Below are 57,671 nucleotides of genomic sequence, written 5' to 3'. Positions count from 1 at the left end.
TCCCCACTCGGCTCCCCCGCCCGTATGGATGTCGTCGCCGTACGAGAGCTGGCACCGACGGCACTCGCGAGCTAGCGGAACAACGGGCCGCCCCCCGCCTGCATCAGGGCCACACCCACAGGGCCGCACACCTCGAAACACCGGGCGTGCTCCATGTGACCGTCCCGCCACGCAAACACTTTGGGCCTGAGATCCACGCCACACCCCACTACGTCCGGCCCACCCCGTCCACGTACCGTCATGGGTATGAGCCGCACTCCCCCCGCACGTCGTCTGCGTCTCGGTATGCCTCGGCGGGTGTTCTCGCAGGTCCTGCTGATGCAGGTGGCGATCGCCGCCGGGGTCGCCGTCCTCGCGACGGGGCTGTTCCTGGCACCGCTGAGTCATCAGCTGGACGACCAGGCGATGCGCCGCGCACTGGCGATAGCGCAGACGACGGCGGTGCAGCCGCAGATAGTCGAGGACCTGGTGTCCACGAAGCCGTCCGTGAACGGGCCGGTGCAGATCGAGGCCGAGCGCATCCGGAAGGCCAGCGGGGCCGAGTACGTGGTGGTGATGGACACCCACGGGGTGCGCTGGTCCCACCCCGACCCGGTGGAGATCGGCGGCACGGTCTCCACCGACCCCGCCCGCGCCCTGGCCGGCGACGAGGTCATGGAGATCGACTCGGGCACCCTGGGCCGCTCGGCCCGGGGCAAGGTGCCGTTGCGCGACGGGGACGGCAGGATCGTCGGCGCGGTTTCGGTCGGCATCGAGTACGACAATGTGCGCGCCCGGCTCATCCACGCGATCCCCGGGCTCCTGGCGTACGCCGGCGGCGCCATGGCGGTCGGGGCGCTGGCCGCGTATCTGATCTCGCGCCGGGTCCATCGGCAGACCCGAGACCTGGCCTTCTCCGACATCGCGGGGCTGCTCGCCGAGCGCGAGGCGATGCTGCACGGCATCCGCGAGGGCGTGGTCGCCCTGGACCGCGCCGGGCGCGTACGCCTCCTCAACGACGAGGCACAGCGTCTGCTCGGCATCGGCGACAAGATCGTCGGCCGGTCCCTCGACGACGCGCTCGGTCCCGGCCGGACGACGGATGTGCTGGCCGGACGGGTCACGGGCACCGATCTGCTCACCGTCCAGGGCCAGCGGGTCCTGGTCGCCAACCGCATGCCCACCGACGACGGCGGCGCCGTCGCCACCCTGCGCGACCGCACCGAACTGGAACAACTGGGGCGCGAACTCGACTCCACGCGCGGCCTGATAGACGCCCTGCGCGCCCAGGACCACGAGCACGCCAACCGGATGCACACCCTGCTGGGCCTGCTCGAACTGGAGATGTACGACGAGGCCGTGGAGTTCGTAGGTGAGCTGGTCGGGGACCATCGGGCGACCGCCGAGCAGGTCACCGAGAAGATCCGCGATCCGCTGCTCGCCGCGGTGCTGGTCGGCAAGGCGGCCGTCGCCGCCGAGCGCGGAGTCGCCCTGTCGCTCTCGCCCGGCACCCTGCTGCCGGACCGGTTGATCGACCCGCGCGGGCTGGTCACTATCGTCGGCAACCTCGTGGACAACGCGCTCGACGCCGTCGCGGGCACACCGCACGCGCGCGTGGAGGTCGAATTGCGCGCCGAGGGACGGACGGCGGTCCTCCGGGTACGTGACACCGGGCCCGGAGTTCCAGCCGCCAACCGGGAGTTGATCTTCACAGAGGGCTGGTCCACGAAGACACCGCCGGCCCACCGCGAGCGTGGCATCGGGCTCCCCCTGGTGCGCCGTCTCGCCGAACGTCAGGGCGGCACCGCGCGGGTCACGGACGCGGACGGTGGCGGCGCGGAGTTCACCGTCGTACTGCCGGAGGCACTGGCGGAACCGGCGTTGGTGACACGGACGTCCGCTGCGACGCTGACATCCACGGTGCCCGACGACGGTCCGGCCCGGTATGAAGAACCGACCGGCGGGCGACCCGGTCCCGCGCGGGAGTCCGAAGCCGCCGTCCCTGCCGTCGAGAAGGAGTCGCGATGATCGAGGTCCTGATCGTGGACGACGACATCCGGGTCGCCCGGGTGAACGCCGCCTACGTGGAGAAGGTCACCGGCTTCCATGTCGCGGGCCTGGCCCACAACGCGGCCGACGCGCTGGAGCAGTTGGAGAAGCTGCCGCGTGTCGACCTGGTGCTCCTGGATCACTATCTGCCGGACGAGACGGGCCTGGCGGTCGTGCAGGAGATGCGCCGACGCGGTCATCAGACCGATGTGATCATGGTCACCGCGGCGCGTGATGTGTCGACCGTCCAGGCGGCGATGCGGCACGGGGCGCTCCAGTACCTGGTCAAACCGTTCGCGTTCGCGGGGCTGCGGGCCAAGTTGGACGCGTACGCGGAGTTGCGCCGCACCCTGGACGGCGGCGGCGAGGCCGAACAGGCCGAGGTGGACCGGATCTTCGGTGCGCTCTCGGCCGGCGGCGAGCCGGATCTGCCCAAGGGCCACTCCGCCACCACCACCGAGGTCGTACGGCGCACCCTGATGACCGCCGAGGGCCCTTTGTCGGCCCAGGAGATCGCCGACCGGACCGGACTGAGCCGCCAGACCGCCCAGCGCTATCTGAAGCTCCTGGAGCGCACCGGACGGGCCCGCCTGACCCTCAAGTACGGGGACGCGGGCCGCCCGGAGCACCGCTACGAGTGGGCGACGCGTCCCTGAAGCGACCAGGACCGGCGGCCGGGCGTCATACCGCCCCGGCCCCCGTCAGCGACCGCACCTCTGTCTCCGCGTGCTTGGCCGCGTCCGGCGGTTCGGCCGATGTGACCGTGCCCAGCCAGCCCGCGAGGAAGCCCAGCGGGATCGAGACAAGGCCGGGGTTCTGCAACGGGAAGTACTGGAAGTCGACGCCGGGGAACAGGGATTCGGGACTCCCCGACACCACGGGCGACAGCAGGACGAGCACCACGGAGGGCACCAGTCCACCGTACACGGACCACACCGCGCCCCGGGTGGTGAAGCCGCGCCAGAACAGCGAGTAGAGCAGCACCGGCAGATTGGCGGAGGCGGCGACCGCGAAGGCCAGGCCCACGAGGAAGGCCACGTTCAGATCGCGGGCGAGCAGTCCAAGGGCAATGGCGACCATGCCGATGCCGACGGCGGCGGTCCGGGCCACCGCCACCTCGCTGCGCGGTCTGGAGCGTCGGCGCCGTAGCGACGCGTACAGGTCATGGGCGACGGACACCGACGAGGCGAGGGTGATCCCGGCGACCACCGCGAGGATCGTGGCGAAGGCGATGGCGGCGACGACCGCGAACAGAACCGTTCCGCCAGTGGAGCCCGCGCCACCGCCCAGGTCGAGGGCGAGCAGCGGAACCGCCGTGTTCCCTGCCGCGTTCGACTTCCGAACGGTCTCCGGGCCGACGATCGCGGCGGCGCCGAAGCCCAGCACGATCGTCATCAGGTAGAAACCGCCGATGAGTCCGATCGACCACACCACCGAGCGGCGCGCGGCCCGCGCGGTGGGCACCGTGTAGAAGCGCGACAGGATGTGGGGCAGCCCGGCCGTGCCCAGCACCAGGGCGAGTCCGAGGCTGATGAAGTCGAAGCGCGCGGTCCAGTCACCGCCGTACTTCAACCCGGGGGCGAGGAAATCCTCCCCGTGCCCGCTGCGTTCCGCCGCCGTCCTCAGCAGTTGGTCGAAGTCGCCGTGGAACCTCACCAGTACGAGCACGGTGAGCGCGATCGCCCCGCCCATCAGCAGGACTGCCTTCACGATCTGAATCCAGGTGGTGGCCCGCATCCCTCCCAGCGACACATAGACGACCATGAGCGCGCCGACCCCGATGACCGTCCAGGCCCGGGCCGCCTCGCCCTCTCCTCCCAGCAGCAGCGCGACGAGGGTGCCCGCTCCCACCATCTGTGCCACCAGATACAGAACGGACACGGTCACCGAGGAAGTTCCCGCGGCGATCCGCGCCGGCCGTTCGTTCATCCGGGCCGCGACGACGTCGGCGAGCGTGAACCGGCCGCAGTTGCGCACCAGTTCGGCCACCAGGAAGAGCACCACGAGCCAGGCGACCAGGAAGCCCACCGAGTACAGCAGTCCGTCGTACCCGAAGAGCGCGATGAGCCCGGAGATGCCCAGGAAGGATGCGGCGGACATGTAGTCGCCCGCGATGGCAAAACCATTCTCCATCGGCGAGAACAGCCGGCCCCCGGCGTAGAACTCCTCTGCCGAGCCATGCCGGTTGCGGCCGACCCAGGCCGTGATTCCGAGGGTGACGGCCACGAACGCGCTGAACAGCAGCAGTGCCGTCGTCTGATGGTCGGCGGTCACCGCTCGGTTCCTCCGGCGACGGCGATCCCCCGCGTCAACTCCTGGGTGTCCCAGCGCAGATCGAGCGCCGCCCGGTCCCGGCGCAGCCGCGCATGGCGTGCGTAGGCCCAGGTGAACAGGAACGTCGTCAGGAACTGCCCGAGCCCGGCCAGCATCGCCACGTTCAGCGCGCCCACCACCGGCCGTGCCATCAGCCCGGGGGCGGTGGTCGCCGCCACGACGTACCCCACATACCAGCTGAGGAAGACGGCGACGCCCGGTACCACGAACCTGCGGTACCGGCGGCGCACCTCCTGGAAGGCCGCGCTGCGCTGGACCTCCACATAGACGTCGGCCGCGCCCCGGCCCTCCGCCCGGGCGTCCGGTACGACCGGTGCCGTACCGCCCGCACCCTCGGACTCGCCCCAACCGGAGGCCAACGCGTCGTACCAGGGGTCGTCGAACCGCACGTCCGCCGGGGCGGGACCGCGCCCCTCGTGCTTCTCTACCGGGCTTTCAGAACCACCCTCGCGTCGGCGGGGCCGGCCGGTGCTTGACTGCATGCCCAAGCATGGGCAGAACGGGCAGACCCCTGACGCTTCTCTTCACAATTCTTCACCCCATCAGGTGAAGCACCGGCCGATCCCCACCACGGCGCCGCGAACTGCCCCCACCACGGCTCCGCGCCCTACGCGTCGATACGGGACCTGTCCAGCGTCGCGGCGGAGCTGGAGATGAACTCCTTGCGCGGCGCCACATCGTTGCCCATCAGCAGATCGAACACCTGCTCGGCCGCCTCCAGGTCGGACAGGTTGATACGCCGCAGCGTCCGGTGACGCGGGTCCATGGTCGTCTCCGCCAACTGGTCCGCGTCCATCTCACCGAGACCCTTGTACCGCTGGATCGAGTCCTTGTAGCGGATGTTCTTGCTCTGGAACTCCAGCAGCTTGTCCCGCAGCTCCCGGTCCGAGTACGTGTAGACGTACTTGTCCTGGCCCTTCTTCGGCTGGACCAGCTCGATCCGGTGCAACGGCGGCACGGCGGCGAAGACACGGCCCGCCTCGACCATGGGCCGCATGTACCGCTGGAAGAGCGTCAGCAGCAGACAGCGGATGTGGGAGCCGTCGACATCGGCGTCGGTCATCATGACGATCTTGCCGTACCGAGCCGTGTCGATGTCGAACGTACGACCGGACCCGGCCCCTATGACCTGGATGATCGCACCGCACTCGGCATTCTTGAGCATGTCCGTCACGGACGACTTCTGGACGTTGAGGATCTTGCCCCGGATCGGCAGCAGCGCCTGGAACTCGGAATTCCGGGCGAGCTTGGCGGTACCGAGCGCCGAGTCGCCCTCGACGATGAAGAGCTCGCTGCGCTCCACGTCGTCGCTGCGGCAGTCGGCGAGCTTGGCGGGCAGCGTCGAGGACTCCAGCGCGGTCTTACGGCGCTGTGCGTCCTTGTGCTGACGTGCGGCGATACGCGTACGGGCGGCCGCGACGGCCTTCTCCATGACAACCCGGGCCTGGGCGGCGGCGTCCCGCTTGGTGGAGGTCAGGAACGCCTTGAGTTCCCTGGAGATCACCTGGGCCACGATGCGACGGGCCGCCGAGGTACCGAGGACCTCCTTGGTCTGGCCCTCGAACTGCGGTTCGGCGAGACGCACGGTGACGACGGCGGTGAGGCCTTCGAGGGCGTCGTCCTTGACGATGTCGTCCTCGGCCACACGCAGCAGCTTCTTGGCCCGCAGCACCTCGTTCATCGTGCTGGCGACGGCCTGCTCGAAGCCGGCGACATGGGTGCCGCCCTTGGGGGTGGCGATGATGTTCACGAACGACTTCAGGGTCGTGTCGTAGCCGGTGCCCCAGCGCATCGCGACGTCGACGCCGAGTTCACGCGTGACCTGGGTGGGGGTCATCTGGCCGTGCTCGTCGAGCACGGGGACCGTCTCCCTGAAGGTGCCCTGGCCGCTGAAGCGGAGGATGTCGCAGACGGCCTTGTCACTGGCCAGGTACTCGCAGAACTCGCTGATGCCGCCGTCGAAGCGGAACGACTCCTCGCCCTTGCTGCCGCCCTCTCCGAGCCCGAACTCGTCACGGACGACGATCGTCAGACCGGGCACCAGGAAGGCGGTCTGGCGGGCCCTCTGATGGAGGTTCTCCAAGGAGAGCTTGGCGTCCTTGAGGAAGATCTGGCGGTCGGCCCAGTAGCGCACGCGCGTGCCGGTACGCGTCTTGGGGATCTTCTTGGCCTTGCGCAGACCACCCGTCGCCTCGAACTTGGCGTCCGGACCACTCGCCGCGAAAGATCCGGGCACACCGCGCCGGAAGCTGATCGCGTGCGTGTTGCCGCCGCGGTCGACCTCGACGTCCAGACGGGCCGACAGGGCGTTCACCACAGAGGCGCCCACACCGTGCAGACCGCCGGAGGCCGCGTACGAGCCGCCGCCGAACTTGCCGCCGGCGTGCAGCTTGGTCATGACGACCTCGACGCCGGAAAGGCCGGTCTTGGGCTCGACATCGACGGGGATGCCCCGGCCGTTGTCCCGCACCTCCACGGAGGCGTCGTCGTGGAGGATCACCTCGATGTGGTCGCAGTAGCCCCCCAGGGCCTCGTCCACGGAGTTGTCGATGATCTCCCAGAGGCAGTGCATCAGACCTCGACTGTCCGTCGAGCCGATGTACATACCGGGGCGCTTGCGTACGGCCTCGAGGCCCTCGAGGACGAGGAGGTGCCGCGCGGTGTAGTTGGAACCGTCCCGGTCTGCTCCGGTCAGCAGCGCAGTGGACGGCACGGACGTCTCGGCGGTCACGCGGTTCGCTCCTCGCTGAATTTCAGGTGAGGCCCTTTTGGGTAAGGGGCCGGGCTCTGTTGCCGGTCCGAGGGTACCGATGCCTGGTAGAGCCGTTGTAACGCAACCCTCGTCCGAAACTCAGAGTAGTCCAGGCTCGCATGCGTGTTCGATCCCTCGATGGGGTGAAGTACATATCACGTTCCCTTCGAGGCATGAACCATTTAGGCTCCGGGCACGTCCTCATGAACAAACGGCCACCCGGCCGGGAGGACCTGACAACCTAGAAACGACCACGAGAACCACCCACAGACCAGAACCTCCGACAGACAGCGCGAACCCGTACGACACGAAGACACGCACTACGGCTCATTCGCCGCCAACCGGCAGCAGACAGCCGGCCCGGAAAGATTTTTTCGAGGAAAAGCCGCGAGCGGGAACGTTTTCGGCCTGGTTGGATGTTGACCCTGGTACGACAGCTCGTCGAGCTAGAGAAGAGGCGACGTGACTACTGTTCTGACCCCCGCGACCCCGCTGACGGCCGCCGACCGCTGCGACCGCTGCGGTGCCCAGGCCTACCTGCGCGTGGTCCTGCTGAGCGGTGGAGAGCTGCTCTTCTGCGCCCACCACGGACGCAAGTTCGAGCCCGAGCTCAAGAAGATCGCCGCGGAGATACAGGACGAGACGGAGCGGCTGACGTCCGTTCCCACCACAGCGGAAGACGACGAACGCTGACGCTTCGCACCCACGACGAGCCGACACCGGCTAGAGGCCGGTGACCGGGCGGCCGCTCCCGTACCAGGAGTGGCCGCCCGCTCTCGTTCCGCTCATACGACGAAAGACGCCGTACGGCCCCTCAGTGCCGTCTCAGCGGCTCTCCGCCAGCGCCCGGGCCACATACGAGGCCCTGGTGTAGACACCGGGGTTCCCGGCCAGTCCGCAGCCGCTGCCCCACGACACCAGCCCGATCAGCTTCCCCTCGGCGACAAGCGGCCCCCCACTGTCGCCCTGGCAGGCGTCCCGGCCGCCCGCAGGTTCCCCCGCGCACACCATGGAGTCGGCCAGGTACCGGCCCTCCAGGCTGCCCGGGTAAGCCCTTTCACAGACGCTGTCGGCCAATACCTTCACCGGCGCGGCCCGCAGGCTGTCCGTGTAGTCCCCGGCGCCCGTGGTGTCGCCCCAGCCATAGACCGCTGCCGCCGTATCCGGCTGATACGCGCGGTCGCCGTCGCCGGCGAGCTTGAGGACGAAGTTGTCGGGCACCTGCTCGGCGAGGGTGACCACGGCGAAGTCCCCGGCGTTCGTGTAGGGGTCGTACGCCGGATTGACGTGGACGCCGGTCACCGGGACCTCCACGCCCTCGTTCGACCGCAGTTCGGCCCGGCCCGCGATGATCTTCAGATCGGGGAGGCGTTCCGGTGGGCCGCCCAGGACGTCCTCCGCGAGACAGTGGGCGGCGGTCAGCACCGTCGTACGGCCGATCACGACACCGCCGCAGAACTGTCCGGCCCGCGTACCCCCGAACCGGTCACGGCTGGACAGCGCCACCGTCCAGGGCGCCTGGGAGATCTCGACCGGATGACCGCCGATGACGACCTCGGCCGTCGCGGTCGGGGGTGACGCCAGCGGTATCACGGCCGTGGTGGCCGCGAGGGCCAGCAGTCGGGCCAAGGATCGACGCATGCGCGCTCCTCACTCTGGGACGTTGATGGCACACCCAGAGTGATCCACGCGACGGGTGCCCGCATGCCGCGCGTACGCCGAAGGCCCGGCTCCACCGAGGGAACCGGGCCTTCGAGACCGACCGTGCGAGGCGGGTGCGCGCTGCTCAGTCGAGGTAGTCGCGCAGGACCTGCGAACGGGACGGGTGGCGCAGCTTGGACATCGTCTTCGACTCGATCTGACGAATCCGCTCACGCGTGACGCCGTACACCTTGCCGATCTCGTCGAGGGTCTTCGGCTGACCGTCGGTGAGACCGAAACGCATGGAGACCACGCCCGCCTCGCGCTCGGAGAGCGTGTCGAGGACCGAGTGCAGCTGCTCCTGCAGAAGCGTGAAGCTGACCGCGTCGGCCGGGACGACGGCCTCGGAGTCCTCGATGAGGTCACCGAACTCGCTGTCGCCGTCCTCGCCCAGCGGGGTGTGCAGGGAGATGGGCTCGCGGCCGTACTTCTGGACCTCGATGACCTTCTCGGGGGTCATGTCGAGTTCCTTGGCCAGCTCCTCCGGGGTGGGCTCGCGGCCCAGGTCCTGGAGCATCTGGCGCTGCACGCGCGCGAGCTTGTTGATGACCTCGACCATGTGCACCGGGATACGGATGGTGCGGGCCTGGTCGGCCATGGCGCGGGTGATCGCCTGACGAATCCACCAGGTGGCGTACGTGGAGAACTTGTAGCCCTTGGTGTAGTCGAACTTCTCGACGGCGCGGATCAGACCGAGGTTGCCCTCCTGGATGAGGTCCAGGAAGAGCATGCCGCGGCCGGTGTAGCGCTTGGCCAGGGAGACCACCAGACGGAGGTTGGCCTCCAGGAGGTGGTTCTTGGCGCGGCGGCCGTCCTCGGCGATGATCTCCAGCTCGCGCTTGAGCTTGGGGGCGAGCTTGTCGGCGTTGGACAGCTTGTCCTCGGCGAAGAGACCGGCCTCGATGCGCTTGGCGAGCTCGACCTCCTGCTCGGCGTTGAGCAGGGGGACCTTGCCGATCTGCTTGAGGTAGTCCTTGACGGGGTCGGCGGTGGCACCGGCGGCGGCGACCTGCTGGGCGGGCGCGTCGTCCTCGTCCTCGTCGGACAGGACGAAACCGGCGCTCTCGGTACCCTCGGGCTCGTCGCCGGGCTTGCCCGGGGTCTCCTCCAGAACCTCGTCCTCGAGAAGTTCGACGTCGTCCTTCTTGGCGGTGGTCTTCTTGGCCGCCGTCTTCTTCGCGGGAGCGGCCGTCTTCTTGGCGGCGACCGCCTTCTTCGCGGCCGTCTTCTTGGCGGCGGCCTTCTTGGCGGGGGTGGCCTCCTCGGCGGAAGCGTCGGCCACGGGCGCGGCCGGGGCGGTGGTGGCCTTCTTGGTGGTCACCGTCTTCGCCGCGACCGTCTTGGTGGCGGTGCGCTTGGCCGGGCTCTTCGCTGCGACGCTCTTTCGTGTGCGCTTGGGCTCCGCGGCACTGACCATCAGCGTCACACCCTCTTCCTCGAGGATCTGGTTGAGGCTGCGCAGTACGTTCTTCCACTGAGTGGCCGGGATCTGGTCGGCTTCGAAGGCCCGACGCACATCGTCGCCGGCGATCTGCCCCTCAGCCTTTCCCCGCTCGATGAGCGCCATGACAGAGACGGACTCGGCGATCTCCGGCGGGAGCGTACGGGATGTGCTGGCCGACACGAACAACCTCTCGGAACGTTGGAAAACGGCTTCCGGCCCCGTCCACTGCGGACAGGAGCCGACCACCGGCTTGGGAATGGGCCGACGGTGCGGGCGGGGGCCGGGAAGATGCACAGCGCCTTGAACGGCGTCCGTATTCCCTCCGCGGCTGTCACCTCTTAGGTCATCGCGCTGCTCCCGCGAGCGTTACGCCCAATCCGCGTGGCCCGAGTCACACCCCGTAAGCGCTCAAAAGCGGTCAGATAAGGCCAGAGGTAGTCGATCAAGGCCACGACCGATGCTTGTTCATCGGGTACCCGCGCGATTCCCGAACGAACTCGCCGTCGCGATTCACCATCCCGCGTGCTTCGCCGCCCCGGCCCGGCTCCTGCCGCTCACCGGGACCGACCGGGCGCATCGCTCGATCGCCGCCCCGTCGTGCCGCCGGGCCCCGCCGCATCCCGGAAGGATTCGATGGGGTCCGGCGGCACGAGGTCGCCGATCGGGCGATGCCGCCGCGGGCTCACACCCTGGCCGTGCCGCCCTTGTCGCGCCCTGGGCGCCCTCAGTGCTCGCGCGGCGCGGGCACCACGCGTTCCACCTCGGGGTGGACGGTGAGCAGTTGGCGCATGGCCGCCTCGGCCGCCCCTCCGTCTCCCGCGGCGAGGGCGTCGACGATCCGGGCGTGGTGCGCCAGCGTCGACTCGTTGGGCCGGTCACAGCCGGTGGCCGGGCCGCCGGAGACCTGCAAGGCCGCCGAGACGATCCCTGAGAGGTGCTCCAGCATGCGGTTGCCCGCGACCTGGATGAGCAGGGAGTGGAACTCGCTGTCCGCGCGCGAGAACGTCAGCGCGTCACCCTGCGCCATGGCGTGGCCCATGAGCTCCACCATGTCACCGAGCCGCTGCTGGATGTCGTCGCGACCGTGTCCGGCGGCGAGGCGGGCGGCGAGCGGTTCGATCGTCCAGCGCAGCTCGCTGAGCTCGCGCCGCTGGTCGTCGCGCTGCGGCCCGAAGGCCCGCCACTCGATGATGTCGGGGTCGAGGAGGTTCCAGTCGCTGACGGGGCGGACGCGCGTGCCGACGTTCGGGCGGGCGCTGACGAGGCCCTTGGCCTCCAGCACGCGCAGGGATTCACGGACGACGGTGCGGGAGACCTCGAACCGCTGGCCGATCTCCTCGGGCACGAGGGGCCGGTCGGCGCCCAGGTCGCCGGAGACGATCATCTGACCGAGCTGCTGGACGAGTTGGCCGTGCAGTCCGCGTCCGCGGCTGCCGGCGGCGCGTCGGCCCACGCGCCCCAACTCGGGGTCGACGCCGTCCCACGCGGGTGCGCCGACACGGTCGACGCCCGGGTGCTCGGCGTAGGGGTAGCGGTCGAGTTCGCCCGGTCCGGCGAGGCCGGAGTCGGCGGAGCGGGCGGCGGTCATCATGGTGTGCGCAAGGGTAGTCACGCATCCTTTGTCGGCTGCGTTCTCAACTCCCTTGAGGTCTTTGGTGAAAAGCACACGAAAGGGTGATCGCTCACCCCGTCGCAATTGACGCCTTATCGGAAAGAAATGGGCGTTCTACGAGGAGTTGCGCACATTGCGACGGCGCGAGAGTACGGAGGGTGAGCATCGCGAGGATGTGGACGATCACCGCCGACCCCTGCTGCGCACGATGGTGATCAGATAGGCGCCGAGCAGTGCCGTGAGCGACAACAGCAGCGCACCACCCACGGGTTGGGCGATCAGCCGAGCAACGGCTTCCAGATACCGCTCCCCACCGAACGGCCACTGCGACAGCGCCTGCTGACGCAGCCGCACGGGAAGTCCGACCGCATCACGCACCATCGGCCCCTCCAGAAACTTCTGCACCAGCGGTACGACGAGAAGGGGCACCGCGACAACCGCCGCGAGCCCTGCGGAGGTGGACCGGAAAAGCCCGGCCGCGAGCACCCCGGCCCAGGCGCACCCCACGACGAGACCGACCCAACTCGCGCCGAGCACTGCCCAGTCGGCGGGAACTTCTGTGAGCTCCCGCCCGTATACGAGATACAGCGCCTCCAGATCGCAGCCGACGGTGAGGACCGCCAGCAGCAGGCCGGTGATGGTCGCGACGAGGAGTTTCGCGGCGAGCAGCCCGAGTCGACGGGGGACGGGGCCGCGGTCCACGGCCAGCGCCGGGTGCCGGAATTCGTCGCCGAAGGCCACCGCCCCCAGCAGGCCCGCCCCGATCGCCGCGGGCGGCAACGGCAGTTCCCGCGGCCATGCGACCAGCAGTCTCGGGTGGGGTGTGTGCCCGATCCGGGCAAGCACCACGGCCATGAGGGCCGAGCCGACCAGTACGACGGCGGCGGTGACGTATCCCGTGCCGACCCCGGTGGCCCGGCGCAGTTCGTAACGCAGCGGACGCAAGGGGTTGGGGGCGGGGCGGACGGTGATGGGGGGTGGGAGTGGGGGAAGCGACGCCTGGGTGGGGTGGTGCGGCGCGGCTGGGGTCGGGTCTGGGCGGGGGGTGGGGGCGGTGATGGGTGCGGACTCGGTGGGCGGGGTGGGGGTGCGGCGCGAGGCAGAGGGTGGCGTCGAGTGAGGTCCGTGGTCGTTGGGTGGGGCGGCGTCGTTGGGTGGGGCGGGGTCGTCGTGTGTGGCGGGGTCGTCGTGTGTGGTGCGGTTGTTGCGTGTGGTGCGGTCGTCTTGCGTGCTGGGGTTCTTGTGCGATGCGTCGGCAGCATCGGGCACGGAGTAGACGTCCGGTCCACCGGCGCTGAGGGTTCGCGGTCCGTCGGTGACTGGCAGGGAGTCGCATGCGGGCGTCGGTCGAAGGTCGCCGGTGAGCGCAGAAGTGGCGTCAATCGCCGCCCGAGGCGGGCCGGCGGCCGCCTGAGAGCCGTCGGCGAGTGCGCGGGGCGCGGTGACGGCCGCCCGGATGGCCTCCTGAGGTGCTGTGACGAGCACCCGGCGGTCCTCGGTCGACCGCCGGGCTTCCAGCGGTCTGGCGGCCTTCTGAGCCACGCCGTGGGCGTGCTCGACCTGCCTGGCCGTCTCGGGGACATCGGCCTCGGTCGCCGGCGAAGGCAACGGTGATTGCGATGTGGGCGTCGCTGTCCGTGCCGGAGCCCCTGCCTCCGCTGCCGCTGGCTCTGCCTCTGCTCCTGCCTCCGCGTTGAGCCCGCTCGCCGGCTCCTCCGGCTCCGCCCGTTCCGGCGTCCGCGCGGGCGCTTCCCCGGAGGTGGAATCGGGTACCGACGTCGGCTCCGGCCCCATGTCGCCGGTCTCGTCGGCGAGTTGATGGACGAGGACTCCGTGCCGGAACGCGATCTCGCCGACCTCGGCGCACGTAGTGCCGTACACCGACAGCCGGTTGCCGTCCTCCCGCACGATCTCCACGGAACGTCGCGCGGTCCGGGCCTCCTTGGTGAGGACGGCGCCGAGGCGGGCGGCGTGCGGGGAGCGGACGACGACTCGGGGGCGGAGGCGGGTCCGGGAGAATGCGGCGGTGTCCTGGTCGGCGACGAGCCTGCCCAGGTCGAGGGTGAGGACCCGGTCAGCGACCCGCGCGGCTTCTTTGGCGTCACCGGTGGCGAACAGGACGGTGCCGCCCTGCTCCGCGTGCGCCCGCATGATCCCGTGCAGCCAACGGGCTTCACGGACGGACAACCGGGCGGCCGGGTCGTCGAGCACTAGGGTGTGCGGGTCGGCCAACAGGGCGGAGGCCAGCCCCAGGCGGCGGTCCATGCCTCGCGAGAGCGTGCTCAACCGCGCGTCGCCCAGGCTGACCAGGCCCACCACTTCGAGCACTTCATCGGCACGCCGAACCGGCAGTCCCACGGCGGCGCACACCATGCGCAGATGACCGCGCACCGTTCGCGCAGGGTGGCCCGGCACATCACCCAGGACCACACCCACTTCCCTCGCGGGATGGCTGATGCGATGCAGAGGGCGGCCTCTGAAGTAGCTGATTCCGCGGCCCCGTTGGAGTTCGAGCATCAGCCTCAGCGCTGTGGTCTTGCCCGCGCCCCGGGTGCCGAGCAGGGCGGTGACGCGACCGGGATGCGCCTCGAAGGACACGTCGTCGACGGCGGGCGGAAACTCCTTGCGGGGGCTGCTGGTCAAACCGATGGCCTGGATCACCCGATGCAAGATAGCGCGGTATGTCCGTTTTTCCGGGCACCTTGAAGGTCCCTTCGACAGCAATCGTCAAGCAGTCGGTCCACCACAGCCCTCATGCCACCGTCCGGTCCTTCGACCGACGACCGCTCTCGGCCACGCGCCGCTCGGACCCATGCGGGTACGCCGCCCCGACTCCGACGCGTCAGACCTCGGGGCGCAACATCGGCGGATTGAGCAGTGTGGCCCCACCGGCACGGAACAGTTGGGCGGGACGGCCTCCCTGCCGCGTGGTCGTGCCGCCGGTCGGCACGAGGAAGCCGGGCGTGCCCGTCACCTTGCGATGGAAGTTGCGCGGGTCCAGCGCCACGCCCCACACCGCCTCGTAGACGCGGCGCAGCTCACCGACCGTGAACTCCGGCGGACAGAAGGCAGTCGCCAACGACGAGTACTCGATCTTGGATCGGGCCCGCTCCACACCGTCCGCGAGGATCTGGGCGTGGTCGAAGGCCAGTGGCGCCACCGGCTCACCGTCCCGACCGTAACCACCCTGCTCCAACAACTCCTCGACCGGTGCCCAGCGCGCGCTGTGGGCATCGCCGCCCGGGCGGGGCGCGGGCAGATCGGGGGCGAGCGCGAGATGGGCCACGCTGACGACCCTCATCCTCGGATCACGCTTCGGATCGCCGTACGTCGCCAACTGCTCCAGGTGCGCGCCGTTGTCCTGCACGGGCACGGAGGGGTCGTGGGCGGTCAGCCCCGTCTCCTCGGCCAGCTCCCGCGCCGCGGCCTGTGCCAGATCCTCGTCGGCCCGTACGAAGCCGCCGGGCAGCGCCCACCGCCCCTGGAACGGCTGCTCGCCCCTTCGTACCGTCAGCGCGCAGAGGGCGTGACGACGGACGGTCAGTACGACCAGGTCCACGGTGACAGCGAAGGGCGGATAGGCCGACGGGTCGTAGGGCATGCCGCGATCATAGTCGTCTGCTTGACGATAAACACTCCCTTCTCCTGTTGCTTCCCTGCTTGATCCATTTCTGTCCGATACCGGCCTCATGATCCGACCACCGTCTACACCGGCTCGGCACAATTGATCGTCCGATCGCGCGTCATCCGAGGTCACAGTCCCAACTGCAGTCCGTCGGCCGCTTCTTCGACCATCGCCAGCCCCAGCCGACTGACGCGTACGGAGAAGGGGGAGCCCGCGACGCGCAGTCCCGTCAGGCCGAGTTCACCCAGTGGCGCACTGCGCACCGGACGCAGCGTCACCGTGCCGGCCGGGGCGTCGGGGCGGATGCCCGCGAGGGCGGTGAGCAAGAGGACCCCCGACGCCGCTGCCGTGGCCGCCGGTCTGCAGGCGGCGGGGTGTGGCAGGGGCGCCCCGCCCGCGGTTCGCTGCTCCCCCGCGTACATCTCCGGCAGCCGGTGGCCGAAGCTCTCGGCCGCCGCCAGCACCCCCCGCAACAGCGAGCTCGCCTCCTTCTCGTACCCTGCCGCCGCCAGCCCCGCGACCGCGATCGCCGTCTCCTGCACCCGCACGGCACCGCTGCGATGCCCGAACGGGTTGTACGCCGCCTCTTTCGCTCCGAGGCTCCGCAGCCCCCACCCCGAGTCCATGGCGGGCCCGCCCAGCAGCCGCGCGAGCTGCTCGGTCTGCACCTTGTCCAGCAGCCCCGGTGCCGGCTCGCCCGCGCCGAGCAGTCCCGTGTCGAGGAGGTGGGCGGTGGCCGCGCCCAGGTGCGGCACGAGATGCCCGTCCGGGGTGCGGGCGGCCGCTGGTCTGCCGCCGCCCCGGTCCTCGACCCAGAACTCCACGCGGAACCTGGTCCGCAGGTCTCTCGCCCACTCCCTCAGCTCGACTCCGCCGGATCTGCCGTAGGCGTCGAGGAGGTCGGCGCCCAGCAGCGCGGCCCGGTGCGCGTATGCCTGGGTCTCGCAGCGCAGCGGCCCGCCCGGGCGCGGGTCGGGCAGATAGGGCCCGCTTCCGACGGCGGCTCGCAGCCACCGCAGGCAGCGTTCGGCAGTGGGCAGCAGTTCCTCGATCTCCTGCTCGGGGAGCCCCCAGCGCCGGGCCTCCGCGAGGAGAACGGGGAACAGGAGCGTCGCCTCGGTACCGGTGCAGCCCGGCGGCAGATGGGGGCCCGCGTCCCGTCGTGGGCCGGGGATCATGCCGGACTGCGCTTCCGGGCCGGTGAGTTGGGTGCGAGCCAGGGTGCGCAGGGTGCCCGCGGCGAGACGGATACCGAGTGGCAGTGTCATCCGGGCCGCGACCAGCGCGTCGGCCGGGGCCATGCCACAGCGCCAGGGGGCACCTGCGGCGAGGTGGGTGTCCGTGGGGTTGGCGGGGTCGCGCAGGAGCAATGCTTCAAGGTCCTCCAGGCAGGTGTGCAGGAGTATCTGGGCCCTGGGGTCGTCGCCGGCGGCCCGGGTCTGGGCGAGAGGGCTCGTGGCTCCGCGTCCCACTGGTCTGATGGGTCCCGCGCCGTCCGGTCGTACCCGCAGCTCCACGCTTCGCGTGCCGCCGGGCGGGAGCTCCAACTCCCAGCGCAGCAGACCCGCGGAGGCCAGGGCGTCGGACGGCGGGGGGTTGGCGGTGACGGTCGAGTGTCCGGTGGGGCAGGACCAGCGCAGGCCGGAGTCACGGACGCTGGCGGGCAGCTCCGGCCCGGCGCTGCCGGAGGCGACGGCGCCCAGTTCGGCGAGGTCCGTGCCGAGGGACACCTCGACGGGCAGACGCAGTGGACGCCGGGCCGTGCTGTGCAGGGTGATCCGCTCAGTGCCGTCCGCGTAGCGCGTGCGCTCGACGATGACGTCCGGGTCCGGCCCGCCGTCGGCCGAGATGCGCAGCGTGCCGACGAACCGGGCGCGGTCGGCCGCGACCATCCGCGCCTGCACGGCGAGCGGTTCCCGCCCCGCCACCCGGATCTGACAGCGGGAGAGCATGCGCCTCCCCGCGCGGTAGAAACCCTCCAGCCCATTGCCGGTGAGCTGCCCCTGCTCGGTGGAGATGGCGAGGCCCGGCAAGGCGACGCAGATCAGCGTGGTGTGGGCGGGTGGCAGCTCCACCGGGCGACGCGGGGCGGGCGGGGGCGGCACCGGCGGGGACGCCGGGGATCCGCCCGGCGGGCTGCCCGTCTCCGGGGTGCCCGCTGCTGAGGAGCCCGGCGCCGGTGGAACGCCCTTGCCCTGCGGTGAGGGTGCTTGGCCGGTCGGACCTCCCTGGCGTGAGCCCATGGTGCCGATGGACGGGGTACCGATGTCGGCGCGCGGGGCACCGGTCCCGTCCCTACGGGCGCGGGCGGAGGGCTGGATGAGCCTTCGGAACGTGGGGACGTCGTCGTGGGCTTCGGGCGAGGAGGACAGGGGCATGGGGTGGCTTCTTCTGCGTTCGGCGCGCGTGAGGTGCGCTCGGCACCAGGTGAGGAGCGAGCGAGTGATGGAGCGGTGCGGCGGCGAGGGCAGATCATGGATACCGCCACACAGGTGAACGGAACGGCTGCGCTCCGGGTCACGCACGCGCTGCGGGAAGCCGGCCGATTGACGGCGTGGTGTGCCTTCACAGTTGGTCGTGGTGCGGCTTCCGCGTGGCTTCTCAGGAGAGGGGCGACCAGCGGGCCGGTGGCCCGTGAACCAGGTCGCGACGCTCATGTGTCCCCCTCCGCTTGCTCTCCGGTTCCGCCGTGAACGTGCGCGCGACCGCTCGTTCCGTCGGCCGGCCGTGCGCGCCGCCGTCCGAGGGGCGAGCCCGCGTCGCCGGAACGCGGGCGACGGGCTTGAGCCATGCCGGGCGACCGCCTCGGAGCGCGAGCCGCATCGGTCCCTTCCGGGCGTGACCGGCGTCGGCGTCGGGCGACGGTGCCACAGGGCTGGTTCGAGAGGGCCGCAGCGGCGCCGGTTTCGACGGTACGGCCCGGTGTTCCGCTGGCGTCGGGACCTCCGATGGCCGCGTCGTCGGACCAGGGCGCGAGACTCTGCTCACTGTCGACATCACCCCCTTCACTGCCAGCCCTGTCAGTGCGACCCGCACGGCTCGCTTCGCCGTCGACACCGGCGCCCTCACCCGCACCGACCGCCGCCGGCCCTCGTCCCCGGCGCTCTGCGCGCAGGCAGCGGCGGACCGACTCCGGGTCGAGGCCTTCATTGCATGCCTGGTGGAGGAGGCGGGCGAAGAGGTAGTCGGGGTCCGCGGCAAGGGCCATCGCCAGGGCCTCGCGGGCCTCCAGTTCGTCGCCCGCGGACCAGGCGACCCAACCGGCCAGGGTGAGCGGCGCTGCGGCGTGCTCTCCATAGGGACCGACGCAGCGTCGGGCAAGTGCGCGCCATAGGCGGAGAGCGGGTTCGGCTTCGTCGCCCTCCATCCACTCCGCGGCGCGGTCGCGTGTGGCTCGGTCCTGAAGTCCGAGGATGAGGGTGGCCGCGTCTTCGTGTCCGATGAGTTCGTCGTCGCGGAGGTCCGCGTCGAGAGTGCCGGTCAGGGTCGGAGTGTTCGCGAGGTTCTCGATGACGCGGTGGGCCACCGCGAGCGTGTCCTCGGCCACCTCCGCTCGGCTCTCCTCGTCCAGGATGCGTGGAATGAGGGCGGACTGGGCGGCGTCGAGCGCGGCCTCCTGCTCCAGCGCGGCTGCGGTCTCCCACGGCATGAGCCGCGCCCGTAGCTCGCGCAGGGTGCCTCGCACCCGGAGTCCCGCGTACGTCGCGGCGGCGGCCAGCACGGAGGTGCCGGGCAGCCCCATCGGCTCCCCGTCCGGTGAGCAGCAACCGGTGCCCGGGCAGCAGTACGACCAGAAGCGTCCGCCGGAGATGCACAGGGCTTCCACCACCGGCACGTCGAGGGTGCCGCAGGCCCTGCGCAGGAGCTGTGCGAGTGGCCGCAGACGCTCCATGACGTCCCGTGCGGACTCGCCGTCCGCCGGATCTTGGCAGAGGAAGGCCACCATGCTCTCGGGCTTGGCGCCCCGGCGCTCGCTCCCGGTGACCAGCCCGTGGGCGAGCTGATGGGCGACCGACGGCCAGTCGTCCGTCTGGGCCGGGATACCGAGCCGCGCCCGCCCGCCGAACCGTCCGCGTGTCTCGCGGTCGTGCAGCGCGACGAGCACGATGCTGTCCTCGGGTCGATACCCGAGCAGATACGGCAGGGCGTCGGCCAACTCGGCAGGTGTGCGGAGCGTGACCTGCTGCTCCCCATGGAGCCCGGCGGTCGCCCCATGTGCCGTGTATGCCTTGGCCGCGCCATGTGTGAGGAGTGGGGCATGCCCGCGAGCGGTGCCCTGCAGGCCGTGCCCGCCTCCGCCGGGAACGGTGTGCTCGAACGCCCGCTCGTGCCGCCCGGGTGCGGAGGGGCCCGGAGGCTGTCCGTGCGCCGGGCGGGAATGCGTCCCACCGCCTTCGCGTTCGGCGGTGTCCTCCCGTCCACCGCACCCGTTGTGCCCGCTGATGTCACTGTTGCCGGGAGTCCCGGCCGCTTCGCTGTGATTCGTCATGCGGCGACCATCTCGCGGATCTTGAAATTCCGCTTTGACCTGTGGATAAGTCCGACCATGACCACGTCAGAGGTTGTCCACAGCTCGCCCCCGCCGTTCGCGCGATGTCCGAGGCATCGGGTTGCATGGGGCCATGAGCGACGAAGACCTGCCCACGACGGCCCGCCAAAACCTGCGTACGGCCGCCGATGCCGTGCTCGCCCGCCTCGTCGGCGCCCCGGCGGGTGCCGCACGGCTGCGTGAGGACCAGTGGCACGCCATCGAGGCGCTGGTCGCAGACAAGCGCAGAGCCCTGGTGGTGCAGCGCACGGGCTGGGGCAAGTCCGCGGTGTACTTCGTCGCGACGGCGTTGCTGCGCGAGCGGGGCGCCGGTCCCACCGTCATCGTCTCTCCCCTGCTCGCGCTCATGCGCAACCAGGTGGATTCCGCCGCCCGCGCCGGAATCCACGCCCGGACCATCAACTCCTCGAACACCGAGGAGTGGGACACGATCCGCCAGGAGGTCACCGAGGGCGCGGTCGACGTCCTTCTGGTGAGTCCGGAGCGGCTCAACAATCCGGACTTCCGCGATCATGTCCTGCCCGAACTGGCCGCCGCGACCGGACTGCTGGTGGTCGACGAGGCGCACTGCATCTCGGACTGGGGCCACGACTTCCGTCCCGACTACCGCAGGCTGCGCACCATGCTGACCGATCTTCCGCCCGGCGTCCCGGTGCTGGCCACCACGGCGACGGCCAACGCGCGCGTGACGGCCGATGTCGCCGAGCAACTGGGCACCGGCGGCGGCACGGACGCCCTGGTGCTGCGTGGCCCCCTGGACCGGGAGAGCCTGAGCCTAGGGGTGCTCGAACTGCCGGACGCCGCCCATCGGATGGCCTGGCTCGCCGACCACATCGACGCGTTGCCGGGCTCGGGGATCATCTACACGCTCACGGTGGCCGCCGCCGAGGAGGTCACCGCGTTCCTGCGCCAGTGCGGGCACACGGTGGCGTCGTACACCGGGAAGACGGAGAACGCGGACCGCCAGCAGGCCGAGGAGGATCTGCTCGCCAACCGGGTCAAGGCCCTGGTCGCGACCTCCGCCCTCGGGATGGGTTTCGACAAGCCCGACCTGGGCTTCGTGGTGCACCTGGGCTCGCCGTCCTCGCCGATCGCCTACTACCAGCAGGTGGGCCGGGCGGGCCGAGGGGTCGAGCACGCCGAGGTTCTGCTGCTGCCGGGCAAGGAGGATCAGGCGATCTGGGAGTACTTCGCCTCGGTCGCGTTCCCTCCGGAGGAGCAGGTGCGCCGCACCCTGGACGTCCTCGCGCACGCGGAACGCCCGTTGTCGCTCCCCGCCCTCGAACCGCTGGTGGAGCTGCGCCGGTCCCGGCTGGAGACGATGCTCAAGGTCCTCGACGTGGACGGTGCCGTACGGCGCGTCCAGGGCGGCTGGGTGTCCACCGGTGTCGCCTGGGCCTACGACACCGAGCGCTACGCCTGGGTCGCCAAGCAGCGCGCGGCCGAGCAGCAGGCCATGCGTGACTACGTGACGACTACGGGCTGTCGCATGGAGTTCCTGAGACGGCAGTTGGACGACGAGGAGGCCGCCCCCTGCGGGCGCTGCGACACCTGCGCGAAGCCTCGATTCCCGGACACGGTCTCGCAGGCGGCCTTGGGCGCGGCACGTGGCGAGTTGGGGCGGGCGGGGGTCGAGGTCGAGCCGCGCAAGATGTGGCCGACGGGACTGCCGGCGGTCGGAGTCGACCTCAAGGGGCGTATTCCGGCCGGGGAGCAGGCCGCGCCTGGGCGTGCGCTGGGGCGGCTCTCGGACATCGGCTGGGGCAACCGGCTGCGGCCGATGCTGGCGCCCCACGCCGTGGACGGGCCGGTGCCGGACGACGTGGCGAAGGCCGTGGTCGGCGTGCTGACCGACTGGGCGAAAGGCCCCGGAGGCTGGGCTCCGGGACGCGCCGACGCCCGGCCGCGGCCCGTGGGAGTCGTCACGATGGCGTCGCGCACCCGGCCACAGCTGATCGGCAGCCTCGGCGCGCGCATCGCCGAGATCGGTCGGCTGCCCCTGCTGGGGTCCGTGGCGTACACGGGCTCGGTCTCGCAGGTCACCCGCAGCAACAGCGCACAGCGGCTCAAGGCACTCGACGGGGCGCTGACCGTGCCGCCCGAGGTGGCCGTCGCCCTGAAGGAGGCCGACGGCCCCGTGCTCCTGGTCGACGACGTGACCGAAACCGGCTGGACACTGGCGGTCGCCGCGCGCGTACTGAGGCGTGCGGGTGCTCGGGAGGTGCTGCCTCTGGTTCTGGCCGTACGGGGATGAGTGGGCTGTCGGCGGGGTGTGCCGGGCCCGCGGGATGAGCGCGACGCCGGCGGGGCCTGCCGGGTGTGCTGACCGGGCGTTGTCATCGCGGCCTGTGGGCAGGGATATAAGCGAAGGATCGCCACAAAGCCGCCAGTGGCCCCAATTGCTCGTTGCCGCAACCAAGTTCGGAAGGGAGAATTGGAGTCCGCTCCCCGCACGACTCACCCGTGAAGGTTGGGCTTCTGCTGCGGCGTGCGCTCCCCCAAGTCCGACCTCGCCCGTGTGTGGGCGCGTAGCCGAAGGGAGGATCGTGACCTTCGGATTCGCTCCGTCCTCGGCGGCCTCCGTGTCGACCTCTGCCGAACTGTCCGCCGCTTCCGCCAACCGGTTGCTCGAACCCGCCGAATGGGCGGCCGCCGGGATTCCCTTGCTGCGCAATCCCCGAGAGGTCGTCAGCGGGCTGCACGCACGGCACCAACCCCGGCCCGCGACGGCGGTCATAGCCGTGCTGGACCCGGACGAACGGCTCAGGGCGAGCGCCTCGTTCATCCGGCGCCCCGCCCCGGCGGACGGCTGGATGTTCCGTAACGCGCTGCTCTCGCAGTTGCGCCGGGTCATCCCGCACGACCTGCGACGACGTACGCCGGTGCGCACGGCCGTGCTGCTCTACTGCCGTGACGGCGACGCGCGTTGGACGGAGGAGGACGGGGCGTGGATGTGGGGCCTGCGGGACGCCTGCACGCTCCACGGGCTGCGCTGCGGGGCGTACATCACACTGACTCGTGACGGCTGGCAGGTCCTCGGCGAGGGCCGCGGCGGTCGCCGCCCCCACGCGGACTCACAGGCCGAGTCGTTCGCAGCGGCCATGGCACCACCGCCGATGCCACGCACGGGTGGCGTGGCCTCCGACGTCCTGCGCCGAGCGGCGGCGCGCTGAGGCTCTGCCGAAACCCTCAAGCCGACAGCCACGGGCTCACGGGCCCACGGGCACTTCACCGCCGGGCCCGTGCCGCGGCTCCGGCGGCTCCCCGGGCGCCTGCCACGTCCTAAGCACAACAGGGGGTGCGCACCCGGCACCCGGCACCCGGCACCCGGCGAGAATTCCGCTCGCGCCCCAGCGCGCGCCCCATACAACGGGCGCCCTATGGACGCCGAAACACCCCGCAGGCGCGCCGAAGCGCCCCGTGGCGGGGTGTGGCCGTAGTGGCGCTGCGTTGTCCGGGCGCCGTGCGGCCGCCCGGTGAGCCCGGACGGGCCGACCGGGGTCCGCAGGCGCTCAGACGCCGGCGCCCAGCACCGAGTTGATCGTCTTCGGGTCACCGCAGACGATCAGCAGGGCACCGGCCCGGCCGAGAGCCTGCGGCAGCGTCTGAGCGGTGACGGCGTCGCTTCCACCGTTGACGGCGACCACCACGACGGGACGCGGCGCGGCCCGACCGACGGCGCCGGCATTGGCGTAGAAGACGTCGTCGCCCGCGTCGTGCTGCGCCCAGTAGGAGGTCTCTCCGAAGGACAGCTCGTGGGCGGCCCACGGATGCGACTCACCGGTGGTGATCACCAGCACGTCACCGGGGGCGCGACCCGAATCGAGCAGCAGGTCGACGGCTTCTTCCGCGGCATCCAGCGCGCCCTCGGTCGAGGCCGGGATCAGCTGGACCTGCGGAGTGGCGGCAGGTGCCGACGGCCCGGGCTTGGCCGCCGGCTGCGGCGCGCGCTGGGCCGGCACCGGCCGGGCGGGACCCGGGCGACCGGGACGCGGCGGGGCCGCGGGGCGGGGACCGGGTACGGGACGAGGGGTCGGCGCGACGCGGCCACTGGCCGGAGTTGCGCGCGGGCCCTGGGCACTCTCGTGAATCTGAGGCTCCTCGGGAATGAGAGGCATGAGCTGATGTTTATCAAACGCCGCTACGACTCGCGTCAGCGGGTGGCACATGAGTGCGAACGAATCCGTCAGAAATCGAAGCCGAGCTGGCCCTCGATCTCCGGAACGCTTTCGTCCGCCCAGGTGCGGGCCTTCTTGAGGTGCCGCCACTGGGGCAGCGCATCAAGATACGCCCACGACAACCGGTGGTACGGGGTGGGGCCCCGCTCCGCCAGCGCGGCCTTGTGCACGGGTGACGGGTACCCGGCGTTGGCCTCGAAGGCGAAGTCTGCATGGTCGATACCCAGTTCGGCCATCATTTTGTCGCGCTGAACCTTGGCGATCACCGAGGCCGCCGCGACGGCGATGCACGTCTGGTCGCCCTTGATGACCGTACGGACTCGCCAGGGTGCCCCGAGGTAGTCGTGCTTGCCGTCGAGGATGACCGCGTCGGGCCGTATCGGAAGGGTTTCCAGCGCCCGTACGGCGGCGAGTCGCAGCGCGGCCGTCATCCCCAGGTCGTCGATCTCCTCCGGAGACGCGTGACCGAGAGCGAACGACGTCACCCACTTCAGCAGTTCCTCGGCGAGCGCCTCGCGGCGCTTGACCGTGAGGAGCTTGGAGTCGGTGAGGCCCTCGGGCGGGCGGCGCAGTCCGGTGATCGCCGCGCAGACGGTGACGGGGCCGGCCCACGCGCCGCGCCCCACCTCGTCGACACCGGCAATGACCTTCGCTCCGGTCGTGGCTCGCAGGGAGCGCTCGACGGTGTGAGTAGGCGGTTCGTACGGCATGGCGCCCTTAGCCTACGCCGCCGAGGAGCCCGTGCGACACCCAGGTTCCCGGGGGCGGCGTCAATGCGCCCACGGACCCGCCGCCGCACCCGCCCCGGCACCGCCCGAGACATACCGCGCACCCGCCGGGGTCCGCCCCGGGCCCACCTCAAGCCCGTTCCCAGCCCTCTCATCCCGTCATCCCAACCGCCTCGCCCCAGCCCCCCGTCTCGGCCCGTCGCCCCAGCCCCTCGTCTCGACCTTCGGACCCAGCCCTTCGACTCGCCCCTGCACGCCGTCAGGCCACCCGCGCGCGCAGCAGCGGCACCATCAACTGGTCGATCATCTCGTTGATCTCCTGCTCACCCCATTCGCTTCCGCACATCTTCGAGCGGTACATCATCATGGCCGGAATGGCGTCCAGGACATACCCGTTGACCGCGTCCCGGCGCACCTCGCCCCGCCGGATTCCTCGCTCCACGACTTGCCTCAGCAGCCCCACCATCGGCTCCACGACACCCTCGGTGATCACGTCTTGGAAGCGCTCGGCCTGGACGTTGTCGCATTCGTGAATCACCGAGCGCAGCGCGAATCCGGGTCGCGAGTACATGGCCTCGCGCGCGCGGCGGCACAGTTCCACGAGGTCCTCGCGCACGCTCCCCAGATCAGGGGCTTCGTCGAAGCGCGGGAGTCCGGCCCGGAGAGCGTCGGCGACGAGGTCCTCCTTGGACGGCCAACGGCGATAGACGGCCGCCTTCCCGGTCTGGGCACCGGCGGCGACGCCCTCCATGGTGAGGCCGTTCCAGCCGACCGTACCGAGCAGTTCCAGCGCGGCGTCGAGGATCGCGCGTTCCAGCACGGCGCCGCGTCGGCGCGGGGAGGCCGTCCGATCGGGAGCGGCCGTCCAGCCCGAAGTGACCATCTGTGTTTCTCCGTTGAGCCTGGGGGCGGGGATGCGAGAAGGGCGAGCGGATGGACTCGCGGCGCCACGGCGGCTTCGGTGAACGGTTGCGTTCACCGAGGGGGACTCACTACCGTTGACGCGACAGTGAACGCGAGCGTTCACTAAGGCAGTTGTGGGGGACCCATGGTGACAACCTCTCCGTTGACGCAGGATCAGAAGCCGGGAACCTCCCGCCGGGAGGGGCGTCCCGGACTGGCGCTCACGGTCATCGCGGCCTGCCAACTCATGGTGGTACTCGATGCGACGATTGTGAACATCGCTCTTCCGCACATTCAAGACGCGCTCAAGTTCAGCACCACCGACCTGACATGGGTGGTCAGCGCCTACACCCTGACCTTCGGCGGGCTGCTGCTCCTCGGCGGCAGGGCCGGTGACATCCTCGGTCGCCGTCGGGTGTTCATGACCGGAATTCTGCTCTTCACGCTCGCCTCGCTGCTGGGCGGTCTCGCCCAGGAGCCCTGGCAACTGCTGGTGGCGCGCGCCCTCCAGGGCGCCGGTGGCGCGATCGCGTCGCCCACCTCGCTGGCCCTGATCACGACGACGTTCGCCGAAGGGCCCGAGCGGAACCGGGCGCTCGGGGTCTTCGCCGCCGTCTCCGCCGGTGGAGGCGCGATCGGTCTGCTCGCGGGCGGCATGCTCACCGAGTGGCTCGACTGGCGGTGGGTCCTCTTCGTCAACGTGCCCATCGGCGTCCTGATCGCCGTACTCACACCGATGTTCATCGACGAGTCGGAGCGGCACCCGGGGCGGTTCGACTTCGCGGGTGCATTCACGTCGACGGCCGGTATGGCGTCGCTGGTCTACGGGTTCATCCGCGCGGCGGCGGAGGGCTGGCGGGACGGTCTGGCTGTCGGCTCCTTCGGGGCGGCGGCGGTCCTGCTGCTGGCGTTCGGGTTCATCGAGAGCCGGGCCAAGGAGCCGATCACCCCACTGCGGATGTTCACCGACCGCAATCGTTCGGGCACATACGTGATCATGCTGAGCCTGGCTGCGGCGATGTTCGGCATGTTCTTCTTCATCGTGCTGTTCGTGCAGAACGTGCTGCGGTACTCGCCGATCGAGGCCGGTCTGGCCTTCCTGCCGATCACCGCCGCGATCATCACGGGTGCGGGCCTGTCGCAGCGTTTCCTTCCGGTGCTCGGCCCCAAGCCGTTCATGGTGGCAGGCTCGACGATCGTCGTGCTCGGTCTCGGCTGGCAGACCCTCCTCAGCCCCGACAGTTCCTATCCGGGCGGGGTACTGGGCCCGATGCTGCTGTTCGGCTTCGGCATGGGGCTGAACTTCGTGACGCTCACCCTGACCGCGGTCTCCGGGGTCGCCCCGCACGAGGCGGGCGCGGCGTCCGGCCTGCTCAACACCACCCAGCAGATAGGTGGCGCGCTGGGGCTGTCGATCCTCACCACGGTCTTCGGGACGGCCGGCCGCGAGGAGGCGGAGCGGCAGGTACGGCTTTTCATGGTGAACGGCACGGCCGAACAGAAGGCCGAGTTCGCCAGGACCCAGCAACTGCCCGCGCCCTGGAGTCACGAGGTGCTCGCCCAGGGCATCTCGACGGCGTTCGTCCCGGCGGTGGTGATGGCCGTGCTCGCCCTGGCCACAGCCGCGTTGGTGATCCGGGTCCGCAAGAGCGACCTGGACGCCTTGGCCGGCACCACGGGCCCCAGCGCCGGAGCCTGACCGGGCCAGGGCACCCGGCACCCGGCACCCGGCACCCGGCACCCGATTGAGCACGACCACGATCGGCACACCGCAAAGTGCAGCCCTCAGCGGTACAACGTCTCCGTCCCCACCTCATAGCACTCCACAGAGTCCACGCCCTCCGACACCGGCCGCTCGTCGAGGATGCGCCGTGCCTCGGCGTCACCCCAACTGGTCGCGTACCAGGGAAGATTCACCTCGTCCATGTCGTCCTTGATCTCCCGCAGCACACACGACCGCAGGGGCTCCTCAAGCCGGTCCAGGGCGGGTACGGCGTCGGCGGACAGACCCTGGGCGTACTCGACGTCGAAACGGCCCGTCTCCTCGTACCGCTGCACATTGCGCTCGGCGATCAGCCCGTCCGGCGACACGAGCCCGAACGCGAGCACTCCGACAGCGGCACTGGCGGCTACGGCGCGCGGCAGCCAGCGGGCGCCCCACACCCCGGCGGCCATGATGAGCACGATGACCAGGCCGAGCCAGAGCTCCACGGCCAGCACCGAGATCCTCAGTCGCGTCAGTCCATAGGCCTCCACATACATGTCCATACGTCGCACAGCGGATGCCACGACAACGAGCGCCAGCGCGCACAGAGTTCCGAGGACGGCACGCACGAGCGTCCTGTCACTCGATCGGGTACGCGGCGCCCAGCGCAGGGCCACGACAATGACCACCAGGGTGAGCAGCGTGGCCATGAGCAGCTGCCAGAAGCCCTGGCGCGCGTACTCGGCGTACGTCTGTCCGGTCTTCTTCAGCACGGCGTCGTAGCCGCCGAAGAGAACGGCGAGTTGAATGGCGTTGAAGACGGCGAAGAGCACGACGAGCCCGACCAGTGGCAGCATCCACTCGACGCGGCCAGGGGCCCGCCCCTCGGGCACCCGAATCCGGTCCCAGTGAGCCGGCGCGGCAGCCGTTCGGGCCGCCGCCAACGTCCCGAACAGACCCACCATGAGCAGCAGGACCCGCCAGGGCCCGTCGGCCACCGAGACATCCGGCACCAGCGCACCGAGCAGATCCGCGAAGGCCGCGTCCGCCCCGGCGAACAGTGCCCCGAAGACGAACAGCAGCACGGCTGCCACACCCAGCGCCCGCAGCAGCGGTGCCAGGCGCCCCCGGTCGCCGCCCATGCGTTCGCGCAGCCCCTGCCAGGCCCAGGCCGGGCCGGTGACCACCGAGGTGAACACGCCGATCGGACCGAGCAGGACGGCGGGCCAGCTGCGGCCCCCGTGCAGCGCGAGCGAGCCCGCGGCGAGCGCGGCGACGACCGCGAGGAACGAGGGCCACTCGGCCGCCCGCAGCACGGGCACGAGCAGCAGGGCGAGCCCGCCGACGCCCCAGACGTACGCCCACGCGCGCGGGCGACGCCCCGCCCGTTCCCCGGCGAAGTACACGGCCAGGGTGGCGGGTACGGCGACGATCAGCAGATTGACCGCGATCCCCTCGCCAAGCAGCAGCATGCTGAGCAAACCTGTGGCCAGCGCTGCCCACAGGGTCGCGGCGCGGATCGGAGCGGGTTCTTTGAGCCCCAGGTCGACGCCTTGAGGCGGCACGGGTGGCGGACCGCCCGGTTTGGACTCGGCCGCACCCGCCCGAGGCTCCGGTACGGCACCCGTGGACGCACCCTCGCCCGTGGACGCGCGCTTAGCCGTAAGCGCGCCCTTGCCCGCAGGCGCACTCGCGCCCGAGCGGCGCTCCCCGGCCGCGGCACGCGCCCTGAGTTGCGACTCCGCGTCGCCGGTTCCGGGCGTGGACGGTGTTGACGATGTTTCGGACACAGGGCCCCTCCCCCGACCGGCCCTCGGCGACCACCGTACGCAGCATGCGACTGCGCCGGAGGGCCTGTGGCCGGTGCCATGTCGCCGCTCCTTGTCATGATCACCAAGCGGCGTGGCGGACAGGCTATGCCGGGAAAGAGCATTCGACCTCGGCCCAGAGCGCACTGTGGCACTCCTGTGACAGTTGGGACGGTTGCGACGGGCGAAGCCTGGGAACCGTCCGCGCCTGGCGTCGGCGCCGGACGCCTCAGAGGACCGGTACTGCCCACACCGCACCAGGCGGCCACCGCCCCCGCCCCCGCCCTTGCCCTTGCCCTTGCCCTTGCCCTTGCCGGGCCTACCCCACCGGCGCCCAGTCCGGCAGCGCCTCGGTCTGTTCGACCCATGACCCGGGCGGCGCCCCGGCCTGTGCGGAGGCGATCACTCCCCCGACGATCGCGCAGGTCGTGTCGACATCGCCGCCCACTTGGGCAGTCGTCCAGAAGGCCCGTTCGTAGTCACCGAGGGCGCGGGCGGCGGACCAGAGCGCGAACGGCACGGTGTCGTGCGCCGTCGTACGCCGTCCGCAGCCCAGCACGGCGGCCACGGTGTCGGCGTCGTCGTAGTCGAGCATGTCCCGAGCGCGCCGGAGTCCCGCGCCGACTGCGCTCTTCGGGACGAGCGCGATGACGCCGTCCAGCAGGGCGTCGGCGCTCGGCGTCCCCCAAGGATCAGCGGCGAGGGCGGCGGCCGCCGCGACGGCCATGGCGCCGGCGACCGCCTCGCGGTGCTGGTGTGTGGGGTACGCGGAGATCTCCGCCTGGTGCGTCGCCTGCTCGGGGTCGTCGGCGTACCAGGCGCCGAGCGGGGCGATCCGCATGGCCGCCCCGTTGCCCCACGATCCCTGGCCCTTGAAGAGCGCGGAGGCCAGTTCGCGCCAGTCACCGCCCTCGCGGACCAGGCGCAGCAGCCGGTTGACGGCGGGTCCGTAGCCGCGGTCGAAGTCGTGGTGGACGGCGAAGGAGTGGGCGAGGGCGTCCTGGTCGATCCGGTGGTGGGCCGCGAGGACGGCCACGACGGAGCAGGCCATCTCGGTGTCGTCGGTCCACTGCCAGGGGCCGGGCGGGGTCTCGCGGCGATTCAACAGCGGGTAGTTCGCAGGTACGAAGTACTGCGAGCCCAGCGCGTCCCCGACGGCGAGGCCGCGCAGGCTGGCCAGGGCACGCGCCAGGCGGCCTTCGGAAGAGGAGTCAGCGGTCATCGCCCCGCCACTCTAACCGGTGGGTCCATACGATTCCGGGTCCCGCCAGCGGTCGAACGGCCTGTCGAGCGCATAGCGGCCGTCGTCTCCCAGAACGAGCATCCGCATCTCCGCGTTCCCGGGGTTGGAGAGCGACTCGAACTCCGCGACGGTCCAGTGGAACCACCGCATGCAGAACAGCCGCATGGCGAGCCCATGGGTGACGAGCAGGACGTTCGGCGGATGGCCGGGGTCCTCGAAGCTGCGGAAGAGGCTCTCCAGGAAGCCGCCGACCCGGTCGTAGACGTCGGCGCCGGACTCCCCCTGTACGAAGCGGTAGAAGAAGTGCCCGTAGGCGTCCCGGTACGCCTTCTGGAGTCGTACGTCGTCGGGGTCCTGCCAGTTGCCCCAGTCCTGCTCCCGCAGTCGGGGCTCCTCGCGTACGCGTACCAGTTCGGGGTCCAGGTGGAACGCCTGGAAGGTCTCGTGCGTGCGGCGGTACGGGGAGACATAGACGCTCACGCGCTCGCGGTCGAAGATCTCGCGCAGGCGTTTGCCGGTCTCCTCGGCCTGCTCCCAGCCCCGCTCGGTGAGCGCGAGGGCGTGGTCGGGTTCGCGTTCGTAGACGGTGTCATCAACATTGCCCGTTGACTCCCCGTGTCGGACAAGGACGATGCGCCGTGGTCGTGCCATGCCAAAACCCTAAACGGGGCGGCGGCCGATCGAGCACTCGTCCGGGTCGCATACGGCGTAGGTCACACACGTCCTGCACATCAGAGAACCTGGCCGGAGAAGGCACGGGAGGCGGGTTTGGTTTCCGAACCCACTCTTGACCGCGCCGTCCAGATCCCCAACCGAGTGGGTTCGACTTTCAAACCGAGCTTGAAACCGGCCCCAACCGACCCAGCCCACCTCATGCACCCTCGACCGACCTCCGCCGACCCTCAACCGGCTCCCCCAACCTCAACCGGCCTCAGACCGTCCAGCTGGGCTCCAATTCCACGATGTCACCCGCGAGGGCAGCGACATCCGCCTCGATCTGGGCCCGCAGGGCAAGGCGCTCGATGCGTTCGACGCGGTACTTGCCGTGCTCCGCGGCCGACTTCCACATCGAGAGGATCACGAACTCATGACCCGGCGCCTCCCCGAACAAGCCACGGACCATGCCGGGTGATCCGGCCATCGCGGGGTTCCAGACCTTCTCCTGCATCAGCGCGAAGTGCTCGGCCCGCTCCTCGTGGACACGACAATGCGCTACTCGCACCAGATCGGCGTCCGTGAAGCGTGGCTCGAAGCCGGTCTTCACATCGAATCGGTAGTCGAAGAGCTTGACCTGCGAGTCCTTGAACGTGCCGGACTGAGAGGAAGCCAGCCGGTCGTGGGAACGGGCCATGAAGGAGTCGTAGAAAGCACGGCTCTCCCAGAAGGAGAAGATGTGCGCCACCCCGGGTCGTGCACGGCTCCAGCCCCCACCCTGCCCACGGAATCCCGGCTCCCCCAGAAGCCCCGCCCATTTCCGCTGCCCCCGCTCGAAACCGCGGCGGTCGACCACGGTGCAGCGAATCCACTTGACCAGCACCGCGCCATGGTAAGGCCAGGGAGCGTGGCGCCGGTCACGCTCCGACCGGTTGCATCGGGGCGAACGCCCCGGCGCGCGTGGGAGGATGGGCAACTGGCCAGGGCCATTGAGCAGTTCGGCCCACTCGCATCCAAGAGACGGGGAGGAGAGTTCTGTTGAACGGCCTCAACAAGGGCATCCGCAAGGTCGAGGTCTCGCTGAAGTGGGACCCGAGCCCCACCGGGCAGCCGCCCACGGATCTCGACCTCATCGCGGCGACCTACCTGGCGGCCGATCCGAGCGGAAGTCCCGCCTATGTGGTGCACTTCGACAGCCGCTCGCCCGACGGCACCATCAACCTCAACCGTGACAGCAAGACCGGCCAGGGCTTCGGCTGGGACGAGGTCATGGTGCTGGAGCTGAACCGTCTCGACCGCCGCTACAGCCGGGTCGTCGTCGGTGTCGCCATACAGCAACGCAACGGGGAGAAGACCTTCGTCAACGTCACCAAGCCCGCCCTGCGCATCCGCGAGGACTACACCGTCCTGGCGGAGGACGACTTCGGCGCGGTCCTCGGGTCGACGGCCGCCACCGTCGCCGAGTTCGTACGGGACGACGCCGGCGAGTGGACGTTCCACCCCGGCCTGCACGGCTACGACGAGGAACCGGCCGCCTTCGCCCAGATCATGGGCGCCCCGCGCGAATCCTGACCCGTACGCCCCATGGCACGCCGAAGGGCGGCACGGCCTAAACCGTGCCGCCCTCGGTGTTCCAAGGCCTCAATGCCTCAAGGCGTCAGCTGCAACCGCTGGTCGAGCCGCAGCCCTCGCAGATGTAGCAGGAACCGGCGCGCTGCATCTTCGTACCGCAGGAGAAGCAGAGCGGGGCGTCGGCCTGGATGCCCAGCTGCATCTCCACCAGTTCGGCGCTGGTGTGGGCCTGCTTCGGAGCGGCCTTGACCGCGCCGTCCTCGGTCTTCGGGGTGGAGACGGCCTTCAGACCGGACTGCCGCGGCGCCGACTGGGCAAGCTCCTCCACGTCCACCTCCACGTCATCGAGGATCGGCTCGTACGAACCGGTCTCCAGGTGACGCTGACGCTCCTCGGCGGAGTGGATGCCCAGCGCGGAGCGGGTCTCGAAGGGCAGGAAGTCGAGCGCCAGACGGCGGAAGATGTAGTCGACGATCGACGCCGCCATCCGCACATCCGGGTCGTCCGTCATACCGGCCGGCTCGAAGCGCATGTTGGTGAACTTCGAGACGTACGTCTCCAGCGGCACGCCGTACTGCAGACCCACCGAGACGGCGATCGAGAAGGCGTCCATCATGCCCGCGAGGGTCGAGCCCTGCTTGGACATCTTCAGGAAGACCTCGCCCAGGCCGTCGTCCGGGTAGGAGTTAGCGATCATGTAGCCCTCGGCGCCACCGACGGTGAAGGACGTGGTGATGCCGGGACGACCCTTCGGGAGGCGCTTGCGGACCGGGCGGTACTCGACGACCTTCTCGACCGCGGTCCGGATCGTCTCCTCGGCCTTCTCGGTGATCTCGGCCTTCTCCGACTCCTTGGTCTTGGCGGAGAGCGGCTGGCCGACCTTGCAGTTGTCGCGGTAGATCGCGAGCGCCTTGACGCCCAGCTTCCAGGCCTCGAAGTAGATCTCCTCGACCTCCTCGACGGTCGCCGTCTCCGGCATGTTGACCGTCTTGGAGATGGCGCCGGAGATCCACGGCTGGATCGCGGCCATCATGCGGACGTGGCCCATCGGGGAGATGGCGCGCTCGCCCATGGCGCAGTCGAAGACCTCGTAGTGCTCCTGCTTGAGGCTCGGGGCGTCGATCACATTGCCGTTGTCGGCGATGTGGGCGACGATCGCCTCGATCTGCTCCTCCTGGTAGCCCAGGCGGCGCAGGGCCTGCGGGACCGTGCCGTTGACGATCTGCATCGAGCCGCCGCCGACCAGCTTCTTGAACTTGACCAGCGCCAGGTCCGGCTCGACACCCGTGGTGTCGCAGGACATCGCGAGACCGATGGTGCCGGTCGGGGCCAGCACGGACGCCTGCGAGTTGCGGAAGCCGTTCCTCTCACCGAGGCGGAGCACGTCCTGCCAGGCCTCCGTGGCCGCGGCCCACACCGGGGTATCCAGGTCGTCCATGCGCACGGCGGTGCCATTGGCGTCGGAGTGCTGCTTCATGACGCGGTTGTGGGCGTCGGCGTTGCGGGCGTAGCCGTCGTACGGGCCGACGACCGCGGCCAGTTCGGCGGAGCGGCGGTAGGCGGTGCCCGTCATCAGGGAGGTGATGGCGCCGGCGAGGGCGCGACCGCCATTGGAGTCGTACGCGTGGCCGGTCGCCATCAGCAGGGCGCCGAGGTTGGCGTAGCCGATGCCGAGCTGGCGGAACGCGCGAGTGTTCTCGCCGATCTTCTGGGTCGGGAAGTCCGCGAAGCAGATGGAGATGTCCATCGCGGTGATGACCAGCTCGACGACCTTCTGGAAGCGCTCGACATCGAACGACTGGCTGCCCTTGCCGTCGTCGTTCAGGAACTTCATCAGGTTCAGCGAGGCCAGGTTGCAGGACGTGTTGTCCAGGTGCATGTACTCGCTGCACGGGTTCGACGCGGTGATCCGGCCGGACTCCGGGCAGGTGTGCCAGCGGTTGATCACACCGTCGTACTGGATGCCCGGGTCGGCGCAGGCCCACGCGGCCTCCGCCATCTTGCGGAACAGCTTCTTCGCGTCGACCTTCTCGATGACCTCGCCGGTCATACGGGCGCGCAGGCCGAACTCGGTGCCGTTCTCGACGGCCGTCATGAACTCGTCGTTCACACGGACGGAGTTGTTCGCGTTCTGGTACTGGACGGACGTGATGTCGTCGCCGCCCAGGTCCATGTCGAAGCCCGCGTCACGCAGCGCGCGGATCTTCTCCTCTTCCTTGACCTTGGTCTCGATGAAGTCCTCGACGTCCGGGTGGTCCACGTCCAGGACGACCATCTTGGCGGCGCGGCGGGTGGCACCGCCCGACTTGATCGTTCCTGCGGAGGCGTCGGCGCCGCGCATGAAGGAGACCGGACCGGAGGCGTTGCCACCGGAGGAGAGCAGCTCCTTGGACGAGCGGATGCGGGAGAGGTTCAGGCCGGCGCCGGAGCCGCCCTTGAAGATCATGCCCTCTTCCTTGTACCAGTCGAGGATCGACTCCATGGAGTCGTCGACGGCCAGGATGAAGCAGGCGGAGACCTGCTGGGGCTGCGGGGTGCCGACGTTGAACCAGACCGGGCTGTTGAAGCTGAAGATCTGGTGCAGGAGGGCGTACGCCAGTTCGTGCTCGAAGATCTCGGCGTCGGCGGGCGAGGCGAAGTACTTGTGGTCCTCGCCGGCCTGCCGATACGTCTTCACGATGCGGTCGATCAGCTGCTTGAGGCCGGTCTCGCGCTGCGGGGTGCCGACGGCACCGCGAAAGTACTTGCTGGTGACGATGTTGACCGCGTTCACCGACCAGAAGTCGGGGAACTCGACGCCTCGCTGCTCGAAGTTGACCGAACCGTCGCGCCAGTTGGTCATGACGACGTCACGCCGCTCCCACGCCACCTCGTCGTACGGGTGCACGCCGGGAGTGGTGTGGATGCGCTCGATACGCAGGCCCTTGCTCGCCTTGGTGCCCTTGGCGCGGGAACTCCGTGCCGGACCGCTCGCCGTCTCTGTCATGCCGCCTCCCTGTACGGGCGAAAACGCCCTGAAGTGCCACTTTGTTCCCGTGGCACGGTGTTCCTGTCTTGTGCCGCGGCCCGGCAAGCACAGCCGTCCGCGACAGGTCTCGATCGCCGCCGATCGCCCGGTCCAGTCGGTCCGGCGGGCGGCCCGCCGTCAGTCGGCGGCGTGGGCGGGAACGGGGACTTGGGCAGCCCCTCCGGACCCGCGGTCGTTCTCCCGGCGCTCTCCGACCGCGTCTTCGACGTCCTCGTCGTGCGCGTCGGGGCGCTTGTCCTGCGCTTCCCTCAGTTCCGCGATGGCGGCCTCGAAGTCCTCCAGCGAGTCGAACGCCCGGTAGACCGAGGCGAACCGCAAATAGGCGACGAGGTCGAGCTCCTGCAACGGGCCGAGTATGGCCAGCCCCACGTCATGGGTGGTCAGTTCGGCGCTTCCGGTGGCGCGCACCGCTTCCTCGACGCGCTGGCCGAGTTGGGCGAGCGCGTCCTCGGTGACGGGCCGCCCCTGGCATGCCTTGCGCACGCCGTTGATGACCTTGGTGCGACTGAAGGGCTCGGTCACACCGGACCTCTTGATCACCATCAGCGAGCACGTCTCCACCGTCGTGAAACGACGGGAGCAGTCGGGACACTGGCGGCGCCTGCGGATCGACGTGCCGTCGTCCGTCGTACGACTGTCGACGACGCGGCTGTCGGGGTGCCTGCAGAAGGGACAGTGCATAACTCCAACCCTCCTCACAGCACGACTCAATAGCCCCGCAAGGGCTCTTGGGCCCCTCGAAGCAGCCCCAAGCATAGGCGATGATCGTGGGCCCGAAGACCGGGGGGACCACAACTTCTGGGCCACTACAGCAATCCAACCACTAGATGTGGGGCCTGGCTCGTAAATCCGCACACCACGCGCGTGTCGCACACGTATAGATACGCGGCACACACGCACAGGCACCACGGACACCGCACGACGCACGGTCGTACCGTCACGGGGCGGACAGGGATACGGTGGGCGCCACAGAGACGCGGGACCGGTACCCGGTTGACGGAGGACCGGGTGGCAGACTGATCCGCGCGGCGGGAGCGGCCCACAAGGCCCGGACCCCGGCGGTGAAGAGTACAGCAATGATCTCTTTTGTCCGTCCGGCGCAATGCCCGCCATACACCTGGACGCCAGTTCACGTCAGGTAATCTGCGGTTTTTCACTCGAACGTGTGTTTGGCGCAACCTTTCGAAAGCAACTACCGTTGTGCTGCACGGGAGACCATCGAGAGGGGCCGACGTGACCACCACCGCAGACAGTGCCACCATCACTGCCCAGGACCGCTCGCAGGGCCGACTCGAGCCGGTGCACGCTGTGAACGAAGCCGCGAGCCATGAGGGCCCCAAGCGGGCCCTGCCCGGCCGACCTCCAGGCATCAGGGCGGACAGCTCCGGGCTGACCGACCGGCAGCGCCGGGTCATCGAAGTCATCCGGGACTCGGTGCAGCGGCGCGGCTACCCGCCGTCGATGCGCGAGATCGGCCAGGCGGTCGGCCTGTCCAGCACGTCCTCCGTGGCACACCAGCTGATGGCCCTGGAGCGCAAGGGCTTCCTGCGTCGCGACCCGCACCGCCCGCGCGCCTACGAGGTCCGCGGCTCCGACCAGGCGACGGCCCAGCCCACGGACACCGCGGGCAAGCCGGCCGCGTCGTATGTGCCGCTCGTCGGCCGGATCGCCGCCGGTGGCCCGATCCTGGCCGAGGAATCGGTCGAGGACGTGTTCCCGCTGCCGCGGCAGCTCGTCGGCGACGGTGAGCTGTTCGTCCTCAAGGTCGTGGGCGACTCGATGATCGAGGCCGCGATCTGCGACGGCGACTGGGTGACGGTCCGCCGCCAGCCCGTCGCCGAGAACGGCGACATCGTGGCCGCCATGCTGGACGGCGAGGCCACCGTCAAGCGCTTCAAGCGCGAGGACGGCCATGTGTGGCTGCTGCCGCACAACGCCGCCTATGAGCCCATCCCGGGTGACGACGCGACCATCCTCGGCAAGGTGGTGGCCGTACTGCGCCGCGTCTGATCCCCAGCGGCGGGCGGCCTCCCGTGTCCGTCCCCGCCCTTGATCCGGGCCCCGGAATCCCTGCGCCGGTTCCGGGGCCCTGGGCTGTCCCAGGCCGCTATCGGTCCCACGCGCGCGGCAGCGGCGGTCGACCTGTTCTCTCGGACAGGCCGACCGCCGTTCTTCATGCTTCTCGGCGACTTCTCATACGGTTTCGGTCGCCTTCGCCGCCTGGTCGATCGCGGCGAGGGACTTGCGCACCTGATTACGGTCCGTCGTGAACCAGAAGTCGGGGAGTGACGCCTTGAGGTAGCTGCCGTACCGCGCGGTCGCCAGCCGCTGGTCCAGTACGGCGACCACACCGCGATCTCCCTGCGCCCGTACGAGGCGGCCGGCGCCCTGGGCCATCAGCAGGGCCGCGTGAGTGGCCGCGACGGCCATGAAGCCATTGCCGCCCGCTTCCTCGACGGCCTTCTGACGGGCGCTCATCAAGGGGTCGTCCGGGCGCGGGAACGGGATCTTGTCCATGACGACGAGCTGGCAGCTGGGACCGGGCACATCGACGCCCTGCCAGAGCGAGAGCGTGCCGAAGAGACAGGTTCCGGGATCGGCGGCGAACGCCTTGATCAGCTCACCGAGCGTCTCCTCGCCCTGGAGCAGGATCGGGAACTCGGGGATACGCACGCGCAGTTCCTCGGCCGCCTGCTGAGCCGCCCTCATCGACGAGAACAGACCGAGCGTACGGCCGCCCGCCGCCTGGATCAGCTCCGTGAGCTCGTCCAGCATGTCCGCCCGGTCGCCGTCCCGCGCGGGACGCGACAGATGCTTGGCGACGTAGAGGATGCCCTGCCTCGGGTAGTCGAACGGCGAGCCGACGTCAACGCCCTTCCACTTCGGCAGATCGTCCCCCTGGGTGCCCTCGGGGGCCAGGCCCAGTGACGCCCCCACGCCGTTGAAGTCGCCGCCGAGCTTGAGGGTGGCCGAGGTCAGGGTGACCGAGCGGTCCGTGAAGAGCTTCTCCCTGAGGAGGCCCGAAACGTTCATGGGAGCGACCCGCAGGGAGGCGCCGAAGCGGTCATGCCGTTCGTACCAGACGACGTCCCACTCGGAGCCGTTGGTGATCCGCTCCGCCACGTCGTGCACGCTCTCCACGGCCGCCAGGGCCTGCTTGCGTACGGCGTCCTCGTCCTGGACGGACTTGTCGCGGGTGCTGCCGATCGCCGTGATCACCGTGCGGGCGGCGTCGCGCAGCGCCATGAGGGCGTAGGCCAGGTCCTCCGGGATCTCCTCCAAGCGGCCGGGCAGGGCCAGCTCCATGAGCCGCTCGAAGCCCTCGGCGGCGGTCTGGAGCTGGTCGGCGGCCTTCTCGTTCACCAGCCGCGCCGCCCGCTTCACGGCGCGGTTGACCTGCCCCGGGGTGAGCTCGCCGGTCGCCACGCCCGTCACACGCGAGACCAGTTCATGGGCCTCGTCGACGATCAGCACCTCGTGCTGCGGGAGCACCGGGGCGCCCTCGATGGCGTCGATCGCCAGCAGGGCGTGGTTGGTGACCACCACCTCGGCGAGCTTGGCGCGCTCCCGGGCCATCTCGGCGAAGCACTCGGCGCCGTACGCGCACTTGGAGGCGCCGAGGCACTCCCTGGAGGACACGGAGACCTGGGACCAGGCCCGGTCGGACACACCCGGCGTCAGATCGTCCCGGTCGCCCGTCTCGGTCTCCTGCGACCAGTCCCTCAGCCGCAGCAGGTCCTGGCCCAGTTTGCTGCTGGGCGCGGCTGCCTCGAACTGGTCGAAGAGGCCGTCCTCCTCGTCCTGCGGCACGCCCTCGTTCAGTCGGTGCAGGCATGCGTAGTTCGACCGGCCCTTGAGCATCGCGAACTCGGGGCGGCGGCGCAGCAGCGGGTGCAGCGCGTCGACCGTTCTCGGCAGGTCCCGCTCCACGAGCTGTCTCTGCAGTGCCAGGGTCGCCGTGGCCACGACGACTCGTTCTCCCTGGGCGAGCGCGGGGACCAGGTAACCGAGCGACTTTCCGGTGCCTGTGCCTGCCTGGACCAGCAGATGGGAGCCGTCGTCGATCGCCTCCGCGACGGCTTCGGCCATGGTCACCTGGCCGGGGCGCTCCGTGCCGCCGACGGCGGTGACGGCGGCATGCAGGAGTTCGTGGAGTGAGGGCTTCGTCATAGCGCGACCACCCTACGGCTCAGCACTGACAAACGTGTGGCCGAGGCGGAGAGCAGGGGCCTGCGAGGCAGGTGGGGACGGGTCAAGAGCGGGTCTTTTCGACGGGCGGACGGGGTGGGGCCGGGAAGCGGCGGGGGCGCAGGGGCGGGTACGGGGGCGCAGGGGCGGTTGCGGGGGCGGAATCGGTGCATTCGGCCATCGGCCCCGCCCGACCGGGAACCTCACCGCCGCGAGCGGTGTTCCACAAGTGACGACGTCACAGCAGATTCACGGTGAATACACAGCTGATCTACATCAGATCGCGCAGCAGCCGGTCCCGGACCATGAGGGCGGCCCGTTTGTCGGGCAGTTCGACCTCGGCGGAGAACCGGAAGCCGGCGCTCAGGAAGGCGGAGACGGAGGGGAAGTTGCGAAGGTCGGGTTCCGCGATGACGCGGGCACAGGAGGGGCGTTTGTCGAGGACGAGATCGGCGACGCCGCGAAGCAGGGTGGAGCCGAGACCTCTCCCCCGGGCGGCCACGGGACCGATGAGGAGGTGAATCCCGGTGTCGTGGGGTCGGGCGGGGTAGTGGCGGGCGATGGGGTCGAGATCGGCCCGGTAGATCTCCCAGTAGCTCATCGGGGTGCCGTCCAGCAGTCCCAGACAGGGCACGCTGCGGCCGTCACGGTCCAGCTGTGCCCGTAGGTGGTCGGCGGTCAGGGATTCGGGGCCCGCGAGGTTCCAGTACGAGGCCACGGACGAGTCGTTCATCCAGCGGGCGATGAGCGGAAGCTCCCGTTCGACGCGGACGGGGACGAGTTGGAAGGTGCCCGCGGGTGTGGTGATCGGCCCCCAGTCGGCGAGGTGGTCCAGCAGTTCACCGTGGGAAGAGGGCACGGCGGACCCTGCCTCCGTGTGTTCCTCGCCCAGGTCGGTGCCCTCGGCGAGGAGTACGAGGAAGTCGTCCGGTAGGCGCAGTTCCAGCGTGTCCTCGTTGCTGGGGGCCGGGGCGGTGCCGGTGTCGGTGCTCGCGTCGGTGGGAGGCACGGCGATGTTCCTCTCAGAGGGTGCGGTGGGTCATGTTCCTCGGAGCTGAAGGGAGTCGGGGCGGGACGAGTCGGGTCGAGGTGACGGGAGTCGGGGGTTCGGCGGCACTCGGGCGGCCGATGAGGGCAGCGGGTTCGAATGCGATGGGTCAGGAGTGGAGGGGGTTGGCGATGGTGACGTAGACGGACTGGGTGTCGACCGGGCCGATGAGTTCGTCGAGTCCGTGCAGTCGGGTCAGCAGGTTGGCCTTGCAGCGGAGGACGGGTGAGTCGAGAAGCCGGGCCGGCAGGGTGGTGTTCAGTCGGGCCGGGCCGGTGGCCGCGTCCCTGAGGAAGTGGCGGAAGGCGGCGAGCAGCAGTTCTTCGTCGGCGAGGCGTTGGGAGCCGAACGCACCGATGAGGCCGAGCACATTGTTGATGCCGAGGTAGTAGGTGAACCGTTCGTCGGTGACCTCGTCGGAGACGAATGTGTCGCTGAGGGCTCCGATGCCGGGCAGTCGGGCGTCGAGGTCCGCGCGTCGGGACTCTCGGAAGTAGTAGCCCTGGTTGTCGCGGTACCGGCCGCCCACGGGCCATCCGTCGGGGTCCAGCAGGAGAAGGGTGTTCTGCTGGTGCGCTTCGAGGGCGACGCCGGCTTCGCCGTCCAGCCACAGCACGGGCCGTACGACCTGCTCCAGATAGCGCAGAAACCACTCGGCGGCGACAGCGCCTCGGGGGCGGCCGGTACGTCCGGCGAGGCGGGTGACGACCTCGGCGAGCCGGGACCCGATGGTGAGACGGGTGCGATGGGGAGGAGTCGGTCGCTGGTCGTGAGGGCCTCCGTGGGCGTACGGCCGGCTGTACGGCCTCGGTGAGACGAGTCCCGCGACGCAGGACACGTCGTCCGTCGGGTCGAAGGGGTTGTGCCGGATCACCGCGTCAAGGCCGGGCACGGGGTCGCCGTCCGGTGCGGTGACGGCCAGCCAGGCCGGGTCGCGGACGATGTCGAAGCCGGGGTGGGCCGCCTGCCACCGCTTGGCCAGGCCGGTGCGCAGCAGCCGGTGGACCTCGACGCCTCGGTGCAGTTCCTTGCGGAGGTTCTCGCGGCGGGAGTTGGTGATGCGCAGGCCCAGCGAGAGCTTCAGCATCGCCGGGGCACCGGTGCGGTGGACGGTGCGGACGGAGGAGGTGGGATGCCACGGCTCGCCATGCGGGCCGAGGTCTCGCAGCAGACCGGTGTCCAGCAGGGCGGCGACCTCCGGGCGGTGGTGGGCCTCGCGCAGCTGCCAGGGGTGCAGGGGCAGGGCGGCGTAGCCGTCGGGCAGCCTCGGCCCGGGGCCTGCCAGCCGTGCCGTCAGCTGTTCGGCGGGGATGACACGACCGCGCTCGGTCCAGGCCGAGTCGGTCGAGAGAACGGAGGGCGCGACTGCCAGCCAGTGGAGCGGAAAGGAGCCACGCGACTCGGGTGAGTAGAGCCGTGCTTCGGCGTCGGAGAGTCCTTCTCGGCTTTTCGGTGTGGGGTGCAGCGGATGGCCGAGGATCAGGGCCTGTTCGGCGGTGAGGAAGAGATCCGGGCCGTCGGTGGGCCGGGCCCTGCGCTCGGAGATGAACACGGCGATACGCCGGGCGGAATCGGCGACTCTGCCGACGAGGTCGAGTTGGTCCGGTCGGCCGACCGGCTCGATTCGGTGCAGTCGGCCGGGGTCTGACTCGTCGGATGCCGTGAGGGATGGCTCACCGGCTCCTGCGGGCAGAGTTTCGCCGGAGTTGGCCCTGCGGGCGCTCAACGCCATCGCTTCCCTGCCCAGCAGAGCCGCCACGGTGACCGCGTCGGCGGGCCACACGCTCCCGGCGGCTTTGACGGGCGCCACGCTCCCGGCGGCTTTGACGAGCGAAACGCTCTCGACGGTGTCGGAGAGCACCACGGTTTCGGCGGTGTCGGCGAAGTACGGGAGTCCGAAGCGGTGCCAACCGGTCCGGGACCAGTAGTGGATCGGGGCGAGGAGGGTCGTGCCGGTGGCGGGAAGGGGGATGCGGAGGGTGTCGTCGTGGGGGCGGCCGAGGTCGTGTTCGCGTACCCAGCAGCGCAGCAGGTTCTCCGTGGCCGCCGCCTGGGCGACGGTGTACGGGTCGGGGTGGTTCAGGGGGTCGGCGGCTTCTCGGCGGGGCTCGGTGCGGTCTTCGGGCTCGGGGGACGCGTTCAAGAAGGTTCCTGGGGGTGGCGGTGCGGGTTGCTGGGGTGCGGTGTCGGCCGACTCGGCGCTCATCCGCCCGGCGGGCGTCCAGCACGTCCGGTCCGCTCGGGCATCCGGCCTCCGGGGACCCACGCGTCGATGGTGGCGGCCACCGAGGCGATCGCGTCGGACAGGCGGTCGAGGACGGCGTTCACCTGCTCGTCGGTGATGGTGAGGGGCGGGAGGAGCCGTACGACTCCGGGGTGGCGTCCGCCGAGTTCGACGATCAGGCCCCGGCGGAGACAGGCGCGTTGGACCGCGGTGGCCAGAGAGGGCGCCGGCGGGGGCGGGTTCGTGGAGTCGGTGGGCGGGCTCCCGCCAGGGGTGACCATCTCGATGCCGAGCATCAGGCCCCGGCCCCGTACATCGCCGACGCAGGCGAACTCATCGGCGAGCGCCCGGAGTTGGGTGAGCATGCGGGCGCCCAGGGTTTCGGCGCGCTCGGCGAGGCCGTACCGGCGGACGTGGGCGAGGGTGGCCGTGCCGGCGGCCATGGCGAGCTGGTTGCCGCGGAAGCTGCCCGCGTGGGCGCCGGGTCGCCAGACGTCGAGGTCGTCGCGGTAGACCACGACGGACAGGGGCAGGCTGCCTCCGATGGCCTTGGACAGGACCATCACATCGGGCACGACTCCGCTGTGCTCGACCGCCCAGAAGCGGCCGGTGCGGCCCACGCCGGTCTGGATCTCGTCGGCGATGAGCGGGATCGAACGGGCGCTGGTGATCGCACGCATACGGCGGAGCCAGCCGTCCGGAGCGGGAAGGACCCCGCCCTCGTCCTGGACCGGTTCGAGAATCATCCCGGCGGGCTGAGGGATGCCGGACTCGGAGTCGTCGAGGAGCGACTCGGTCCAGCGGGCGGCGAGTTCGGCACCGGCCTCGCCGCCGAAGCCGAAGGGGCAACGGTAGTCCTGGGGGTACGGCAGTCGGGTCGCCCTCGTGTCGGGGGCGCCCGCGGACGGCGCGAACGCTCCGGTGGTCATCCCGTGGCAGGCGCCGGTGAAGGCGAGTATCCCGGTGCGGCCGGTGGCCGCGCGCACCAGCTTGAAGGCGGCCTCGACGGCGTCCGTTCCGGCGGGCCCGCAGAACCGGACCCGTGCGCGGTCGGCGAGTCCGGGTGGGAGGGTCCGGAACAGCTCGGTCGTGAAGGCGTCCTTGACGGGAGTGGCCAGATCGAGGACGTGCAACGGGGCACCGGAGTCGAGCACCTTGCGGATCGCCTCCAGAACGACGGGGTGGTTGTGACCGAGGGCGAGGGTGCCCGCGCCGGACAGGCAGTCCAGGTAGCGGCGGCCGTCGGCGCCCTCGATGGTCAGGCCCCGCGCCCGTACCGGCACGATGGGCAGGGCGCGCGCATAGGTGCGCGCCGCCGCATCACGCGCGGACTGACGCCTCAAGATCCCCTCGTGTGCCGCGCGCACCCCGTCGTGCTCTCGCCGTGTGTGCGCCGGTTCGTGTTCGTCGTATCCCGAACGCGCTTGTTCGGGCTCTCGTCCCACCGGCGCCACCGGGGACTCGGTCACCGCCACGACTGCACTTCCTCCCGCTGCTCAGAGGCGAGTTGGCAGGGGGCACCGAGCACCGGCGGGTCCCCCGTCGGTACCAACGACGCGACCGGCACGGGGAAGCGGGTGGGGCGAAGATCCTTGCCGTGACGGAACCGTTGCCGGTTCCTCGGATGTCCCCCACAACGACCGCTTAGTGTGAGGTGCCGTTCCGCAGGCACGCGGATCGGCGCATCCGGGACCGAGCCGCGCGTACGGCGGCTACGTACGAAGAAGCAGACGTACACAGCCGCGCGCATGCCATGTCGGATACGTAGAAGAAGGCGGAGGACGTGCGGAGGAACCGTACGTGATCCGCTTCGGCAGCACAGAGTTCTCTTAGCCCCAGGGGGAGTTCAGACCATGCGACCCATACGCCCGCCCTTCGCCGCTCGTCGTGGAGGGAGCGCGCGCCGCGGAACCTCCCCCGTGCTGGCCGCGATCGGTCTCGCCACGGCCCTGTCGTTGACCGCCACCGCCTGCGACACGGATGACACCGCCGCGAGCGCCGAGGCGTCCGCGTCCGCGCAGGGCAGTGAGGGTGACGGCAAGATCCAGATTCCGGACGACATCAAGGACAAGCTCAAGGAACACGGGATCGATCTCGACAAGTGGCGGGACGGTGCCTGGAAGAACTGGGACAAGGACGACTGGCTGCGCGAGGCCGAGGACTACGTCAACCCGATCATCGAGGACCTGTGGAACCCGGACCGGATGCGGGACGCCGAGGAGCCGGAGAAGGAGGTCGACGAGAACGACCTCACCGGTGACCAGGGCGTGACCGACCCGACGCCGGAGTCCGTCGAGGCGGCGGCCGTGCCGGCGAAGTACCACGACGCGATGCCCGAGGCGGGCAAGGTGTTCTTCGACGCGCCCGAGGGCACGATGGTCTGCTCGGCGACGGTGGTCCAGGACCCGGCCAACCCGGGCAAGTCCAACCTCGTGTGGACCGCCGGGCACTGTGTGCACGCGGGCAAGTCCGGCGGCTGGTTCCGCAACATCGCCTTCGTGCCCTCCTACAACGACGGTGGGCTGTCGGCGACGGAGCTGCAGACGGCGACCAAGGAGGAGGTCGCGCCGTACGGGGTCTGGTGGGGCGACTGGGCGCAGACCTCGGACCAGTGGATCGAGCAGGGCGGTCAGACCGGTGGTGACGGAGCGCCGTACGACTTCGCGGTGATCCATGTGACGCCGGAGGACGGCACCGGCAAGTCCCTTGAGGAGACGGTCGGTTCGGCGCTGCCGGTGGACTTCGACGCGCCGGCCGTGCCGAAGGTGGAGAGCATCACCGCGACGGGTTACCCGGCCGGGGCACCGTACGACGGCGAGCTGATGTACCAGTGCACGGACAAGCCGGGGCGGCTCTCGCTCGTCGAGTCCGACCCGACGATGTACCGCATCGGCTGCACCATGACCGGCGGTTCGTCCGGCGGCGGTTGGGTGGCGACGGGGTCGAACGGCGAGCCCGCGCTGGTGTCCAACACCTCCATCGGCCCGGTGAGCGCGGGCTGGCTGGCCGGTCCTCGGCTGGGCGAGGAGGCCGAGGGCGTGTACAAGGCGGTGAGCGACAAGTTCGCTCAGTGAGGGACGCGTTGGTGGCGGGGCGCGCGGAATTCTTCGCCGCACGCCCTGCGCCGGTCCCCTGGCGCCCCCGCATAGTGGGGGTGACACACGGAGAAGTCCGACGGGGGTCGAGAACCATGCGTTTCTCATATCGGCGGCACCACCGGCCGGCCGCCACCGGACTCGTCGTGGTCCTCGCGCTGACCGCGACCGCCTGTGCCCCGGACGACGGCGGGGCGGGCGACAAGCCCGGCTCCGCCGCGTCCGCCACCGCCGACAAGGACGGCGACGGCATTCCGGACGTTCTCGCCGACAAGCTCCGAGAGCTCGGCATCGACATGGACGACTGGAAGGACGGCGGTTGGAAGGACTGGGACCGGGACAAGTGGCTGGGTGAGGCCAGGGACTTCGTCAACCCGGTGATCGAGGATCTGTGGGACGCCGAGCGGATGCGTGCGGCCCAGGACCCGGGGAAGACGGTCTCGGTCCGGGACGCCGCCACCGACCAGGGGGTCAGTGACCCGACGCCCGTGCCCGTCGAAGCCGAGGCGGAGACGACCCCGTACCACGAGAGCGCGGGCCCGGTGGGGAAGATCTTTTTCGACTCCCCCGAGGGCTCGATGGTCTGTTCCGGAACGGTCGTGTCCGATGTGAACCATCCGGGGAAGTCCAACCTGGTCTGGACGGCCGGCCATTGTGTGCACGCCGGTGGTGGCGGTGGCTGGTATCGCAACATCATGTTCGTCCCGGCCTACAACGACCTCGGCAAGTCCGAGGACGAGTTGGCGGCGGGCGCCTCGGCCGAGGAGATCGCGCCGTACGGCCAGTGGTGGGCCGACTGGGCCGCGACCTCGGACGAGTGGATCGCCGGTGGCTCCGAGGAGGGCGGCGCCGGAGCGCCGTACGACTACGCGGTGCTGCATGTGCGGCCCGAGTCGGGCTCCGAGTCCCTGGAGGAGGCCGTCGGTACGGCTCTGGCCGTGGACTTCTCCGCACCGTCCGCCACCGAGGTCGACGCGATGGGAGCCTGGGGCTATCCGGCGGCTCCCCCGTACAACGGACTGAACATGTTCCGGTGCGTCGACAGGCCCGGGAGGCTCTCCCTCGACCCGACGCTGCCGACGATGTACCGCATCGGCTGCACCATGACCGGCGGTTCCTCGGGCGGCGGCTGGTTCCGCGTGGTCGACGGCGAGCCCCGGCTCGTGTCGAACACCTCGATCGGCCCGGCCGACAACACCTGGCTCGCCGGACCGCAGCTGGGCAAGGGCGCCCGGGCGCTGTACGACGGCATGAGCGCGATGTACGGCGGTCGCTGATGGCGGGACGCCAGCGGGCGATCGGTGACAGCGGCACGCTCAGCGGGCGATCGCCGACCGACGGACGCTGATCGCTGCCTGCCACTCCGTCATCCGGTGGCTAGCCGCCCCGCACGGGACACCGCGAAGGCCCGCTCCTCGGCAGAGGACGCGGGCCTTCGGGAGGCCGGCTCAGCGAACCGCTCGCGCGGCCGCCGACGCCATCAAGGTCACCTGCGCCTGGCGTCAGCCCGTCGTCGCCGGGACGTACGGTGCCAGGTCGGCGGCCAGCTCCTCGTGGACCCGGGCCTTGAGCAGGGTGCCCTCCGGGGTGTGCTCCTCGGAGATCACCTCGCCCTCGGTGTGGGCGCGGGCGACGAGCTTGCCATGGGTGTACGGCACGAGCGCCTCGATCTCGACCGAGGGTCGGGGCAGCTCGCTGTCGATCAGTGCGAGCAGTTCGGCGATGCCCTCACCCGTGCGGGCCGAGACCGCGATGGAGCGCTTCTCGATTCGCAGCAGCCGCTGAAGGGTCAGCGGGTCGGCCGCGTCCGCCTTGTTGATCACCACGATCTCGGGCACGTCGGTCGCGCCCACGTCGCGGATGACCTCGCGTACGGCGGCCAGCTGCTCGTCCGGCGCCGGGTGCGAACCGTCGACCACGTGCAGGATCAGGTCGGACTCGCCGACCTCCTCCATCGTGGAGCGGAACGCCTCGACGAGGTGGTGCGGCAGATGGCGTACGAAGCCGACGGTGTCCGCCAGCGTGTACAGCCGCCCGCTCGGGGTCTCGGCCCGGCGCACGGTCGGGTCGAGGGTCGCGAACAGCGCGTTCTCGACGAGGACGCCCGCGCCCGTCAGACGGTTGAGCAGGGAGGACTTGCCGGCGTTGGTGTAGCCCGCGATGGCGACCGAGGGCACCTTGTGGCGCTTTCGCTCCTGGCGCTTGATCTCGCGGCCGGTCTTCATCTCCGCGATCTCCCGGCGCATCTTCGCCATCTTCTCGCGGATACGACGCCGGTCCGTCTCGATCTTGGTCTCACCGGGGCCACGGGTGGCGAGGCCGCCGCCCTTGCCACCGCCCATCTGCCGGGACAGCGACTGACCCCAGCCTCGCAGCCGCGGCAGCATGTACTGCATCTGCGCGAGCGCGACCTGCGCCTTGCCCTCTCGGGACTTGGCGTGCTGGGCGAAGATGTCGAGGATCAGGGCCGTACGGTCGATGACCTTGACCTTGACGACGTCTTCGAGGTGGATGAGCTGCCCCGGGCTCAGCTCACCGTCGCAGATGACGGTGTCGGCGCCCGATTCGAGCACGATGTCACGCAGTTCGTCGGCCTTGCCGGAGCCGATGTACGTGGCCGCGTCGGGCTTGTCGCGGCGCTGGATCACTCCGTCCAGCACGAGCGCGCCCGCCGTCTCGGCGAGGGCGGCCAGCTCGGCCAGGGAGTTCTCCGCGTCCCGTACCGTGCCCGAGGTCCAGACGCCGACGAGGACGACACGCTCCAGGCGGAGCTGTCGGTACTCGACCTCGGTGACGTCCTCGAGTTCGGTGGAGAGGCCCGCCACTCGGCGCAGGGCCGCGCGCTCGGAGCGGTCGAACTGGTCGCCGTCCCGCTCGCTGTCGATCTCGAAGCTCCAGGCGACGTCCTCTTCCATCAGGGCATCGGCCCGAAGTCCTTCGGGGTTGTTCTGCGCGAAGGCGCGCTGTGCGGCCTGGGAAGGGGATGAAGAGGAGGTCATTGGGTCCTTACGTGTCTGGGGAAACCGGAGTGGTGACGGACCGCGATCCGTCACTGGCGACAACGCCCGGGCCGTCCCGGGGATTCCCGGAACCGGCCTCGGCCGACCCTGAGCCTGCCCCTAGGGGACATGCCCGTCACCGGATCGGGTGTGGGCCGCGCCGCCGACCCGAAGATGGTCGCACGGCACGCCCCGTCTCGTCACGCGGGTTATTCCCCGGGGACCGCCGGGTGATGCCCGGCATGCACATGGCCTCCCGGACCGTGCCCGTGCGGTCCCTGTAGCCCCTGTGGCCCCTGTAGCCCCTGCGGGCGCGGTGCCCCTTGAGCACCGAGCCCCCTGCCCTGCTGCCTCTTCACCGACGCCTGGGCGGCCGCAGGGGCAGCCGACTTCCAGTCCGGGTGCCCCGGCATAGGCGGGGTCTTCTCCCCGTACAGCCAGGCGTGGAAGAACGCGCTCAGGTCGCGCCCGGTCAGCGTGGAGGCGAGTCGCTGGAAGTCGGCGGTGGAGGCGACGCCGTCGCGGTGGAGGGTGACCCAGGTCCGCTGGAGGCGTTCGAAGGCGGGGCGGCCGATCTCCTGGCGCAGGGCGTACAGGAAGAGCGCGGCCCCGTCGTAGACGTTGGCCCGGAAGATGCCGATCTTCTGGCCGTTCTTGGGCTCCTTGGGCGCCGCGGGCGGTCCCCCGGCGACGCGCCAGCGGTCGGAGGCGCTGTAGGCGGCCTTCATACGGTCCGCCATGGGCCGTCGGGCCGTCTCCTCGGCGTACAGGGCCTCGTACCAGGTGGCGTGTCCCTCGTTGAGCCACAGGTCGGACCAGGTGCGGGGGCTGACGCTGTTGCCGAACCACTGGTGGGCCAGTTCGTGCACCATGATCGACTCGACGTACCACTTCGGGTACTCGGGGCGCGTGAACAGCTCTCTCTCGAAGAGAGAGAGCGTCTGTGTCTCCAGTTCGAACCCGGTCTGCGCCTCGGCGATCAGCACGCCGTACGTCTCGAAGGGGTAGCGCCCGACCTTGTCCTCCATCCACTGGATCTGGGCCGGTGTCTTCTTCAGCCATGGTTCGAGCTTCTCGCGGTCCTTCTCCGGGACCACGTCCCGCACCGGCAGGCCGTGCGGTCCGGCCCGGTGCAGTACGGCGGAGCGGCCGATGGAGATCTGGGCCAGTTCGGTGGCCATGGGGTGCTCGGTGCGGTACGTCCAGGTGGTGGTCCCCAAGGTGCTGTCCTTGCCGGTGGCCAGGCCGTTGGAGACGGCCGTGTAGCCGTCGGGGGCGGTGACGCGGACGGTGAACATGGCCTTGTCGGAGGGGTGGTCATTGCACGGGAACACCACATGGGCGGCGTCGGCCTGGTTGGCCATGGCGAGCCCGTCTGCGGTCCGCAGCCAGCCGCCCTCCACTCCGCCGCTGTACACGGGGTCGCTGGTGTGCCGCACGGTGATGCGCACCGAGCTGCCCTCCGGGAGGGCCTCCTTGGGTGTGATCACCAGGTCCTCGCCGGCGTTGGTGAAGGCGGCGGGTGCCCCGTCGACCTCGACCGACCGCACCGTTCCGTGTGTGAAGTCAAGATTGATCAGTTCGAGCGGAGCTGTGGTCCGGGCGTCGATCGTGGTGACCGCTGTGAGCGGCTGTCGGTTGCTGCCTGGGTAGGTGAAGGCGAGGTCGTACGACCGCACGTCGTAGCCCGGGTTGCCGAGGTGGGGGAAGAGCCGGTCGCCGATGCCGAGGGGTACGGCCGGTGAGGGCGCGCTCGCGGCGATCAGGCAGACGGAGACGGCGGAGGCGAGCAGCGCGGCCTTGGTGCGGCCGGTCCTGGAGGCCAGGGCGAGGGGCGTACGGCGGGCGCTGGAGGGTGGGGTGAGCGGCATGGATCACCGCTACCAGCGAGCCTTCGTATCGCGCCGCCGACGCGCAGCGGGCCCACTCGAACGAGGCCCTGCGGGGCCGCCCGCCGGCCTCGGAACACGGCCCTCCGGGTGGTCTCCGTGCCCGGCGCGGGTCCGTCGCCGCCTTCCGGCCCCGAGGGCTGGTAGCGAGCGCTCCCTCGGCCGACGTCCGGCCCGAGGACTCATAACGAGCGCTCCCTCGGCCGACGTCCGCCCAGAGGACTCATGGCGAGCCACCCCTCGCCGCCGTCCCGGAGGGTTCGCACGGGCCCTCCGGGTGACCCCGAAGGGGCCGCCCCGGTCTCACCGTGACGCGGTCGCCGCCTGGTGCTGGGCCCGGCCGACGTCGTACACGCCCGGAACGTTCCGCATGGCGCGCATGAGGCCCGGGAGGTGGGCGGCGTCCGGGAGTTGCAGCGTGTAGGTGTGGCGGACGTGCTGCTGGGTCGGGGGTTCGACGGTGGCCGAGACAATGGCGACGCCTTCCAGGGCGATGGCCTCGGTGAGGTCGGCGAGGAGGTGGGGGCGCTGGAAGGATTCGGCGACCAGGGTGACCCGGAACTCGGTGGTCTCCCCCCAGCGCACATCGACCGCCGCGCGCCCCAGGCCCTTCATGCGCGCCACGGCGGCGCACTCGACGCGGTGCACGGTGACCACTCCCCCGCGCACGGCGAAGCCGGTGACCTCGTCGGGCGGTACGGGCGTGCAGCAGCCGGCGAGGCGGACGTGCGCGCCGGGACGGTCGACGACGACCGCGGCGTTGGTGGCCCCGGCGGTGGCGGGCGGCTCGCCGGGGGTGGGGCGGGGAGCCGGGGTCTCGTCCTTGCGCTCGGCGGTGAGGGCTTCCTCCTCGTCGGCGGCGGGCTGGGGGTGGGTGGAGAGCCAGCGCTGGATGGCGATGCGCGCGGCGGGGGTGTGGGCGTGCTCCAGCCATTCCCGGGAGGGCTCGGAGGCGGGGTCCTGGCCCATGAGGAGCTGGACGGTGTCGCCGTCCTTCAGGACCGTGCTCAGGGTCGCGAGACGGCCGTTGACGCGGGCGCCGATGCAGGCGTGCCCGTCCTCGCCGTACTGGGCGTACGCGGCGTCCACGCAACTGGCGCCCTCGGGGAGCCCCAACGCGCCCCCGTCGGGCCGGAAGACGGTGATCTCGCGGTCCTGGGCGAGGTCCTCGCGCAGGCTCGACCAGAACATGTCGGTGTCCGGCGCGGCCTCCTGCCAGTCGAGGAGCCGGGAGAGCCAGCCGGGGCGCGTGGGATCGACGCGCTCCCCCTCGGCGCCGGAACCCTGACCGCCGGAACTCTGACCGCCGGCCCCCTCTCCGTCGGCCCGCTCGCCGTCGGTCTGCTCCTCCGCGGGAGGCGCGTAGGGATTGCCCAGGGCGACGACGCCGGCCTCGGCGACCTTGTGCATCTGGTGGGTGCGGATGAGGACTTCGGCGACCTGTCCGTCCTCGCGGGCGACGGCCGTGTGCAGCGACTGGTAGAGGTTGAACTTCGGTACGGCGATGAAGTCCTTGAACTCCGAGACGACGGGCGTCAGACAGGTGTGCAACTCGCCGAGGACGGCGTAGCAGTCGGCGTCCTCGGCCACGAGCACCAGCAGGCGCCCGAAGTCGGTGCCGCGCAGTCGTCCGCGTTTTCGGGACACGCGGTGCACGGAGACGAAGTGGCGTGGCCGGATGACGACTTCGGCCTGGATTCCGGCCTCGCGCAGCACTCCGCGCACGTCGTCGGCGGTCGCGGCGAGCGGGTCGTTGTCCTGGGCCGCGTTGTCGACGATGAGTTCGCGGGTGTGCTCGTACTCCTCGGGGTGGAGGATCGCGAAGACGAGGTCCTCCAGCTCGGTCTTGAGCGCCTGGACGCCGAGGCGTTCGGCGAGGGGGATGAGGACGTCCTTGGTGACCTTGGCGATGCGTTCCTGCTTCTCGGGGCGCATCACTCCGAGGGTGCGCATGTTGTGCAGGCGGTCGGCGAGTTTGATCGACATCACGCGGACGTCGTTGCCGGTGGCGACGAGCATCTTGCGGAAGGTCTCGGGCTCGGCGGCGGCGCCGTAGTCGACCTTCTCCAACTTGGTGACGCCGTCGACGAGATAGCGCACCTCCTCACCGAACTGCTCGCGCACCTGATCGAGCGTCACATCGGTGTCCTCGACGGTGTCGTGGAGCAGGGACGCCGTCAGGGTCGTGGTCTCCGCGCCGAGTTCGGCGAGGATCAGCGTCACGGCGAGGGGGTGGGTGATGTACGGCTCGCCGCTCTTGCGCATCTGGCCGCGGTGCGAGGACTCCGCGAGGACATAGGCACGGCCCAGGATGTCGGGGTCGGCGTCGGGATGGTGGGCGCGGTGGGCCTCGACGACATGGCTGATGGCGTCGGGCAGACGGTCACGGGTCGTGGGGCCCAGGAGTGCGGCGCGGCCCAGACGGCGCAGGTCGATACGGGGTCGGCCCTTCCTGCGGTGCGCTGTGGGCGGCGCAGGGGCGGGCGTTACGGCGGGGTTCGTGGCCTCCGCGCTCATGGGCACCTCCGGCTGCGTTGACCGGCGGACGGGTGCCCCAGGGCGTGCGGCGGCTCGGGGTTTCGTGTCGTTCCCCCGTCCGTGCCGGTGCTTGATGCTACCGAGCCCACCACGCTCGTCCGACCGCCTCCCACCGAGCGTGAAACGGATCACCCATTCGAGGGAAGGTTCTGACGTTTACGGTTTCGAGCCACTACACCGGGGGCGTTCCGTGGATTCGAAACACTGAACGCCTTACTGACTTGGACAGTGACGGCGCCTCAGCTCCGGGCGCCGTCATGTCAAGCCTGACACCATCTCAACGTGCCACGTCTTCCAGCCACTTGGGATCGATCTCACCTTCGGCGACGATCACCGCGGGGCCGGTCATCTCGATCTCGCCGTCGGGTCGCTCGGTGATCACGAGGGTGCCGCCAGGCACGTCGACGGTGTAGGTGACCGGGGTGCCGGTCGCGGCCGGGTCGGCGCCGTCACGGCGGGCGGCGGCCACGGCGACCGCGCACGCGCCCGTGCCGCAGGAGCGGGTCTCCCCGGCGCCACGCTCATGGACGCGCATCGCGACATGACGGGGGCCCCGGTCGACGACGAACTCGACGTTGACCCCGTCCGGGTAGGCGGCGGCCGGGCTGAAGGGCGGCGGTGCGTACAGGTCGCCGGCGTCGGTGAGGTCGTCGACGAAGGCGACCGCGTGCGGGTTGCCCATGTTCACGTTCCGCGCGGGCCAGCTGCGCTCGCCGACGCTCACGGTGACGTCCCCTTCGGGGAAGCGCGCTCTGCCCATGCCGATGGTGATGTCGCCCGTGGCGGAGCCGCCGTCGGAGGCGGTCTTGGCGATGTGGACGGTCTTCACGCCCCCGCGCGTGGCGATGGCGAGGTCTCCCTCGGTGACGTGTCCGGCGTGCTGGAGGTACCGGGCGAAGACGCGGGCGCCGTTGCCGCACATCTCGGCGATCGAGCCGTCGCCGTTGCGGTAGTCCATGAACCACTCCGCCTCGGCGGCCATCTCCTCGGCCTCGGGGTGCGCGGCGGAGCGTACGACATGCAGCACGCCGTCGCCTCCGATGCCCGCGCGCCGGTCGCACAGGGCGGCGACGGCGGCCGGGGAGAGGTCGATGACGTTCTCGGGGTCCGGGACGATCACGAAGTCGTTCTCCGTGCCGTGACCCTTGAGGAAGGCGATCCGCGTGCTCATCCCTCGATCGTACGGGCTGGCTACGACAGCGCGTCGCCGGCCGGAGTCCGATGGCCGCCGGGCTCCTCGTCACGCGCCCGGCGGCGCGCCAAGCAGGTCGTGCGAAGTCAGCTGCGCCCCGAAGGGGCGCGGGGCTGTGTCGATGTGCGGCTCCGCCGCGTGGGCGCGACCAGCCAAGACGGCGCCGCAGACAAACGACTGCCCAGCGCGGTCCCGCGGCGGAGCCGCACAATCGGCGCTTCAAGCGGAGCGCTACCGCAGTCGGGCCACCCGCCACACCGCCAGTACGGCGATGGCGGCGACGACCAGGGCGTACGCGAGGGCCACGCGCCAGTCGGGGCGGCGGCCGGAGCCCTTCGGGGGCAGGCCGGGCCAGGTGTAGCCGACCTTGCGGGCGGCCATCATGCCCCAGCCGGCGGCGGTGGAGCAGATCAGCAGGCCGAGCATGGCGACCACGGCGCCGCCGTCACCGAACTCGAAGGCGAGCGGGAAGGCGAACATCAGGGAGCCGACCGCGGCGAGGCCCACGATGGGCGCGAGCTGCCACAGCCGCAGTCTGCGCTGCGGGCGCAACTCGACCTCGACCTCCGGCGCGGACATCTCGTCCGGTTCCGGTCCGTCGTCGCTCACACCGTCCGAAGGCTGGTCGTCGGGCCCGTCGGGGCTCAGCGGTTCGCCGTCGGGGTCCAGTGCGTACCCCTCGGTAACCAGCTGGTCCCCGTCTTCCGAGGTGCCCTGCTCCGTGCCTTGTGCGGTGTCGCGAGGGCCGGCCTCCATCGCCACGCGCCCTCCCAACTCGGACTCCACTTGGTCGATCGAAGCTCGATGATGGCACGCCCCCGCAGGCCCGGATGACCGCCGGGGCGACCCGATGCCATGACGTGATCAGGCTGTGACCGGTCGTTCGACCAACGCCAGTGCGGTCTGCGGGAGTTCCGTCAGGTCCGCGACACCTCCCTTGAGCCAATGCACCCTGGGGTCGCGTCTGAACCATGAATCCTGACGGCGCGCGAAGCGCTTGGTGGCACGCACGGTCTCGGCGAGCGCCTCGTCCATGGTGCACTGCCCGGAGAGCGCGGTGAGGACCTGCTGGTAGCCGAGCGCGCGCGACGCCGTACGCCCCTCACGCAACCCCTGCGCCTCCAGTGCACGCACTTCCTCGACCAGTCCGGCCTCCCACATCCGGTCGACCCGGCGTGCGATGCGCTCGTCGAGTTCGGGGCGTGCCACGTCGACGCCTATCTGGACGGTGTCGTAGACGGAGTCGTGGCCCGGGAGGTTGGCGGTGAAGGGCTTGCCGGTGATCTCGATCACTTCGAGGGCGCGGACGATACGACGGCCGTTGCTCGGCAGGATCGCCTGGGCGGCCTCGGGGTCGGCGGCGGCGAGCCGGGCGTGCAGGGCGCCGGAGCCGCGCAGCGACAGCTCCTCCTCCAGGCGGGCACGGACCTCGGGGTCGGTGCCGGGGAACTCCAGGTTGTCGACGGCCCCCCGGACGTACAGCCCGGAGCCGCCCACCAGGATCGGCCAGCGGCCCTCGGCGAGCAGGGCGTCGATACGGGCCCTGGCGAGCCGCTGGTACTCGGCGACGGAGGCGGCCTCCGTGACGTCCCAGATGTCCAGGAGGTGGTGCGGGACTCCGTGGCGCTCCTCGGGGGTCAGCTTGGCGGTGCCGATGTCCATCCCCCGGTAGAGCTGCATGGAGTCGGCGTTGACGACCTCGCCGCCGAGACGCTGGGCCAGGAAGACACCGAGATCGGACTTGCCCGCCGCGGTCGGCCCGACGACGGCGATGACCCGCGGGGCGGGAACTGCGCTACTCACCGCCCCAGTCTCGCAAATGTCGGGGCCACTTCTCGAACGGACTACGTGACGCTGCGCGACCGGGGTCGTTGCTGTTGCGAGTTCGTAGCGGCGGTGTGCGAGTGCCGGTGACCCGGCTGACGCAATCGGACGCTCCGGGAAGCGCGGGAATTAACCCGCATGAGTAGCATTGAGGTCGATATGGGCGTTTTTTCATTGTTCCGTCGAAAGGCAAAGGACACGGACGAGGCCGCCGCCGAGCCGACCGGCGAGACGGCCGCCGAGACCGAGGCGGAAGGGGTCGAGAAGACCGAGGACGGCGCCGAGGCCGAGACCACCAAGTCCATGACCCCCGAGACCTCCGGGACTTCCGAGGCCGCGGAATCCAAGGCCGCCGAGTCCGCGACCTCCGAGACCGACCTCGCGGAGAACGAGGCGTCCGAAGGCCGGGCGAGGGACAAGGCGAACAAGGCCGAAGCCGGCGCCGAGATCGAGGGCGAAGCCGAGGCGGCCGGTACGGCGGACGAGGTGGAGATCCCCAAGCAGCAGACCGCCGAACAGGCCGCCGACAACGAGGCCGGTGAGGGCGCCCGTAAGTAAGTCACCCGCGCGGGAAGGTGAACCATGGGTCTGAAGGATAATTTGAAATCCAAACTCTCCCCTGCCAAGGACAAGGTCTCGCACCTCGCTCAGAAGCACGAGGACCGGATTCACCACGGTCTCGACAGGGCCGCGCACGCGGTCGACAAGAGGACCAAGGGGAAGTACAGCGGCAAGATCCAGTCGGGCACGGGCAAGGCGAAGCACGCCATGGACCGACTCGCGCACAAGGAAGGCGAGGGTGGCGGCTCC

General features: G+C 70.4%; 42 protein-coding genes (2 of these 42 cut by a window edge). 13 read left to right on the top strand and 29 right to left on the bottom strand.

Features of this window, described 5'->3' with window-relative positions:
• The 3 genes from ACWD4G_RS31520 to ACWD4G_RS31510 form a co-directional block, all read left to right on the top strand.
• Window positions 1-75, top strand: partial view of a sucrase ferredoxin gene (locus ACWD4G_RS31520; protein WP_451299435.1) — the end only. 864 nt of this gene lie to the left of the window's left edge; only the last 75 of its 939 coding nucleotides appear in the window; its start codon lies off the left edge, out of view; its stop codon occupies window positions 73-75.
• A 171-nt stretch (window positions 76-246) separates the two neighbouring features.
• Complete coding sequence (locus ACWD4G_RS31515) at window positions 247-2,007, top strand: ATP-binding protein (RefSeq protein ID WP_451299433.1); 1,761 nt, start codon at window positions 247-249, stop codon at window positions 2,005-2,007.
• Complete coding sequence (locus ACWD4G_RS31510) at window positions 2,004-2,684, top strand: response regulator (RefSeq protein WP_451299431.1); 681 nt, start codon at window positions 2,004-2,006, stop codon at window positions 2,682-2,684. Before ACWD4G_RS31515 ends, ACWD4G_RS31510 begins: the two co-directional genes overlap by 4 nt.
• Window positions 2,685-2,709: 25 nt before the next feature.
• Here the strand turns inward: ACWD4G_RS31510 and ACWD4G_RS31505 are convergent, their stop codons facing one another.
• The 3 genes from ACWD4G_RS31505 to ACWD4G_RS31495 all read right to left on the bottom strand — a co-directional run bounded on the left by ACWD4G_RS31505 (window position 2,710) and on the right by ACWD4G_RS31495 (window position 7,093).
• The gene (locus tag ACWD4G_RS31505; RefSeq protein ID WP_451299429.1) at window positions 2,710-4,302 is read right to left on the bottom strand and encodes a solute symporter family protein; all 1,593 of its coding nucleotides are present in this window, start codon (window positions 4,300-4,302) and stop codon (window positions 2,710-2,712) included.
• Window positions 4,299-4,844 carry a DUF485 domain-containing protein gene (locus ACWD4G_RS31500; RefSeq protein WP_451299427.1) on the bottom strand — a complete coding sequence of 182 codons (546 nt, stop codon included), beginning with the start codon at window positions 4,842-4,844 and terminating at the stop codon, window positions 4,299-4,301. The genes ACWD4G_RS31505 and ACWD4G_RS31500 overlap by 4 nt, the downstream gene beginning before the upstream one ends.
• A 125-nt stretch (window positions 4,845-4,969) precedes the next feature.
• On the bottom strand, window positions 4,970-7,093 hold the full coding sequence (locus ACWD4G_RS31495) for a DNA gyrase/topoisomerase IV subunit B (protein WP_451299425.1): 2,124 nt from the start codon (window positions 7,091-7,093) through the stop codon (window positions 4,970-4,972).
• 483 nt (window positions 7,094-7,576) lie between these two features.
• Between ACWD4G_RS31495 and ACWD4G_RS31490 the strand changes: the two genes are divergently transcribed.
• Window positions 7,577-7,807 (top strand): DUF7455 domain-containing protein, encoded by a 231-nt coding sequence (locus tag ACWD4G_RS31490; RefSeq protein ID WP_451299423.1) that lies wholly within the window; start codon window positions 7,577-7,579, stop codon window positions 7,805-7,807.
• Between the two features lie 132 nt (window positions 7,808-7,939).
• On the opposite strand, the gene ACWD4G_RS31485 is transcribed toward ACWD4G_RS31490, so the two are convergent.
• The 7 genes from ACWD4G_RS31485 to ACWD4G_RS31455 form a co-directional block, all read right to left on the bottom strand.
• Entirely contained in the window at window positions 7,940-8,755 is an 816-nt protein-coding gene (locus ACWD4G_RS31485; RefSeq protein ID WP_451299421.1) for a S1 family peptidase, read from the bottom strand.
• A gap of 145 nt (window positions 8,756-8,900) precedes the next feature.
• Window positions 8,901-10,439 (bottom strand): RNA polymerase sigma factor, encoded by a 1,539-nt coding sequence (locus ACWD4G_RS31480; protein ID WP_451299419.1) that lies wholly within the window; start codon window positions 10,437-10,439, stop codon window positions 8,901-8,903.
• Window positions 10,440-10,983: 544 nt separating this feature from the next.
• Entirely contained in the window at window positions 10,984-11,871 is an 888-nt protein-coding gene (locus tag ACWD4G_RS31475) for a FadR/GntR family transcriptional regulator (protein ID WP_451299417.1), read from the bottom strand.
• Between the two features lie 183 nt (window positions 11,872-12,054).
• Window positions 12,055-14,532 (bottom strand): ATP-binding cassette domain-containing protein, encoded by a 2,478-nt coding sequence (locus ACWD4G_RS31470; RefSeq protein WP_451299415.1) that lies wholly within the window; start codon window positions 14,530-14,532, stop codon window positions 12,055-12,057.
• Between the two features lie 181 nt (window positions 14,533-14,713).
• On the bottom strand, window positions 14,714-15,472 hold the full coding sequence (locus ACWD4G_RS31465; protein ID WP_451299413.1) for an NUDIX hydrolase: 759 nt from the start codon (window positions 15,470-15,472) through the stop codon (window positions 14,714-14,716).
• A 152-nt stretch (window positions 15,473-15,624) separates the two neighbouring features.
• Complete coding sequence (locus ACWD4G_RS31460) at window positions 15,625-17,874, bottom strand: glycogen debranching N-terminal domain-containing protein (RefSeq protein ID WP_451299411.1); 2,250 nt, start codon at window positions 17,872-17,874, stop codon at window positions 15,625-15,627.
• A 275-nt stretch (window positions 17,875-18,149) separates the two neighbouring features.
• A complete protein-coding gene (locus ACWD4G_RS31455; RefSeq protein WP_451299409.1) occupies window positions 18,150-19,985 on the bottom strand; it encodes a DUF4192 domain-containing protein in 1,836 nt (611 codons plus the stop codon).
• A gap of 133 nt (window positions 19,986-20,118) precedes the next feature.
• Here ACWD4G_RS31455 and ACWD4G_RS31450 point away from each other — a divergent pair, with 133 nt between their 5' ends.
• Window positions 20,119-22,299, top strand: a complete 2,181-nt coding sequence (locus tag ACWD4G_RS31450; RefSeq protein ID WP_451299407.1) for a RecQ family ATP-dependent DNA helicase — start codon at window positions 20,119-20,121, stop codon at window positions 22,297-22,299.
• A gap of 292 nt (window positions 22,300-22,591) precedes the next feature.
• Window positions 22,592-23,218: a hypothetical protein gene (locus ACWD4G_RS31445; protein WP_451299405.1), complete on the top strand. Its 627-nt coding sequence runs from the start codon at window positions 22,592-22,594 to the stop codon at window positions 23,216-23,218.
• 339 nt (window positions 23,219-23,557) lie between these two features.
• On the opposite strand, the gene ACWD4G_RS31440 is transcribed toward ACWD4G_RS31445, so the two are convergent.
• The 3 genes from ACWD4G_RS31440 to ACWD4G_RS31430 form a co-directional block, all read right to left on the bottom strand.
• Entirely contained in the window at window positions 23,558-24,163 is a 606-nt protein-coding gene (locus ACWD4G_RS31440; protein WP_451299403.1) for a hypothetical protein, read from the bottom strand.
• A gap of 68 nt (window positions 24,164-24,231) precedes the next feature.
• Complete coding sequence (locus ACWD4G_RS31435; protein WP_451299401.1) at window positions 24,232-24,933, bottom strand: ribonuclease HII; 702 nt, start codon at window positions 24,931-24,933, stop codon at window positions 24,232-24,234.
• Window positions 24,934-25,210: 277 nt separating this feature from the next.
• Window positions 25,211-25,834, bottom strand: coding sequence for a TetR/AcrR family transcriptional regulator (locus tag ACWD4G_RS31430; RefSeq protein WP_451299399.1), 624 nt, complete (start codon window positions 25,832-25,834; stop codon window positions 25,211-25,213).
• A 168-nt stretch (window positions 25,835-26,002) separates the two neighbouring features.
• Between ACWD4G_RS31430 and ACWD4G_RS31425 the strand changes: the two genes are divergently transcribed.
• Entirely contained in the window at window positions 26,003-27,553 is a 1,551-nt protein-coding gene (locus tag ACWD4G_RS31425; protein WP_451299542.1) for an MFS transporter, read from the top strand.
• 86 nt (window positions 27,554-27,639) lie between these two features.
• On the opposite strand, the gene ACWD4G_RS31420 is transcribed toward ACWD4G_RS31425, so the two are convergent.
• The 4 genes from ACWD4G_RS31420 to ACWD4G_RS31405 all read right to left on the bottom strand — a co-directional run bounded on the left by ACWD4G_RS31420 (window position 27,640) and on the right by ACWD4G_RS31405 (window position 32,147).
• Entirely contained in the window at window positions 27,640-29,124 is a 1,485-nt protein-coding gene (locus tag ACWD4G_RS31420; RefSeq protein ID WP_451299540.1) for a DUF4153 domain-containing protein, read from the bottom strand.
• Window positions 29,125-29,686: 562 nt separating this feature from the next.
• Window positions 29,687-30,589 carry an ADP-ribosylglycohydrolase family protein gene (locus ACWD4G_RS31415; protein ID WP_451299397.1) on the bottom strand — a complete coding sequence of 301 codons (903 nt, stop codon included), beginning with the start codon at window positions 30,587-30,589 and terminating at the stop codon, window positions 29,687-29,689.
• 12 nt (window positions 30,590-30,601) lie between these two features.
• Entirely contained in the window at window positions 30,602-31,261 is a 660-nt protein-coding gene (locus tag ACWD4G_RS31410; protein WP_451299395.1) for a histidine phosphatase family protein, read from the bottom strand.
• A 280-nt stretch (window positions 31,262-31,541) separates the two neighbouring features.
• On the bottom strand, window positions 31,542-32,147 hold the full coding sequence (locus ACWD4G_RS31405; protein ID WP_451299393.1) for a YdbC family protein: 606 nt from the start codon (window positions 32,145-32,147) through the stop codon (window positions 31,542-31,544).
• A 128-nt stretch (window positions 32,148-32,275) separates the two neighbouring features.
• On the opposite strand from ACWD4G_RS31405, the gene ACWD4G_RS31400 reads away from it, so the two are divergent.
• A complete protein-coding gene (locus ACWD4G_RS31400) occupies window positions 32,276-32,836 on the top strand; it encodes a TerD family protein (RefSeq protein ID WP_451299538.1) in 561 nt (186 codons plus the stop codon).
• 85 nt (window positions 32,837-32,921) lie between these two features.
• On the opposite strand, the gene ACWD4G_RS31395 is transcribed toward ACWD4G_RS31400, so the two are convergent.
• Window positions 32,922-35,822: a vitamin B12-dependent ribonucleotide reductase gene (locus ACWD4G_RS31395; RefSeq protein WP_451299391.1), complete on the bottom strand. Its 2,901-nt coding sequence runs from the start codon at window positions 35,820-35,822 to the stop codon at window positions 32,922-32,924.
• A gap of 159 nt (window positions 35,823-35,981) precedes the next feature.
• Entirely contained in the window at window positions 35,982-36,545 is a 564-nt protein-coding gene (gene nrdR, locus ACWD4G_RS31390) for a transcriptional regulator NrdR (RefSeq protein WP_451299389.1), read from the bottom strand.
• 552 nt (window positions 36,546-37,097) lie between these two features.
• On the opposite strand from nrdR, the gene lexA reads away from it, so the two are divergent.
• The gene (gene lexA / locus ACWD4G_RS31385) at window positions 37,098-37,874 is read left to right on the top strand and encodes a transcriptional repressor LexA (RefSeq protein WP_451299387.1); all 777 of its coding nucleotides are present in this window, start codon (window positions 37,098-37,100) and stop codon (window positions 37,872-37,874) included.
• Between the two features lie 183 nt (window positions 37,875-38,057).
• Here lexA and ACWD4G_RS31380 read toward each other — a convergent pair whose 3' ends face one another.
• The 4 genes from ACWD4G_RS31380 to ACWD4G_RS31365 all read right to left on the bottom strand — a co-directional run bounded on the left by ACWD4G_RS31380 (window position 38,058) and on the right by ACWD4G_RS31365 (window position 44,799).
• Window positions 38,058-40,034, bottom strand: coding sequence for an ATP-dependent DNA helicase (locus tag ACWD4G_RS31380; protein WP_451299385.1), 1,977 nt, complete (start codon window positions 40,032-40,034; stop codon window positions 38,058-38,060).
• A gap of 289 nt (window positions 40,035-40,323) precedes the next feature.
• A complete protein-coding gene (locus ACWD4G_RS31375; protein ID WP_451299383.1) occupies window positions 40,324-41,061 on the bottom strand; it encodes a GNAT family N-acetyltransferase in 738 nt (245 codons plus the stop codon).
• Between the two features lie 148 nt (window positions 41,062-41,209).
• Window positions 41,210-43,306, bottom strand: a complete 2,097-nt coding sequence (locus ACWD4G_RS31370; RefSeq protein ID WP_451299381.1) for an IucA/IucC family protein — start codon at window positions 43,304-43,306, stop codon at window positions 41,210-41,212.
• A complete protein-coding gene (locus tag ACWD4G_RS31365; RefSeq protein WP_451299379.1) occupies window positions 43,303-44,799 on the bottom strand; it encodes a diaminobutyrate--2-oxoglutarate transaminase family protein in 1,497 nt (498 codons plus the stop codon). Before ACWD4G_RS31365 ends, ACWD4G_RS31370 begins: the two co-directional genes overlap by 4 nt.
• Window positions 44,800-45,177: 378 nt before the next feature.
• On the opposite strand from ACWD4G_RS31365, the gene ACWD4G_RS31360 reads away from it, so the two are divergent.
• Window positions 45,178-46,398: a trypsin-like serine peptidase gene (locus ACWD4G_RS31360; RefSeq protein ID WP_451299377.1), complete on the top strand. Its 1,221-nt coding sequence runs from the start codon at window positions 45,178-45,180 to the stop codon at window positions 46,396-46,398.
• Between the two features lie 116 nt (window positions 46,399-46,514).
• On the top strand, window positions 46,515-47,696 hold the full coding sequence (locus ACWD4G_RS31355; protein ID WP_451299375.1) for a trypsin-like serine peptidase: 1,182 nt from the start codon (window positions 46,515-46,517) through the stop codon (window positions 47,694-47,696).
• Between the two features lie 225 nt (window positions 47,697-47,921).
• On the opposite strand, the gene hflX is transcribed toward ACWD4G_RS31355, so the two are convergent.
• From hflX to miaA, 6 genes are all read right to left on the bottom strand, one after another.
• On the bottom strand, window positions 47,922-49,418 hold the full coding sequence (gene hflX / locus ACWD4G_RS31350; RefSeq protein WP_451299373.1) for a GTPase HflX: 1,497 nt from the start codon (window positions 49,416-49,418) through the stop codon (window positions 47,922-47,924).
• A gap of 209 nt (window positions 49,419-49,627) precedes the next feature.
• Complete coding sequence (locus ACWD4G_RS31345) at window positions 49,628-51,289, bottom strand: M1 family metallopeptidase (RefSeq protein ID WP_451299371.1); 1,662 nt, start codon at window positions 51,287-51,289, stop codon at window positions 49,628-49,630.
• Between the two features lie 321 nt (window positions 51,290-51,610).
• Window positions 51,611-53,824, bottom strand: a complete 2,214-nt coding sequence (locus ACWD4G_RS31340; RefSeq protein WP_451299369.1) for a RelA/SpoT family protein — start codon at window positions 53,822-53,824, stop codon at window positions 51,611-51,613.
• A gap of 298 nt (window positions 53,825-54,122) precedes the next feature.
• Window positions 54,123-55,016, bottom strand: coding sequence for a diaminopimelate epimerase (gene dapF, locus ACWD4G_RS31335; protein ID WP_451299367.1), 894 nt, complete (start codon window positions 55,014-55,016; stop codon window positions 54,123-54,125).
• A 252-nt stretch (window positions 55,017-55,268) separates the two neighbouring features.
• Complete coding sequence (locus ACWD4G_RS31330) at window positions 55,269-55,799, bottom strand: hypothetical protein (RefSeq protein ID WP_451299365.1); 531 nt, start codon at window positions 55,797-55,799, stop codon at window positions 55,269-55,271.
• A gap of 102 nt (window positions 55,800-55,901) precedes the next feature.
• Window positions 55,902-56,840, bottom strand: coding sequence for a tRNA (adenosine(37)-N6)-dimethylallyltransferase MiaA (miaA, locus tag ACWD4G_RS31325; RefSeq protein ID WP_451299363.1), 939 nt, complete (start codon window positions 56,838-56,840; stop codon window positions 55,902-55,904).
• Between the two features lie 159 nt (window positions 56,841-56,999).
• Here miaA and ACWD4G_RS31320 point away from each other — a divergent pair, with 159 nt between their 5' ends.
• Both ACWD4G_RS31320 and ACWD4G_RS31315 read left to right on the top strand, forming a co-directional pair.
• Window positions 57,000-57,419 carry a hypothetical protein gene (locus ACWD4G_RS31320; RefSeq protein WP_451299361.1) on the top strand — a complete coding sequence of 140 codons (420 nt, stop codon included), beginning with the start codon at window positions 57,000-57,002 and terminating at the stop codon, window positions 57,417-57,419.
• A gap of 24 nt (window positions 57,420-57,443) precedes the next feature.
• Window positions 57,444-57,671 carry the 5' portion of an antitoxin gene (locus ACWD4G_RS31315; RefSeq protein ID WP_451299359.1) on the top strand. It continues 57 nt past the right edge of the window, so only the first 228 of its 285 coding nucleotides appear in the window; it begins with the start codon at window positions 57,444-57,446; the stop codon falls past the right edge of the window.

The sequence above is a fragment of the Streptomyces sp. NPDC002643 genome, from assembly GCF_053592555.1.
This window is presented reverse-complemented; position numbering and strand designations above follow the sequence as displayed.

What these genes read in the sequence shown, in the direction of transcription:
- ACWD4G_RS31515 (WP_451299433.1), top strand. Translation starts at nt 247, where the DNA reads ATGAGCCGCACTCCCCCCGCACGTCGTCTGCGTCTCGGTATGCCTCGG.
- ACWD4G_RS31510 (WP_451299431.1), top strand. Translation starts at nt 2,004, where the DNA reads ATGATCGAGGTCCTGATCGTGGACGACGACATCCGGGTCGCCCGGGTG.
- ACWD4G_RS31500 (WP_451299427.1), bottom strand. Translation starts at nt 4,844, where the DNA reads ATGCAGTCAAGCACCGGCCGGCCCCGCCGACGCGAGGGTGGTTCTGAA.
- ACWD4G_RS31485 (WP_451299421.1), bottom strand. Translation starts at nt 8,755, where the DNA reads ATGCGTCGATCCTTGGCCCGACTGCTGGCCCTCGCGGCCACCACGGCC.
- ACWD4G_RS31465 (WP_451299413.1), bottom strand. Translation starts at nt 15,472, where the DNA reads ATGCCCTACGACCCGTCGGCCTATCCGCCCTTCGCTGTCACCGTGGAC.
- ACWD4G_RS31460 (WP_451299411.1), bottom strand. Translation starts at nt 17,874, where the DNA reads ATGCCCCTGTCCTCCTCGCCCGAAGCCCACGACGACGTCCCCACGTTC.
- ACWD4G_RS31455 (WP_451299409.1), bottom strand. Translation starts at nt 19,985, where the DNA reads ATGACGAATCACAGCGAAGCGGCCGGGACTCCCGGCAACAGTGACATC.
- ACWD4G_RS31450 (WP_451299407.1), top strand. Translation starts at nt 20,119, where the DNA reads ATGAGCGACGAAGACCTGCCCACGACGGCCCGCCAAAACCTGCGTACG.
- ACWD4G_RS31440 (WP_451299403.1), bottom strand. Translation starts at nt 24,163, where the DNA reads ATGCCTCTCATTCCCGAGGAGCCTCAGATTCACGAGAGTGCCCAGGGC.
- ACWD4G_RS31435 (WP_451299401.1), bottom strand. Translation starts at nt 24,933, where the DNA reads ATGCCGTACGAACCGCCTACTCACACCGTCGAGCGCTCCCTGCGAGCC.
- ACWD4G_RS31430 (WP_451299399.1), bottom strand. Translation starts at nt 25,834, where the DNA reads ATGGTCACTTCGGGCTGGACGGCCGCTCCCGATCGGACGGCCTCCCCG.
- ACWD4G_RS31415 (WP_451299397.1), bottom strand. Translation starts at nt 30,589, where the DNA reads ATGACCGCTGACTCCTCTTCCGAAGGCCGCCTGGCGCGTGCCCTGGCC.
- ACWD4G_RS31410 (WP_451299395.1), bottom strand. Translation starts at nt 31,261, where the DNA reads ATGGCACGACCACGGCGCATCGTCCTTGTCCGACACGGGGAGTCAACG.
- ACWD4G_RS31395 (WP_451299391.1), bottom strand. Translation starts at nt 35,822, where the DNA reads ATGACAGAGACGGCGAGCGGTCCGGCACGGAGTTCCCGCGCCAAGGGC.
- nrdR (WP_451299389.1), bottom strand. Translation starts at nt 36,545, where the DNA reads ATGCACTGTCCCTTCTGCAGGCACCCCGACAGCCGCGTCGTCGACAGT.
- ACWD4G_RS31380 (WP_451299385.1), bottom strand. Translation starts at nt 40,034, where the DNA reads ATGACGAAGCCCTCACTCCACGAACTCCTGCATGCCGCCGTCACCGCC.
- ACWD4G_RS31370 (WP_451299381.1), bottom strand. Translation starts at nt 43,306, where the DNA reads ATGAGCGCCGAGTCGGCCGACACCGCACCCCAGCAACCCGCACCGCCA.
- ACWD4G_RS31360 (WP_451299377.1), top strand. Translation starts at nt 45,178, where the DNA reads ATGCGACCCATACGCCCGCCCTTCGCCGCTCGTCGTGGAGGGAGCGCG.
- ACWD4G_RS31355 (WP_451299375.1), top strand. Translation starts at nt 46,515, where the DNA reads ATGCGTTTCTCATATCGGCGGCACCACCGGCCGGCCGCCACCGGACTC.
- hflX (WP_451299373.1), bottom strand. Translation starts at nt 49,418, where the DNA reads ATGACCTCCTCTTCATCCCCTTCCCAGGCCGCACAGCGCGCCTTCGCG.
- ACWD4G_RS31345 (WP_451299371.1), bottom strand. Translation starts at nt 51,289, where the DNA reads ATGCCGCTCACCCCACCCTCCAGCGCCCGCCGTACGCCCCTCGCCCTG.
- ACWD4G_RS31340 (WP_451299369.1), bottom strand. Translation starts at nt 53,824, where the DNA reads ATGAGCGCGGAGGCCACGAACCCCGCCGTAACGCCCGCCCCTGCGCCG.
- dapF (WP_451299367.1), bottom strand. Translation starts at nt 55,016, where the DNA reads ATGAGCACGCGGATCGCCTTCCTCAAGGGTCACGGCACGGAGAACGAC.
- ACWD4G_RS31320 (WP_451299361.1), top strand. Translation starts at nt 57,000, where the DNA reads ATGAGTAGCATTGAGGTCGATATGGGCGTTTTTTCATTGTTCCGTCGA.